The 57671-nt window shown below is 66.1% G+C and carries 49 protein-coding genes (2 of these 49 running past the window's edge); 17 read left to right on the top strand and 32 right to left on the bottom strand.

All coding sequences use genetic code 11. From position 1 onward, the window contains the following. On the top strand, positions 1-31 hold the 3' portion of the coding sequence (locus API01S_RS01345; RefSeq protein ID WP_061302769.1) for an NAD(P)-binding protein. 1607 nt of this gene lie to the left of the window's left edge; 31 of the gene's 1638 nt are visible here — the last part of the coding sequence; its start codon lies beyond the left edge, outside the window; its stop codon occupies positions 29-31. Positions 32-113: 82 nt separating this feature from the next. Continuing rightward, on the top strand, positions 114-1361 hold the full coding sequence (locus API01S_RS01340) for an NAD(P)/FAD-dependent oxidoreductase (RefSeq protein WP_061302767.1): 1248 nt from the start codon (positions 114-116) through the stop codon (positions 1359-1361). Positions 1362-1407: 46 nt separating this feature from the next. Here API01S_RS01340 and API01S_RS01335 read toward each other — a convergent pair whose 3' ends face one another. From API01S_RS01335 to API01S_RS01325, 3 genes are all read right to left on the bottom strand, one after another. Then, entirely contained in the window at positions 1408-2202 is a 795-nt protein-coding gene (locus tag API01S_RS01335) for an ABC transporter ATP-binding protein (protein WP_006220496.1), read from the bottom strand. A gap of 1 nt (position 2203) precedes the next feature. Continuing rightward, positions 2204-3094 (bottom strand): ABC transporter permease, encoded by an 891-nt coding sequence (locus API01S_RS01330; RefSeq protein ID WP_050729976.1) that lies wholly within the window; start codon positions 3092-3094, stop codon positions 2204-2206. Between the two features lie 294 nt (positions 3095-3388). Continuing rightward, on the bottom strand, positions 3389-4360 hold the full coding sequence (locus tag API01S_RS01325; protein WP_006220498.1) for an ABC transporter substrate-binding protein: 972 nt from the start codon (positions 4358-4360) through the stop codon (positions 3389-3391). 286 nt (positions 4361-4646) lie between these two features. On the opposite strand from API01S_RS01325, the gene API01S_RS01320 reads away from it, so the two are divergent. Continuing rightward, the gene (locus API01S_RS01320; RefSeq protein ID WP_061302765.1) at positions 4647-5603 is read left to right on the top strand and encodes an aldo/keto reductase; all 957 of its coding nucleotides are present in this window, start codon (positions 4647-4649) and stop codon (positions 5601-5603) included. 3 nt (positions 5604-5606) lie between these two features. Here API01S_RS01320 and API01S_RS01315 read toward each other — a convergent pair whose 3' ends face one another. The 14 genes from API01S_RS01315 to API01S_RS01250 all read right to left on the bottom strand — a co-directional run bounded on the left by API01S_RS01315 (position 5607) and on the right by API01S_RS01250 (position 22570). Further along, entirely contained in the window at positions 5607-8051 is a 2445-nt protein-coding gene (locus API01S_RS01315; protein ID WP_061302763.1) for a TonB-dependent siderophore receptor, read from the bottom strand. A gap of 76 nt (positions 8052-8127) precedes the next feature. Next, positions 8128-9054 (bottom strand): FecR domain-containing protein, encoded by a 927-nt coding sequence (locus API01S_RS01310; protein WP_084802334.1) that lies wholly within the window; start codon positions 9052-9054, stop codon positions 8128-8130. Between the two features lie 38 nt (positions 9055-9092). Continuing rightward, positions 9093-9593 carry a sigma-70 family RNA polymerase sigma factor gene (locus API01S_RS01305; RefSeq protein WP_061302759.1) on the bottom strand — a complete coding sequence of 167 codons (501 nt, stop codon included), beginning with the start codon at positions 9591-9593 and terminating at the stop codon, positions 9093-9095. Positions 9594-9672: 79 nt separating this feature from the next. Continuing rightward, on the bottom strand, positions 9673-10644 hold the full coding sequence (locus tag API01S_RS01300) for a Bug family tripartite tricarboxylate transporter substrate binding protein (protein WP_061302757.1): 972 nt from the start codon (positions 10642-10644) through the stop codon (positions 9673-9675). 170 nt (positions 10645-10814) lie between these two features. After that, positions 10815-12356 (bottom strand): malonate--CoA ligase, encoded by a 1542-nt coding sequence (locus API01S_RS01295; RefSeq protein WP_006220504.1) that lies wholly within the window; start codon positions 12354-12356, stop codon positions 10815-10817. A 5-nt stretch (positions 12357-12361) separates the two neighbouring features. Beyond that, on the bottom strand, positions 12362-13153 hold the full coding sequence (locus API01S_RS01290) for an enoyl-CoA hydratase/isomerase family protein (protein WP_006220505.1): 792 nt from the start codon (positions 13151-13153) through the stop codon (positions 12362-12364). 48 nt (positions 13154-13201) lie between these two features. Further along, positions 13202-14518: a malonyl-CoA decarboxylase domain-containing protein gene (locus tag API01S_RS01285; RefSeq protein WP_061302756.1), complete on the bottom strand. Its 1317-nt coding sequence runs from the start codon at positions 14516-14518 to the stop codon at positions 13202-13204. Beyond that, positions 14469-15221, bottom strand: a complete 753-nt coding sequence (locus API01S_RS01280; RefSeq protein WP_050729968.1) for a GntR family transcriptional regulator — start codon at positions 15219-15221, stop codon at positions 14469-14471. Before API01S_RS01280 ends, API01S_RS01285 begins: the two co-directional genes overlap by 50 nt. A gap of 333 nt (positions 15222-15554) precedes the next feature. After that, a complete protein-coding gene (locus API01S_RS01275) occupies positions 15555-16325 on the bottom strand; it encodes a class I SAM-dependent methyltransferase (RefSeq protein ID WP_050729967.1) in 771 nt (256 codons plus the stop codon). A gap of 28 nt (positions 16326-16353) precedes the next feature. Further along, a complete protein-coding gene (locus API01S_RS01270) occupies positions 16354-17382 on the bottom strand; it encodes an acyl-CoA dehydrogenase family protein (protein WP_254598512.1) in 1029 nt (342 codons plus the stop codon). Between the two features lie 20 nt (positions 17383-17402). Next, positions 17403-18638, bottom strand: a complete 1236-nt coding sequence (locus tag API01S_RS01265) for an acyl-CoA dehydrogenase family protein (protein ID WP_061302754.1) — start codon at positions 18636-18638, stop codon at positions 17403-17405. Positions 18639-18643: 5 nt separating this feature from the next. Further along, positions 18644-19627, bottom strand: coding sequence for a Bug family tripartite tricarboxylate transporter substrate binding protein (locus API01S_RS01260; RefSeq protein WP_061302752.1), 984 nt, complete (start codon positions 19625-19627; stop codon positions 18644-18646). Between the two features lie 46 nt (positions 19628-19673). After that, the gene (locus API01S_RS01255; RefSeq protein WP_061302750.1) at positions 19674-21770 is read right to left on the bottom strand and encodes an acetate--CoA ligase family protein; all 2097 of its coding nucleotides are present in this window, start codon (positions 21768-21770) and stop codon (positions 19674-19676) included. Next, complete coding sequence (locus API01S_RS01250; RefSeq protein ID WP_061302748.1) at positions 21767-22570, bottom strand: enoyl-CoA hydratase; 804 nt, start codon at positions 22568-22570, stop codon at positions 21767-21769. The genes API01S_RS01255 and API01S_RS01250 overlap by 4 nt, the downstream gene beginning before the upstream one ends. Positions 22571-22683: 113 nt before the next feature. Here API01S_RS01250 and API01S_RS01245 point away from each other — a divergent pair, with 113 nt between their 5' ends. After that, the gene (locus API01S_RS01245; RefSeq protein ID WP_061302746.1) at positions 22684-23457 is read left to right on the top strand and encodes an IclR family transcriptional regulator; all 774 of its coding nucleotides are present in this window, start codon (positions 22684-22686) and stop codon (positions 23455-23457) included. Between the two features lie 187 nt (positions 23458-23644). Here API01S_RS01245 and bktB read toward each other — a convergent pair whose 3' ends face one another. After that, positions 23645-24826, bottom strand: coding sequence for a beta-ketothiolase BktB (bktB, locus tag API01S_RS01240; protein ID WP_061302743.1), 1182 nt, complete (start codon positions 24824-24826; stop codon positions 23645-23647). 40 nt (positions 24827-24866) lie between these two features. Beyond that, positions 24867-25652, bottom strand: a complete 786-nt coding sequence (locus tag API01S_RS01235; protein WP_061303787.1) for a crotonase/enoyl-CoA hydratase family protein — start codon at positions 25650-25652, stop codon at positions 24867-24869. A gap of 230 nt (positions 25653-25882) precedes the next feature. On the opposite strand from API01S_RS01235, the gene API01S_RS01230 reads away from it, so the two are divergent. The 4 genes from API01S_RS01230 (at position 25883) to API01S_RS01215 (ending at position 29657) form a co-directional block, all read left to right on the top strand. After that, positions 25883-27031, top strand: a complete 1149-nt coding sequence (locus API01S_RS01230) for an acyl-CoA dehydrogenase family protein (protein WP_061302742.1) — start codon at positions 25883-25885, stop codon at positions 27029-27031. A gap of 50 nt (positions 27032-27081) precedes the next feature. After that, complete coding sequence (locus API01S_RS01225) at positions 27082-28092, top strand: acyl-CoA dehydrogenase family protein (protein ID WP_254598514.1); 1011 nt, start codon at positions 27082-27084, stop codon at positions 28090-28092. A gap of 87 nt (positions 28093-28179) precedes the next feature. Beyond that, the gene (locus tag API01S_RS01220) at positions 28180-29085 is read left to right on the top strand and encodes a LysR family transcriptional regulator (protein ID WP_061302737.1); all 906 of its coding nucleotides are present in this window, start codon (positions 28180-28182) and stop codon (positions 29083-29085) included. 131 nt (positions 29086-29216) lie between these two features. After that, on the top strand, positions 29217-29657 hold the full coding sequence (locus tag API01S_RS01215) for a CBS domain-containing protein (RefSeq protein ID WP_050730236.1): 441 nt from the start codon (positions 29217-29219) through the stop codon (positions 29655-29657). A 34-nt stretch (positions 29658-29691) separates the two neighbouring features. On the opposite strand, the gene API01S_RS01210 is transcribed toward API01S_RS01215, so the two are convergent. Beyond that, positions 29692-30456 (bottom strand): sulfite exporter TauE/SafE family protein, encoded by a 765-nt coding sequence (locus API01S_RS01210; protein WP_061302735.1) that lies wholly within the window; start codon positions 30454-30456, stop codon positions 29692-29694. 223 nt (positions 30457-30679) lie between these two features. On the opposite strand from API01S_RS01210, the gene API01S_RS01205 reads away from it, so the two are divergent. The 4 genes from API01S_RS01205 (at position 30680) to API01S_RS01190 (ending at position 36097) form a co-directional block, all read left to right on the top strand. Further along, positions 30680-31564: an FxLYD domain-containing protein gene (locus API01S_RS01205; RefSeq protein ID WP_061302733.1), complete on the top strand. Its 885-nt coding sequence runs from the start codon at positions 30680-30682 to the stop codon at positions 31562-31564. Then, positions 31554-32477, top strand: coding sequence for an FxLYD domain-containing protein (locus tag API01S_RS01200; RefSeq protein WP_061302731.1), 924 nt, complete (start codon positions 31554-31556; stop codon positions 32475-32477). Before API01S_RS01205 ends, API01S_RS01200 begins: the two co-directional genes overlap by 11 nt. 207 nt (positions 32478-32684) lie before the next feature. Continuing rightward, the gene (gene acnB / locus API01S_RS01195) at positions 32685-35276 is read left to right on the top strand and encodes a bifunctional aconitate hydratase 2/2-methylisocitrate dehydratase (protein ID WP_050729956.1); all 2592 of its coding nucleotides are present in this window, start codon (positions 32685-32687) and stop codon (positions 35274-35276) included. Between the two features lie 221 nt (positions 35277-35497). Beyond that, positions 35498-36097, top strand: a complete 600-nt coding sequence (locus API01S_RS01190; RefSeq protein ID WP_050729955.1) for a transglycosylase SLT domain-containing protein — start codon at positions 35498-35500, stop codon at positions 36095-36097. A 72-nt stretch (positions 36098-36169) separates the two neighbouring features. On the opposite strand, the gene API01S_RS01185 is transcribed toward API01S_RS01190, so the two are convergent. Together API01S_RS01185 and API01S_RS01180 are read right to left on the bottom strand one after the other, a co-directional pair. Then, a complete protein-coding gene (locus tag API01S_RS01185) occupies positions 36170-38392 on the bottom strand; it encodes a TonB-dependent receptor (protein ID WP_061302729.1) in 2223 nt (740 codons plus the stop codon). Positions 38393-38651: 259 nt separating this feature from the next. Beyond that, positions 38652-39806, bottom strand: coding sequence for a pirin family protein (locus API01S_RS01180; protein ID WP_156487043.1), 1155 nt, complete (start codon positions 39804-39806; stop codon positions 38652-38654). Positions 39807-39966: 160 nt separating this feature from the next. Here API01S_RS01180 and API01S_RS01175 point away from each other — a divergent pair, with 160 nt between their 5' ends. After that, positions 39967-40863: a LysR substrate-binding domain-containing protein gene (locus tag API01S_RS01175; protein ID WP_244976711.1), complete on the top strand. Its 897-nt coding sequence runs from the start codon at positions 39967-39969 to the stop codon at positions 40861-40863. A gap of 331 nt (positions 40864-41194) precedes the next feature. After that, positions 41195-43900, top strand: a complete 2706-nt coding sequence (gene acnA, locus API01S_RS01170; RefSeq protein ID WP_006220530.1) for an aconitate hydratase AcnA — start codon at positions 41195-41197, stop codon at positions 43898-43900. A gap of 78 nt (positions 43901-43978) precedes the next feature. Here acnA and API01S_RS01165 read toward each other — a convergent pair whose 3' ends face one another. Continuing rightward, positions 43979-44755 (bottom strand): DODA-type extradiol aromatic ring-opening family dioxygenase, encoded by a 777-nt coding sequence (locus tag API01S_RS01165; RefSeq protein WP_084802333.1) that lies wholly within the window; start codon positions 44753-44755, stop codon positions 43979-43981. A 229-nt stretch (positions 44756-44984) separates the two neighbouring features. Between API01S_RS01165 and API01S_RS01160 the strand changes: the two genes are divergently transcribed. The 3 genes from API01S_RS01160 (at position 44985) to efp (ending at position 48001) form a co-directional block, all read left to right on the top strand. Continuing rightward, positions 44985-46187, top strand: coding sequence for a DUF2863 family protein (locus tag API01S_RS01160; protein ID WP_039883379.1), 1203 nt, complete (start codon positions 44985-44987; stop codon positions 46185-46187). Positions 46188-46193: 6 nt separating this feature from the next. After that, positions 46194-47306 (top strand): elongation factor P maturation arginine rhamnosyltransferase EarP, encoded by a 1113-nt coding sequence (earP, locus tag API01S_RS01155; protein ID WP_061302722.1) that lies wholly within the window; start codon positions 46194-46196, stop codon positions 47304-47306. A 134-nt stretch (positions 47307-47440) separates the two neighbouring features. Beyond that, complete coding sequence (gene efp, locus API01S_RS01150) at positions 47441-48001, top strand: elongation factor P (RefSeq protein WP_006220534.1); 561 nt, start codon at positions 47441-47443, stop codon at positions 47999-48001. Positions 48002-48100: 99 nt separating this feature from the next. Here efp and API01S_RS01145 read toward each other — a convergent pair whose 3' ends face one another. The 9 genes from API01S_RS01145 to API01S_RS01105 all read right to left on the bottom strand — a co-directional run. Continuing rightward, complete coding sequence (locus API01S_RS01145; protein ID WP_039884346.1) at positions 48101-48559, bottom strand: DUF1178 family protein; 459 nt, start codon at positions 48557-48559, stop codon at positions 48101-48103. Between the two features lie 138 nt (positions 48560-48697). Further along, positions 48698-49417 (bottom strand): DUF2968 domain-containing protein, encoded by a 720-nt coding sequence (locus API01S_RS01140; protein ID WP_006220536.1) that lies wholly within the window; start codon positions 49415-49417, stop codon positions 48698-48700. A 117-nt stretch (positions 49418-49534) separates the two neighbouring features. Beyond that, positions 49535-50917 (bottom strand): sigma 54-interacting transcriptional regulator, encoded by a 1383-nt coding sequence (locus tag API01S_RS01135; RefSeq protein ID WP_061302718.1) that lies wholly within the window; start codon positions 50915-50917, stop codon positions 49535-49537. 49 nt (positions 50918-50966) lie between these two features. Continuing rightward, positions 50967-53063, bottom strand: a complete 2097-nt coding sequence (locus API01S_RS01130) for a TadG family pilus assembly protein (RefSeq protein WP_061302717.1) — start codon at positions 53061-53063, stop codon at positions 50967-50969. 51 nt (positions 53064-53114) lie between these two features. Then, the gene (locus API01S_RS01125) at positions 53115-53606 is read right to left on the bottom strand and encodes a DUF3613 domain-containing protein (RefSeq protein WP_061302715.1); all 492 of its coding nucleotides are present in this window, start codon (positions 53604-53606) and stop codon (positions 53115-53117) included. A gap of 21 nt (positions 53607-53627) precedes the next feature. Continuing rightward, positions 53628-54497, bottom strand: coding sequence for a tetratricopeptide repeat protein (locus API01S_RS01120; RefSeq protein WP_006220540.1), 870 nt, complete (start codon positions 54495-54497; stop codon positions 53628-53630). Continuing rightward, on the bottom strand, positions 54497-55489 hold the full coding sequence (locus API01S_RS01115) for a type II secretion system F family protein (protein ID WP_006220541.1): 993 nt from the start codon (positions 55487-55489) through the stop codon (positions 54497-54499). The genes API01S_RS01120 and API01S_RS01115 overlap by 1 nt, the downstream gene beginning before the upstream one ends. Before the next feature lie 10 nt (positions 55490-55499). Further along, positions 55500-56423: a type II secretion system F family protein gene (locus API01S_RS01110; protein WP_006220542.1), complete on the bottom strand. Its 924-nt coding sequence runs from the start codon at positions 56421-56423 to the stop codon at positions 55500-55502. Then, on the bottom strand, positions 56423-57671 hold the 3' portion of the coding sequence (locus API01S_RS01105) for a CpaF family protein (protein ID WP_061302712.1). The gene runs 113 nt beyond the window's last position; 1249 of the gene's 1362 nt are visible here — the last part of the coding sequence; its start codon lies off the right edge, out of view — the gene reads right to left on this strand; the stop codon is at positions 56423-56425. Before API01S_RS01105 ends, API01S_RS01110 begins: the two co-directional genes overlap by 1 nt.

Here is a 57671-nt window from a genome sequence, read left to right as displayed (position 1 = left end):
CCGCATCCTGGGCCAGTCCCCGCGCGCCTGAGAGACGGCGTAGCGATATTGCTACGCGCCGCCCTGTCGGCTGCCCTACAATCGCCCGTCGTTGCGGCTACGAAGAAGAACACATGGGAAAGCACGTCATCGTCCTGGGCGCGGGCATCGTCGGCGTCTGCTGCGCGTTGGAGCTATTGCGCAAAGGCATGCGCGTCACGCTGGTGGACCGGCAAGCGCCTGGCATGGAAACATCGATGGGCAACGCGGGCGTGCTGGCGCGCAGTTCGCTGATGCCGTTCAACCACCCCGGCCTATGGAGCCAACTGCCCCGGCTGCTCAAAAACGATACGGTCCAGTTTCGTTATCGCGCCCCCTACCTGGCGAAAAACCTGGGCTGGGCGTCGCGCTTCCTGCTGAACGCGCGGCCTTCCGTGTTCAACGAAACCGTGCGCGCGCTGGACGGCCTGATCCGGCTGTCCGCGCCGGAGCATCTGAAGCTGCTTGAGGCCGCCGGCGCGCGCCATCGCTTGCGCGATACCGGTTGGATATTCCTGTACCGAAGCGAGGCGGCATGGAACTCGGGCGCATTGGCGCGCAACACCTATGCGCAGTATCAGGTGCCCTCGCAAACGCTGGACCCCGCCGAACTGGCCCGGCTGGAACCGGCGCTATCGCCGATCTTTCATCGCGCGTTGTGGATCCAGGGTTCGTATTCCGTCGATGATCCGCATGCCGTCGTCACGGCCTATGCCGACCTGTTCCAGCAGGCGGGCGGCACGTTCAAGCGGTTGACGGCAAGCGCCATCCGCCGCGACGGCCAGGGCTGGACCGTGCAGGGCGCGCAGGCATCGGAATCCTTGTCGGCGGATCAGTTGGTCGTGGCGCTGGGGCCGTGGTCCCAGGCCTTGCTCAAGACCACCGGCATCAAGCTGCCCATGGCGTTCGAACGTGGTTACCACATGCACTATCGTGGTCGGGACGGCGCCAGCGTCACGCGCCCGGTCTACGACACGGGCGGCGGCTATGTGCTGTCGCCCATGGCGCGCGGCCTGCGCCTGACCACCGGCGTGGAACTGGACGCCTGCGATGCCGCCCCGCGCACGACGCAGCTGGATCTGGCCGAAGCGCGAGCGCGCGAAGCCTTTCCATTGGGAGACCGCCTGGACCCGGCCGCCTGGCTGGGCCGGCGTCCCACTCTGCCCGACAGCCGACCGATGATCGGCCAGGCGCCCCGGCATCCGGGGCTATGGCTGGCGCTGGGCCATCAACACATCGGCTTCAGCACCGCGCCGGGCACGGCGAAGATCCTGGGTGAGCTGATGTGCGACAAGGTCGACGCCTCGCGCCACCATCCCTTCCGGCCGGAACGCTTCATTTAGCACCATGATTGCGGCGCGGTCTTTGCCAGACCGCGCCCCCTTGCCGCTATCCCAGCAGCAACGCGTCGTCGGACAGCTTCTCGCCGCGCACGCGCTCGAACATCGCCAGCAGGTCGGGCACGTCCATGCCCCGGCGTTCATCGCCGGACACGTCCAGCACCACCTGCCCCTGATGCAGCATCACGGTACGGTCGCCGACGTCCAGCGCCTGGCGCATGCTGTGGGTCACCATCATCGTCGTCAGCTGGCTTTCGGCGACGATGCGCGCCGTCAGTTGCAGCACGAAATCGGCGGTGCGCGGATCCAGCGCGGCGGTGTGCTCGTCCAGCAGCAGAATGCGCGAGGGCTGCAAGGCCGCCATCAACAAGCTGACCGCCTGGCGCTGGCCGCCCGAGAGCAGGCCGATGCGGTCGGTCAGCCGGTTCTCCAGCCCCAGCCCCAGCGTGGCGAGGCGTTCGCGGAACCCGTCCTTCATCGACGCCTTCACCGCGCGGCTGTAGCCGCGACGCACGCCGCGCATCTGCGCCAGCGCCATGTTTTCTTCGATGGTCAGGTCTTCGCAGGTGCCGGCCATCGGGTCCTGGAACACACGGGCCACCTGACCGGCGCGCGCCCAGACCGGCTGGCGCGTGACGTCCACGCCGTTGATGTCGATGCGGCCCGAATCAATCGGCAGGTCGCCCGACACGGCGTTCAGGAACGTGGACTTGCCAGCGCCGTTGGAACCGATCACGGTCACGAACTGACCCGTCGGGATTTCCAGCGACAGCCCGCGCAGCGCGCGCGTTTCGATCGGCGTGCCGGCGTTGAAGGTAATTTTCAGATCTTTTGCGGACAACATATCAGCGCCCCTTCTTGCCGACGATACGGCGCTTGAGCATCGGGATGACCAGGGCAATCGTGACCAGCACCGCGGTGACCAGGTTCAAGTCTTGTGCCTTCAGGCCGATGAAATCGCTGTTGAGCGCCAACGCGATGAAAAAGCGGTAGACGATTGCGCCGATGATGACGGCCAGCGTCGCCAGCACGAGCTTGCGCGACGGCAGGATGCTCTCGCCCACGATCACGGCGGCCAGGCCGATCACGATGGTGCCGATGCCCATCGAGATATCGGAACCGCCCTGCGTCTGCGCGAACAGCGCGCCCGCCAGCGCCACCAGCGCGTTGGACAGCGCCATGCCGCCCATGATCATGCGGCCGGTGTTCACGCCTTGCGCGCGCGCCATGCGGCCATTGGAGCCGGTGGCCCGCACGGCCAGCCCGGTCTGCGTGGCGAAGAACCAGTCCAGCGCGAGCTTGGCCAGGATGACGATCACAATAAGGATCAACGGACGGGCGACATAGTCGGAAATCCAGCCCGGCTGCAAAATGGTGAACACGGTGGGTTCGGTGATCAGCGGCACGTTGGGCTTGCCCATGATGCGCAGGTTGATCGAGTAAAGCGCGATCATCATCAGGATGCTGGCCAGCAGATCCATGATCTTGAGCTTCACGTTCAGTAAGCCCGTGATCAGCCCCGCGACCGCGCCAGCGAAGGTGGCGATGATCGTCGCGGAAAACGGGTCGGTGCCCGATGCGATCAGCGTGGCACAGACGGCGCCGCCCAGCGGAAAGCTGCCGTCAACGGTCAGGTCGGGGAAGCGCAGCAGGCGAAAGGAGATAAACACGCCCAAGGCCACCAGGCTGAAGATCAGCCCGATCTCCAACGCGCCTAACAACGAGAACAATGACATGGGTTAAATCCAATCAGGGTAAGGAAGGTGCATATTAAAGAGTTGAAACGTCGGAATTCTTGCGTTCGGGCATCAGTTTTACCCGAGCTTTCGCAATAAACGTTTCCCGGTTCGTCATTTTCTCGCGTTTCATTCCAAAGGCTCCGCGCGCCGGCCGGCAGCGCCGGAAAGCGGGGTCGTTCAACGCCAGGAAGGGAGCAAAACGGCAGGACAGGATCGCTGCGCGGTCCGGAAAAAGCTTAACAAAAACCCCGCGCACGCCGTGCGGCGTGGCGGGGTCTGGCGCGTGTCGCTTTACTTCACGACGACCGCAGCCGACTTGATGACGGCGTCCGACAGGGTCACGCCCTGCTTGGCGGCGGCGCCCGGATTCACGTAGAGCTCAAGCTTGGAGATGGTTTCCGACGGAATGGCGCCGGGCTTTTCGCCCTTGAGGATGCGCACGACCACCTTGCCCGTCTGCACGCCCAGATCGTGGTAGTTGATGCCCAGCGCAGCGATGCCGCCACGCTTGACGCTGTCGGTGTCCGAGGCGATCAGCGGGATCTTGGCGTCGTTGCCCACCTTGACCAGCGATTCATACGCCGACACGACGTTGTTGTCGGTGTTGGTGTAGATGACATCGACCTTGCCGATCAGGCTGCGCGCGGCCGAGGCCACGTCCACCGAGCGCGGCGCGGCCGCTTCGACCAGGCTCATGCCCGACTTGGGCAGGATTTCCTGCAACTTCTTCACAACCACGACCGAGTTGGCCTCGCCCGGGTTGTAGACGATGCCCACGCGCTTGGCGTTGGGAACGATTTTCTTGATGAGATCAACCTGCTTGTCCAGTGCCAGCAGATCCGACACGCCGGTCACGTTGGTGCCCGAGGCGTCCATGCTGGTGACCAGCTGCGCGGCCACCGGATCGGTCACCGCCGAATACACCACCGGCACGTCCTTGGTGGCGGCCACCACGGCCTGGGCCGAGGGCGTGGCGATGGCGACGATAGCGTCCGGACGGTCACCCACGAACTTGCGGGCGATCTGCGCGGCGGTGCCATTGTTGCCCTGCGCGCTTTGGTATTGCCACTTCAGGTTCTTGCCGGATTCATAGCCGGCCTGCTTCAGGGCGTCTTGCACCCCGTCACGCACGGCATCCAGCGCCGGGTGCTCGACGATGGCGGTCACCGCCACCGACTTTTGCTGCGCCGACACTGGCGAGGCGATAGCCATCGCCAGCGCCATGGCGCCAACCGTCAGAAAATGTTTTTTTCCGATCAGCATACGTAAGCTCCTTGAACCCTTGGTTTTTGTTCGCTATTACAACTACGCCGGCGGCTTCCCGTCGGTCGGTCAGCCGTAAAGCCGTATAGTCTAACTTGCCGTCAGACAAAAGAATTTGCGGGGAATCCCTGTAATGGTGCATGCCGGGCAAGCATGCTCCACGACGGGGCGCGCGGCGCCAATATACTAAATATCGACCTCCGGGCGCGCGCCGCCCGCCCCTTCCGCCCACCCTCATCCGGCTACCGACGACGGCCACTCATCGGATGCATCCAAAGGCCTCACCATGATCAAACGCGCTCTGGGCCGTTCCGGCCTGCAAGTTCCCCCCCTCACGTTCGGCGGCAACGTCTTCGGCTGGACCGTCGACGAAACGGGCGCCTATTCGCTGCTTGACGCCCTGGTGGACGCGGGCCTGAATTTCATCGACACGGCCGACATGTATTCGCGCTGGGTGCCCGGCAACCAGGGCGGCGAGTCCGAAACGATAATCGGCAAATGGCTCAAGCGATCGGGCAAGCGCGACCGCGTGATGATCGCCACCAAGGTCGGCATGGAAATGGGCCCCGACGCGCGCGGCCTGGCGCCGGCGTACATCCGGCGTTCGCTGGACGCTTCGCTGGCGCGGCTGCAAACCGATTACGTGGACCTGTACCAGTCGCACAAAGACGATCCCGACACGCCGTTGACCGACACGCTGGGCGAATACGCCAAGCACATCGAGTCGGGCAAGGTGCGCGCCATCGGCGCCTCGAACTACACGGCGGTGCGCCTGTCCGAAGCGCTGATCGCGGCCGAACGCCACGACCTGCCGCGCTACGAGAGCATCCAGCCCGAATACAACCTGTACAACCGCGCGTCGTTCGAATCGGGGCTGCAAAGCCTGGTGAAGACGCAGCAGATGGGCACGATCAACTACTACGCGCTGGCCAGCGGCTTTCTCAGCGGGAAGTATCGCAGCGCGGCCGACGCCGGCAAAAGCGCGCGCGGCCAGAAGATCGTGGACACCTATCTGAACGAGCGCGGCCTGCGCATCCTGAAGGCGCTGGACGAGGTCTCGGAAGACGCCGGCTGCACACCCGCGCAAGCCGCGCTGGCCTGGCAGATCGCGCAGCCGGGCATCACCTCGCCCATCGTCAGCGCCACGTCGGTGGCGCAGCTGGATGAACTGGTCAAGGCCGCCAGCCTGACCCTGACGCATGACCAACTGGCCAAACTGAGTCAGGCGAGCGAGTGGCGCTGAACCTTAGAAGCGCTGCGTCAGGGTGAGCAGCGCGGTCCGGCCTTCTCCGTAAAAGACCGAGTTGTAAAAGCCCATGGAGCGGTAGTATTTCTTGTCGGCCAGGTTGCGCACGTTCAGCTGCAACTGCGTCTTGTCCGAGAAGTTGACCTGCGCCATCAGGTCGAACAAGGCATAGGGCTTTTGCACGATGGAACCCGATTGCAGGCCGTAATAGGTCTGCGCGCTGGTCTGGCTTTGCCAACGCACGCCGCCGCCTACCGTCACCTTGTTGAACGCGCCGGGCAGGCGGTAGGCCGTGCTCAGTTTCAGCAGCTGTTCCGGCTGGGTCGTCTGTACTTTCTTGCCGTTGTTGTCCTTGGACTGGCGATACGTATAGCCCAGAAACACGTTCCAGCCCGGCATCACTTCGCCCGCCACTTCGGCCTCGAAGCCGCGCGTGCGGGTGCCGTCCAGCAGGTAATACCAGCCGTCGTCGTGCGCGTAGTCGTAGCCGCCATACTCGGCCACGTCCTTCTGGTCGGTCTGGAATACGGCCACGGAAGCGTTCACGCGGCCATCCAGGTAGGCCGCCTTCAGGCCCATCTCATAGTTGTGGCCGTAGGCCGGGCTCGCCATTTCCCATGTCTGCGTCTTCACCATCTGCGGCTGGAAGATGTTGGTGTAGCTGGCGTAGGCGGTGTAGGTGTCGTTCAGGTCATACGTGACGCCGACATACGGCGTGACTTCCGAGTACGTGTGCGAATAACCCGTCACGCCCCAGCTGGTTTCGGTGGATTCCCAGCGGGTCCAGCGCGCGCCGGTCAGCAGGTGCAGGCGGTCCGTCAAACCCAGGCGCAGCGTGCCGTAGACACCGGTCTGCTTGTTGCGGTTGGTCTGCGACAAGGCCAGGATGTCCCAGTTGGGCGCGGGCCAATCGCCGGTCCAGTTCTTCACGTCGGGGATCGGATAGGTGTCCTGGTCGGACGTGTCCCAGCTTTGGTTCCACGCCTTGATGTCGGAATGCGAAAAGCCGACGTTGAACTGATGCTGCCGGCCGAACGCGTCGAAGCCGCCATCCATCGAACCGCCGATCACGTTCTGATCGCTGCCCCCCACGAACTTGCGCAGCAAGGGCGCGGTGGAAAAGCCGTCGATCGTCACCGGCACGTCGGAGGTGAACAGCAACGGCGCATTGAACTTGTTTTCCAGGCGCGTGAATGACAGGCGGGCGTTCCATCCATTGGTGAAACCGTGGTCAAGCTGCGCGAAATACTCGTGCGAATCCGTGTCCCAACGCGACCACTTCGCGCCCATGGCCTGCCCCTTGGGCCAATCGATCGGCTTGCCGTTGGCGTCCAGCGCCGGCAGGCCGCCCCAGCTGATGCCGCTGGGCCGCGTCTGCTGCACCGAGGCGCCCAGGCTGACCGTCGTGGCGTCCGCAATATCGGCTTCGACTATGCCGTACAGCACGTCGCGCTTTTTCTTGTACAGGTCCATGGTGTCGCCGCGCCGTTCCTTGGCGCCAACAATGCGCCCGCGCACCGAGCCGGATTCATTGAACGGTGTGGACAGGTCCACCTCGCCCCGGTAGGTGTCTTCGGTGCCGGCCGACAGCTTGATGTCGCCCTGGAATTCGCGCGTGGGACGCTTGCGGATGAAATTGACCGAGCCGCCGGGGTTGCCGGTGCCGCTCATCAGGCCGGTGGCGCCGCGAATGATTTCGACGTGGTCGTAGATCACGGGATCCAGGTTGCCGTCGCCGAACTGATAGATGCCGTTCAGCGGCTTGACCACGCCGTCGAACTGGAAGGTATCCATCGAAAAGCCGCGCGAGTAGTAGGTCAAGCGTTCGGACTCGGCCTGCTGCACGTTCATGCCCGTGGCGTTTTCCATCACGTCGCGAACCGAGCTGATGGAGCGGTCATCCATCTGCTGCCGGGTCAGCACGCTGGTTGACTGCGGTGTCTCGCGTTGGGACAGCACCAGGCCGTTGGCCGAGCGCATCCAGTCGGCCGTGTACAGGCCCGTGCCTTCGGTGGTGGCGCCCGCCCCCAGCACGACGACCGGCTCAAGCTGGACCGCCTGCTGGCCGGCCACGCGCTGCACCAGATAGTCGCCATCGGCACGGCGCTGCACCTCAAGCCCCGTGCCGGCCAGCAGCGCGGCGAAGCCCTGGTCCACGCCATAGCTGCCTTGCAGGCCCGGGGTCTGCATGCCCGAGGTCAGCGCCGGGTCAAACGACAACAGCACTCCGGTTTGCTGGGCAAAGCTGGACAACGCCGCGCCCAGCGCGCCGGACGGCACGGTCACGGCATGGCGGATCGTGGCGGCGGCGGACTGAGCCTGCGCCTGCGCAGCGGCGGGCGACAGCGCAGCGCCGGCCATGGCGGCCAGCACCAGCGCAGCAAAGGCCTTCATGCGCAAGCCGGCAGGCGCGGCGGAATGAGAGGGGTAGAACGGCAGAGACATTTCGTTGGGTTCCAGGCGAAGAAAATCGAGGCTTCACCCGTATGCCAATCGAGAATGCAAAAGTGACAGGACCTGTTCAATCTTTTTTGCGCAGCACCACCCAATAGCGGGTGTAGCGATCCACCCGCACCGGCAACGCGCGTTCCACGGAAGCCAGGATGCGGTCGGTATCGCCCAGCGGATAGGAACCCGATATGCGCAGCCCCGCCACCGACGGGTCGCACACCAGCCGCCCCTTGCGGTAGCGGCTCAGAGCGTCGACAAAGGCATCCAGCCGCATCCCGTCCGCGAACAGGGCGCCCTGCACCCAGTCATCCGCATGCGGAGCGGAACGCGGCGCCTGCACGGCACGCCGATCGAAAAGCGTGCCATTGCCCGCCTCGATGATGCGCGCGGCGCCCTGCCCCGCGATTTCCGGCTCGATCCGGACCGCGCCTTGCGTCACGGCCACCCACGCCTCGCCGTCCAAGAGACGCACGACAAAACGCGTGCCCAATGCGGTGATCCGACCCATGGGCGTCGCCACGACGAGCGGCCGGGGCGGCATCTGCGGATCCGCATGCGACGCGATGTGCAGCTCGCCGCGTCGCAGCACCACCAAGCGCTGCGCGGCGTCGAAGCGCAGGTCGGCCGCGCTGTCGGTGTTCAGGTTCAGCACGCTGCCGTCGGCCAGCGTCACCCGCCGCCGTTCGCCCACGACCGTACCGATGTCGGACGTCCAAGTCCGCCACGGCAAGCCGGCCGCCGCCGCGCCGCCCACGCCCAGCGCCAGCGACAAGGCTTTCAAGGCCTGGCGACGGCCGCGCGACGGGCCGCGATCCAGGACCGCCAAGCCTGCCTGCGGCGCGACCTGGCCGAATTGGCGACCCAGCATTTCCACGCGATCCCAGGCTTGCCGGTGCAACGGATCGGCTTCGATCCAGCGGCGGCAGGCTGCCTGGTCGGCCGCGCTTGCCTCGTCGGCCCCCAGGCGGACGAACCACAGACTGGCTTCACGGATCACGGAAGATGGCAGCTCACCCCGAGCCAAGGCGCGCCCGCTCACCAGGCCGCCAGACAGTGCTGCATGGCTCGCGCCAGGTACTGCCGTACCGAACTGACCGACACCTGCATGCGCTCGGCGATCTCGCCATGGCGCAAGCCTTCCAACTGCGCCAACAGGAAAGCCTTGCGCGCTTTGGATGGCAAGCCGTCAAGCAGCCGGTCGATTTCCACCAGCGCTTCCAGCGCCAGCGCGCGGCGCTCGGGCGACGGCGCCGCGGCGTCCTCGACGAGGGCCAGGCTGTCCAGATAAGCGCGCTCGATGTCGCGGCGGCGAAACAGGTTCACCATCAGCCCGTGCGCGATCGTCGTCAGATAGGCGCGCGGTTCGCGCAAGGCGTGCGCGTCGTCCTCGCGCACCAGCACCTTGAGATAGGTATCGTGGGTCAGGTCCGCCGCGTCGAACGGGCAGCCCGTCTTGCGGCGCAGCCAATCGCGCAGCCAGGATTGATGCTGGATGTAGAGCCCCTCGATAGGGGCGTGGGAACCGCTCTGATTCATGGCATTCGACGGACCGGAAAGCAACTTTACTAATGATAACGATTATCAATAGTAATATGAATCCGACCCGTCGAACGCATCAATCCAGCTTCACGCCGGAATCTTTCACGACCTTCGCCCAGCGGTCCACCTCGCTGTCGACGAACTTGCCAAAATCGGCGCCCGTCAGCGTAGGCACGGCCGAGCCGTTGCCCGCCCAGGTTTCCTTGAGCTTCGGCGTGTTCAAGGCCTTGGTGATTTCCACGGCCATCCTGTCCACCGCTTCCTTCGGCGTACCGATTGGCGCCCAGATGGCGTACCAGGTCGAGACGACGTAATTCGGCACGCCCGCCTCGGCGGCGGTGGGCACGTCGGGCAACGAGGCCGAGCGCTTGTCGGCAGCCACGGCCAAGGGCTTGATGACCCCGGCTCGTATATGTCCGGACGACGAACCCAGCCCATCAAACGCCAGGTCTACCTGACCACCGATCAGCGCGGACAGCATCGGTCCCGCGCCTTGGTACGGCACGTCCACCAGCTTGATGCCGGTCTGCATGGCGAACAACTCGCCGGCCAGGTGGTGGGTGCTGCCCTTGCCCGCCGTGCCGTAGTTGATTTCGCCCGGGTGCTTCTTGGCGTAATCGACAAATTCCTGCAAGGTTTTGACCGGCAGCTTGCCGGCGTTGATCACCACCACTTGCGGCGGCTGCGCCACCAGCGCGACCGGCACGAAGTCCTTCTGGATGTTGTAGTTCAGGCTCTTGTAGAGCGACGGGGCCAGCGCGTGATGCGCGCCGCCCATGAAGAAGGTGTAGCCATCGGGCCGGGCCTTGGCGGCCACGCCAGCGCCGACGGTGCCGCCCGCGCCGCCTTTGTTGTCGATCACCACCGTCTGGCCCAGTTGCATGGTCAGTTGCTGGGCCAGCGGACGGGCGAAGGTGTCCGTGCCGCCGCCAGCGGGGAACGGAACAATCAGTGTGATGGCGCGCTCTGGCCATTGTGCGGCGGCCGTGCCGCCGAAACCCAGGGCGGCCACGGCGAATAGCGCCGCGGTGGACTTGCGAACTTTCATAATGTCTCCTCTTGCTGCATCACGGGGACGGCGCGGTTGTCTGCGTCTCGTCTCTTGAAATTCTTATTGAATGAAGCTGCCAGGACTGCAATGCGTGGGTCGTCTGGTGCGATGGCCTCCTTGCGAAGAAAAAAATGCCGGCCCCTGGGGGCCGGCATCCGGGTCTGGCGTCAAAGCGCCTTATAGGTTTCGCGCAGCACGTTCTTCTGCACCTTGCCCATGGTGTTGCGCGGCAGCTGGTCGACGATGTGCACGCGCTTGGGAACCTTGAAGTTGGCGATGCGCGACTTCAGTTCAAGCTGCATCGCGCCCGCGTCCAGCGCGACGCCATCCTTGGGCACGACGACCGCCACCACGGCTTCGCCGAAGTCCGCGTGCGGCACGCCGATGACCGCCGATTCCGCCACGCCGGGCATATCGTCGATCAGGGTTTCGATTTCCTTGGGATAGACGTTGAAGCCGCCCGAGATGATCAGATCCTTGCTGCGGCCCACGATGGACAGGTAGTCGTCGGGCACCTGGCGGCCGGCGGATTCGCCACCCCAGCGGCCCACGTCGCCCGTCTTGAACCAGCCGTCTTCCGTGAATTCCTCGCGGGTCTTTTCGGGCATGCGCCAGTAGCCCGAGAACACGTTGGGACCGCGCACCTGGACGTTGCCGATCTCGCCTGCTGCCAGCGGCGCGCCGGCGTCATCCACCACGCGCACCTGCACGCCGGGCAGCGCGCGGCCGACGGTGCCGGCCAGGCGTTCGCCCAACGCGGGGTCGTAGGGGTTGGAGGTCAGCATGACCGTTTCGCTCATGCCGTAGCGTTCCAGGATGGCGTGGCCGCTGCGCGTCTTGAAGTCCGAGAAGGTCTCGGCCAACAGCGGGGCCGAACCCGAAATGAACAGGCGCATGTTGGCGCACACGTCGCGGTTAAAGCGCGGGTCGGCCAAGAGGCGCACGTAGTAGGTCGGCACGCCCATCATCACCGTGCTTTGCGGCAGGTAATGCAGCGCCTGATCGGCGTCCAGCTTGGGCAGCCAGATCATCTTCGCGCCGGCCAGCAACGCGCCGTGCGAGGCCACGAACAGGCCGTGCACGTGGAAGATGGGCAGCATGTGCAACAGCACGTCGTCTTCGCGCCAGCCCCAGTATTCATGCAGCACCTGCGCGTTGGCGGCCAGGTTGCCGTGCGACAGCATCGCCCCCTTGCTGCGGCCGGTGGTGCCGGACGTATACAGGATGGCGGCCAGGTCGTCGGCCTGGCGCGTGACGGTCTTGAAGGTCTGGGACAAGCCGCCCGCCGCTTCCAGCAGCGTGCCGCTGCGGTCTTCATCCAACGTGTAGACGTGCGCGCAGCCGGCCTTGTCGGCGGCGCGCTGCACCCAGTCGAGGTTCTTGCTGGCGCAGACCACCACGGCCGGCTCGGCGTTGCCCAGGAAGTATTCGATCTCGGCTTCGCGGTAGGCCGTGTTCAGCGGCAGGTACACGAGGCCGGCGCGCAAGGTGGCCAGGTACAGCAGCAGCGCTTCCGGTGATTTCTCGACCTGCACGGCCACGCGCGAACCGGCAGGCAGGTCCAGCGACGTCAGCAGGTTGGCCAGGCACGCGGTGGCGCGGTCGATGTCATCCCAGGTGTATTGAAGGTCGGGCGTTTCCAGCGCGACTTTGCTGCGGTCTTTGGGAAAGCCGCCTTGCAGGACAGCATAGAGGTTGGCGTTGCTCACCTTGGTCAGTCTCCGGAAAAGGAAGGATCTACGCCGGCCAGGAAAGCGCGCACGCCTTCCTTGTGGTCCCGGCTTTCGGCATAGGAGAAATAGTCTTGGTATTCGTCTTCGGTCAAGGCCCCGCCCTGGGCGAGCCTGGCCGACAGGCGCTTATTGATGCGGGCGGCCAGCGGCGCGCCCTGGGCGATGCGTTCGGCGCTGCGGCGCGCGGCATCGGCCACCTGATCATCGGGCACGATGCGCGTCAGCAGGCCCAGGCCGTGCGCCTCTTCTGCGCCGAACACCCGGCCTTCAAGCAGGATGGCCAGCGTGGCCGCGCGTCCGGCCAGCGCCAGCAGGCCGCGCATTTCGTCGGGCGCCATGGGAAAGCCCAGGCGGTTGATCGGCACGCCAAAGCGCGCGGATGCCCCGGCGATGCGCAGGTCGCACTGGCTGGCGATTTCCAGCCCGCCGCCCACGCATACGCCTTCGATCTGCGCGATGACCGGGTGCGGGCAAGCGGCCACCGCCTGCAAGGCGGGCGCCAGGATCTGGCGGTGATAGCGCTGCACGCCGGCCTGGTCGGCGCGTTCAACCGGAAACTCCCGGATGTCCGCGCCCGCGGCGAAATTGCCGCCCTCGCCGCGCACGATCACGCAGCGCAGGCTGTCGTCGGCGGCCAGGCGGGTGAAGACCTCGCCAAGCTCGCGCCACATGCCCACCGTTATTGCGTTCAGGCGGCCCGGGTGCGATAGCGTCACCCAGGCCAATGGCCCGTCGCTGTCCAGCCGCACGCGGCCGATCACGTCTTGCGTCATGTCCCCTCGCCCTTGTTATTTTTTGATCCTGAGCGCCCTCGACGGCGCTCAGGCCACGCGTCCCACCCCTCGGCTCACCTGTGGCTTACCTTCGCCCAGTCTGGCCAGGTTGGTATCAAGCTCGTCCAAGTCATACAGATAGTTGACCATCAGCGCGCAGGACTGCTTCAAGCCCTTGACCGAGGTGTCCGCCGCCCAGTTCAGGCGTTCGATGCGAGCGCCGTTGCCCAGGTGAAAGCGCGCCACCGGGTCCAGCGGCAAGCCGTTCTTCATGGACTGCAAATAGGTGGCGGCAAGGCGAAAACCCGCGCGCTTGACCACGTCCGACGTCTTGCCCTGCGCGGCCGTCGCCAGCCGCGACACCCAGCGCTGGCCGTCCGGCACGCCTTCGCGCTTGCGGTCCTTGGCGCGCGATTTGTCTTCGCGCACGATGGCCTCGACGGCCTCGGCATCCAGCTTGCCCAGCCAGTCCGCGAACCCGGGAATGGGCGACAGCGTGGCGAAATTCTTGAGCTTGGGCAGTTCTTCCAGCAGTTGCTCGACCACGCGCTTGAGCAGGAAGTTGCCGAAGCTGATGCCCTTCAGGCCGGGCTGCGTGTTCGAGATGGAATAGAAAATGGCCCAGCGCGCCTTGTCCAGATCCTGCGGCGGCAAGGTGCTGTCCAGCAGCACCTGCACGTTGTCGGCCATGTTGCTGGCGAACGCCACTTCCACGAAGATCAGCGGCACGCCCGGCATCTGCGGATGGAAATAGGCGTAGCAGCGGCGGTCCGGCGAGACGCGGCGGCGCAGGTCGTCCCACGAAGTGATCTCGTGCACGGCCTCGTACAGAATCAATTTTTCCAGCAGCGACGCGGGCGAATCCCAGGTCAGCGGACGCAGTTCCAACAGGCCCACGTCGAACCAGGCGGACAGCAGCGCTTCCAGTTCCTTGTCCAGCCCCTGTATGCCCGAGACCTGCTTGCGCCAGCGCAGCATGTCGGCGCGCAGGTCCACCAGGAAACGCAGGCCGTGGGGCAGCGCGTTGAAGCGCTTGAACAGTCGCGTGCCTTCGCCGCCATCGCCCGCATAGGTGGCGCGCACCTGCGCCAGCGCCGCCAGCATCAGCCGGCGGTCCTTGCCGTCGGCCGCGCTGTATTGCTCGCACCAGCGGCGCGCCAGCTTGTTGGCCGCCACGTCGGTCAGGCGGGCTTCAAACAGACGGCGCACTTCCGATTCGCTGGGCAGGCGCCCGCGTTCCCAGAGCCGGCCCAGCCGGGTCATCAGGCTGGCGCCTTCTGCGGCGGCGGCGGGATCGATCAGCTCGGGTTCGGGCTCAGGCGTGCGTGCGCCCCGCGCGGGCGCGAGATTGGCGGGTACGGACATGGGCGGGCTCCTCGATATCAATAGGATCGTTCATCGCCGGATCGTCGGCGTCTTCATTGGCCAATATGCGCAGGGCTTCCAGTTGCCGCATCAGGTGGGTGTGCGCCAGCGTCTGCGCGGCCTCGCTGTCGTGCGCCTTGAGCGCATCGAAGATGGCCAGGTGTTCGGCGCAGGATTGCTGGATGCGCCCGGGGCGCGCCAGGCTGCGGTGGCGCGACAGACTGAGCACCTTGCGCAGATTGCCCACCATGTCCGACAGCCACTGATTGCCGGCCAGCGCCTGGACGGCTTCGTGGATCAGGTAATTGGTCTGGTAATAGGCGTCGATGCGGCCGGCGAGCGCGTGCTCGGCCAGTTCCGCGTGCAGCGGCTCCAGCGCGGCCAGTTCGGCGTCGCTGGCCTTGCGCGCCGCCTCGAAGGCGCAGCGCCCTTCCAGCATGGCCATCAGGGGGAAGATGTCTTCCAGGTCTTGCGTGGACAGTTCATTGACGAAGCAGCCACGGCGCGGCTCCAGCCGCACCAGCCCTTCGGTCGCCAGCACCTTCAGCGCCTCGCGCAAAGGGGTGCGGGAAATGCCCATTTCGCCCGCCAGCCGCAGCTCGTCGATCCACTCGCCATTGGACAGGGCGCGCGCATGGATCATGCCGCGCAGGCGATCCGCGACTTCCAGGTACAGGGCTTGACGGACGATGGGTTGGCTCATGGGGGCTGGCGCCGGCAGCGCCGTAATTCATAATTATGAACAGGCCCATGTTAAATCCCGACGCGAAAAAAGGTAAACCCCTGGAAAACCCGTCCGCGCGGGAAGGGTTGTGCGGGCGGCCGAGTCAGATGGCGTAGAGGGGAGCTTTCCCAGCACAGGGCAGAGCTCCACCCGGAATTGGCAGAGCACCACCTGGAATTGGCAGGGCGCCCCCGGAAACAGCAGAGCGCCATCAAAAAGCGGGAGGACTCCCGCTGGACACGGCAAGGTGGCCTCCGGACACGGCGGGTCTGGAACCCGCCAGCCCGGCTGCCCCCTGCCGCGCTTGCCGGATCAGAAGTGCAGAACGCCGTCCACCGCGTGACGCGTCAAGGCGCGCGCCCAGCGACGCGCGGGCAGCCCGTACTTGGACTCCACCACTTCGGCGCGCGCCAGCAGATCGGCGGGCGTCACAGCCAGGCGCGGCCCCGAGAAGGCCAGCACGATCTGGTTGCCGGCATCCACTTCCGGCAGCAGCACCACGCGGTCATCGAACGCCTTGGACAGGTTGTCGATGTTCTTGCCGAAGCTTTCATGGCGGCCGAACAGGTTCACGGCCACCACGCCCACCTCGCCCAGCACGCGGCGGCAATCGCGGTAGAACTTCACGCTGTCGCGCACCGGACCTTCGGCCGAGGCGTCATACAGATCGACCATCAGCACGGGGCAACGGCCGGCGTTGACCGGATCCGCCACCCACTGGCCGGCGTCCGCGTGTTCCACCAACAACCGGTTCGAGCCGGGCAGACGGAAGAACATATGGCAGGCGGCGGTCACGCGGGGGTTCCATTCCACGGCCAGCAGCGGGCTGCGCGTGTGCTTGACGCAAAAGCGCGCCAGCGAACCGGCGCCCAGCCCGAGCATGCCGATGGCCTCTTCCTTGGGCGGTTCCAGAAACAGCAGCCAGGCCATCATCTGGCCGGTGTATTCCAACACCAGTTCGGCCGGGCTCTTGACGCGCATCGCGCCCTGGACCCATTCGGTGTTGAAGTGCAGATAGCGCACGCCGTCCAGTTCGGACAGGGTCGGCTGGTCGAGTTCGGAGGGATAGTTCGATCTATTCATGGCGGCGATTGTAGGTCCGACGCCGGGCCTACGCGCCAGCCCCTTCCCAGATCCGCTCCAGCCACTCGGTGCTGGACGTGTCCGCATGCAGGCTCGCCGCCAGCCGCAACACCCTTTTCAAATACAGATGCGCATCGCATTCCCAGGTAATGCCCATCGCGCCATGCACCTGGATCGCGTTCTGCGCGGCGCGGCGGCCCGCCTCGATCGCCAGCAGCGGCACGTAAAGGCTGTCCAGATCGGCCGAGGACGCGCCGGTGTCGTGCGACGCGGCGGCGGCCATGCCGGCCAGACGCGCATCATCCAGCGCCATCCAGTCGTCCGCCAGCCGATGCTTGATGGCCTGGTTGGCGCCGATGGCGCGGTCGAACTGGCGGCGGTCGCGAGCGTACGCCGCCGCCATGTCCAGCGCCGCCTCGGCCGCGCCCAGCAACTCGGCAGAGCGCAGCAGCGTCAGCCGCGTCTTCAAACGTCGCCACACGCCGGCGTCAACCTCAAGCTCGACGCTTTCCCGCAACTCGGGTCGCGCCGCCTGCGCGACGGGCATGGTCGGGTCCAGCCCTGACGCGCCCGCCACGGGCGCATAGTGATCCAGCCGCAGAACGCCCGGCCCCGGGCAACGCACGGCCAGGGCCGGCACGCCCTCGCCCGCTCCTTCCACGAACGCCGAGCCGTCGGGCCGCAACGTCGCGTCCGCGAAATACCATTCGCCCTGCATCACCTGACGCGCCCATTGCGCGGCCGTGCCGGTCAGACCCGTTCCGCACAAGCTGGGCAGCACGACCATATTGGCCACCAACGGCACGCTCAACAGATGACGCCCCGCCGCTTGCGCCACGACCCAGGCATCGGCCAACCCCAGGCCCAGCCCGTCATGCTCGACAGGCGCCAACAGCGCCGGCCAGCCTTGCGCGGCGATGTCGCGCCACAGCGCCAGGCGATCGGCCAGCGGGCGCGTGGCGGCCGTCCGCGCCGCATCGAGCGGGTGGCGATCCGACAAAAATCGCATGGCCGCATCGTGCAGCATGCGGTGTTCTTCGCTACTTGAAAAATTCATGGTGTCTGCTTTGGCGGGGTTCATGCCTTGGGCAAGCCCAGCATCTGCTCGGCGATGATGTTGCGCTGGATCTCGGAGGTGCCGGCCAGGATAGTTTCGGCGCGCGACCACAGATAGGCGTGCGTCAGGGCCGCCGCGTCGACATCGCCATCCGCGCTGTCCGCATTCCCCTCCCGCGTCTGCGTCGCGCCTTGCAGGCAGGCGTTTTCCCCCAGCATCTGCAAGGACAACTCCAACAGGCGCTGATGCGCCTCGCTCCAGTGGATCTTGGTGGACGAGCCCTCCGGGCCGGGCGGGTCGCCGCGCATCGCGCCCTCCAGCGCGCGCCGCGATTTCAGCGCCAGCACGTGGCTGTCCGCCGCCAGCCGCGCCCACTTGTGGCGCACTGCGGCCGAGGACGCCGGCAGGTGTCCATAGGCATCGGGCCGCAGCGCCAGCCGGCGCACGGCTTGCAGCTCTTGCGAAAAACGCACCAGGCGCGGGATGAAGTAGGTGCCGCGCTCGAAGCTGGCGGCGGCCATCGCCACCTTCCAACCCTGGTTCTCGGCGCCCAGCAGCAGCTCTTGCGGCACAAAGACGTCTTCGAAAAACACTTCGCAGAATTCGGCTTCGCCGGTGATCTGCCGGATGGGTTCGACGCGCACGCCGGGGCTGCGCATATCCACCAGCAGAAAGCTCAGGCCCTTGTGCTTGGGCGCGGCCGGATCGGTGCGCGCCAGCACGAAGCACCACTGCGCGCGGTCGGCGAAAGACGTCCAGATCTTGTGCCCGTTCAGCCGGTAGCCGCCTGGCGCGGGCTCGGCGCGGGTGCGCACCGAGGCCAGGTCGGAGCCCGCGCCGGGTTCCGAATAGCCCTGGCACCAGACTTCGCGGTTGGACAGGATGCCCGGCAGGAAACGACGCTTTTGCGCCTCGTTGCCAAAGTGCAGCAACGTGGGCGCCAGGATGCCGTGGCCGATCAGGTTCACGCCCAGCGGCGCGCCGCAACGCGCGTGCTCTTCATGGAACACGGCCTGTCGCGACAACGGCAAGCCGTGTCCGCCGTATTCCCTGGGCCACCCCAGGCCCGACCAGCCGTTGGCGCACAGCGTGTCTTCCCATGCCCGGCGAAAATCCAGATCGCGCGGCGACGCGCCACCGGGCCAGCCGCGCACAAAGCCGGCGTAGGCGCTGGCCAACCACTCGCGCAATTGCGCGCGGTAGGCTGCGTCGTCCTGCGCCACGATGCGTTCGGCCACGTTGTCCTGTCCACGCATACGGCTCACTCCAGTTGGATGTTGGACTCGCGCGCGACCTTGGCCCAGGTCGACACGTCTTGCCGGATGAAGGCGGCGAACGCCTTGGGATCGCTGCCGATGATGTCCAGCCCCAGCCCCACGAACTGCTTCTTCACGTCGGGCTGTTGCAGGATCTCCGCCAGGCTTGCATAGAGCTTGTCGATGGCCGGCTGCGGCGTGCCGGCCGGCGCGACCAGCCCGAGCCACGGCATGGCCGAATACCCCGGCAGGCCCGAGGCCGCCACCGTCGGCAAGTCGGGCACGGAGGCCGAGGGCCGGGTGGTCGTCACCGCCAGCGCGCGCAGCTTGCCATCCTTGACGAAGGGACCGGACGAAGCCCAAGCGTCGAACATGACCTGGATGCGCCCGGCCACCAGATCGTTCAGCGCCGGCGCGCTGCCCTTGTACGGGATGTGCGCCATCTGCACGCCAGCCATGCTGTTGAAGAGTTCGGCTTCCAGATGCGTGGAACTGCCCGCGCCCACCGAGCCATAGCTGACCTTGCCCGGATTGGCCTTCAGATAGGCGATGAGTTCGCCCACATTCTTGGCCGGAATCGACGGATGCACTTCCAGCACGTGCACCACCGAGGCCACCTGGCTGACCGGCGCGAAGTCCTTGATGGGGTCGTAGTTGACCTTGGCGTAGATGCTCGGCGCGATACCCAGCGAGGACGCGGCCATCAGCAAGGTGTAGCCGTCCGGCGCGGCGCGCGAGACGTAGTCGGACGCGATCATCGTGCCGCCACCGGGCTTGTTCTCGACGATCACGGTCTGGCCGAGCTTGGTGGTCAAACGTTCGGCCAGCAGGCGGCTCATGATGTCGGCCGCGCCGCCTGGCGAGAACGGCACCACGATGCGCACCGGGCGGCTGGGATACGCATCCTGGGCGCCGGCCGGTGTTGTTGCGCCGACAGCGGCCAGCGCCATGCCGGCCAACAGCCCTTTCATCCATTGTCTTTTCTTCATGCTTGTCTCCTCCTGGGAAATGCGCTGCGCGTGTCGCGCCGTTGCACTACGGGGTTGCGGGCAGGATCAGCGCGTCCAGTACGGCAACGCCCTGTCCCGCCTCTTTGATCAGCAAGGGATTGACTTCGATTTCCGCCACGTGGTCGGGCGCGGCCAACAGCGCGTTGCCCACGGCGACGATACTGCGGCACGCCGCCGCCAGATCCGCTGGCGGCTTGCCACGGAAGCCGTCCAGCAACGCGAACGCTTTGAGTTCGCGCAGCATCTGCATGGCGATGGCTTCATCCACCGGCAGCAGGCGATGGCTGGTGTCTTGATAGATCTCGGTCAGCACACCACCCAGCCCCACCGTCAGCACGGGTCCAAAGACCGCGTCACGCGTGGCGCCGACGATCAGCTCGGCCACGCCGCGTTCCATCTTCTGCACCATCACGCCGTCGATGCGCGCATCGGGCTGCGCGGCCGATGCCGAACGAAGCACCTGCTCGAAAGCCGTGCGGACAGCGGCATCATCGACCAACCCCAAGGCCACGCCGCCCGCCTCTGTCTTGTGCGCGATATCCGCGCTCAGAATCTTCAGCGCCACGGGATAGCCGGCGCTGCGCGCGTGGGCCACGGCCTCGTCGGCCGTGCGCGCAGCCTGCGCCAGCGCCTGCGGCAAGCCGAATGCGGCGACAAAGGCGCGCGCGTCCACCTCGTTGCAGGGCAATGCCGGCAAAGCGCGGGCGTCCGCGCTCGATTGCGGCGCGGGCATCGGCGCAATGCGGCGCGCGCCGCGCGCCTCGCACCACAGCAGGTAAGGCGCCAGCGCGGAGACGGCCTGGCCCAAGTCCTCGAACACCGCGACCTCGGCATCGCGCAGGGCCTGGCGGCTTTGCGCAAGACCCGTGTCGATGGCGACGAACAGGCGTCGATGCTGGCGCGACGCTTCGGCCAGCGCATCGGCCATGCGGTCCAGCATGTAGCCCGGCGCATAGACCAGCACGGCGTCGATCGCGTCGGTGGTGGCCAGCGCTTGCAGCACGGTGCGCACGAAGGCAGGATCGTTGACCACATTGCCGGTCACGTCGACCGGGTTGCCCACCATGCCGTAGTCAGGGATGCCGCCGCGCAGCACGGCTTGCAGGTCCTCGGGCAGATCGGGCAGGTCCAGCCCCGCGCCGATGAACTTGTCGGCCAGGATCGCGCCCAGCGCGCCGGACATCGTCAGCACCGCCACGCGCTTGCCGGCGCTGCGATGGCGCAGCGTAGCCAGGCTGGCCAGATGCGCCAGCTGCGCAAAATCCGTCGCTTCGATCACGTTCAACTGCCGGAACGCCGCCGCATACACGCGCCGGTCGCCGGCCAGCGCCGAGGTGTGCGAGCGCACCGCCTGCGCGCCCTTGTCCGTATTGCCGGCCTTCAGCGCGATCAGCAGCTTGCCCTGGCGTTCCAGTTCCTGGCAGGCCCGCACGAAGCGCTCGCCGTCGCGCAGCTGTTCGATATAGCCCAGCACGATCTCGGTGCTGGGATCCGCCGCCAGGTATTCCAGGTACTGCGAAAAATCCAGGCAGGCTTCATTGCCGGTATTGATGAAATGCGAGAACGGCAAATCCAGCCGGCGCGCAATGGCGTACACCGCCGCGCAGACGTTGCCGCTTTGCGTCAAGAGGCTGACCACGCCGGGCCCGGACTGCGCCGGCGCGGTCTTGAATACCGAGGCAAACGCCGTGTGCGCCTGCGTGTTGAGGTTGGCGAACCCCATGCAGTTGGGCCCCGCCACGGCCATGCCGCTTTCGGCGACGAAGGCTTCCATCTCGTCTTGCAGGCGGACGCCGTCGCCGCCCGCTTCGGCAAACCCCGCCGCATACACGATGGCGGCGCGCACGCCCCTGGCGTGGCAGCGGCGCAGCATCGGCGTGACCTCTGCCGCCGCAATCGCCAGCACCGCCAGATCCACCGGCTCGGGCACGGATTCGATATCGGGCCAGCAGCGCTTGCCGAAGACTTCCTGGTACTTCGGATTGACCGGGTAGATGCCGCCCGCGTAGCCGAAGCGCGTCAGCAGTTCGAGCGGCATCCCGCCGATGCGGCCGGCGTTGGCGCTGGCGCCGATCATCGCGATAGAGCGGGGATCCAGCAGGCAATCAAGCGCGGCCCTCATGCCGTCTCGCCCTTCTTGTTGCGCTGGATGGCCTGCGCCAAGCCGCGCTGACGCACGGCCTGGAACTCTTCGCTCAGGTGCGACAGCTGGTGCGTGTCGAAGTGCGCCGACAAGGCCGTGCGAAAGCCCTGCGCATCGGCGGTGCGGTTCAGCGAGCGCTTGATCAGCCGCAAGCCGAAGGGCGGCGCCTGCGCAATGCGCCGGGCCAGCGTCAGCGTGGCCTCGTCCAGTTCCGCCTCGGGCACCACGCGGTTCACCATGCCGATGCGCAGCGCCTCGGCCGCGTCGACCTTTTCGCCGGTGTAGAGCATTTCCTTGGCTTTGCGCAGCCCCATCACCCAGGGGTGGATCAGCACTTCGGTGGCGGCGGCCGCCAGCGTGTGGCCGACGGGGTCCGAGAAATAGGCGGTGTCGGCGCACACCACCAGATCGCACATGTTGGCGATCATGAAGCCGCCGGCCACGCAGGCGCCTTGCACCTGCGCGATGGTGGGCTTGGGAAAGTCCCAGATGCGCAGGCAATAGCCGTAATAGCGGCGCGACTCGTACTCCCAGCGCTCTTCCACCGTGAAGTCGGCGCGCTTGGCCTGCGCTTCTTTCAGGTCGTGGCCGGCCGAGAAATGCGCGCCGCGCCCGGCCAGCACCACGACGCGCACGGCGTCGTCCTGCTCGGCACGCTTCAGCGCGTCGTCCAGTTCATCCAGCATCTGCTGGCTTTGGGCATTGCGCGCCGATTCGCGCGCCAGGCTGATGCGGCAGATCGAGTCGTGATGCTCGACAGCCAGGGTGGCGTATTCCATAGTCTCCTCGTCTCTTGCGACGCCCGCGCTTGCGGATGGCACGGGTCGATTCGATTGAATTAACGCACCTGGAATCCTAGAATACAAAATATTCAATCAATTTTTCCCACAATATGAACAAGACGATGGCAACTGGCGGCACCCAGAGCATGCGGCGCGCACTAGGCCTGCTGCGCGTGCTGGCGCAGCATCAGGAAGACGGCATCGACCTGCAAGGGGTGATGGGCGCGACGGGGCTGGAACGTTCCACGGCGCACCGCCTGTTGAGCTGCCTGCTGGAAGAACAGTTCGCCGAACGCGATGCGCGCACCCGGCGCTATCGGCTGGGCGTGGATTCCATGCAGCTGGGTTTTGCGGCGCTACGGCGCACGCCTTTGCTGGACGCGCTGCGCCCCTTCGCGCAAAAGCTCGCGCGGCTGTCGGGCGACACGGTGTTCCTGGTGATCCGCCAGGGCGACTATGCGTTGTGCCTGCTGCGCGAGGCGGGCTCGTTTCCGGTCAAGGTGTTCACGATCGATCAGGGCGAACGCCGCTTGCTGGGCGTGGGCGCGGGCGGGCTGGCGCTGATGGCCAGCCTGGACGACGAGGAGATCGCGTCGCTGTACGCGCGGCACGCCGCCAGCTACGCCCAGATCGGCGTGTCCAGCGGCGCGTTGATGAAGGCCGTCAAGCAGACGCGCGCGGCCGGGCACGCGGAAATCGTGGACACGATCACGCCGGGCGTGTCGGGCGTGGGCGTGGCGTTTCCGGTATCTGAATTGACTTGGGTGGCGTTCAGCTTCGGCGCGATCAGCAGCCGTCTGGACGCGCCCCGCCGCGCCCAGATGGGCGCGCTGCTGCGGGCCGAGTGCCTGGCCTGGGCCGAGGACTACCTGGGCCACGCCTGACGTTGGGAAACGCCCTGCGTTGGGACACTTCTGACGTCGAGACCTGCCTTGCGTCGGGTCAAGCCTTGAACTCGGGTCATGCCTGCGTTGGAACCCGCCTCACGTGAAAACGCCCCGCCAGAAGGCGGGGCGCGTGGCATGTCAGCGTTTGCATCGCAGGCCGGCTTGGCCGGCCTGCCTCAACCCATCAAATGCGTTCGAAGATGGCGGCGATGCCCTGGCCGCCGCCAATGCACATCGTGACCAGCGCATAGCGACCGCCCACGCGTTGCAGCTCGTGCAGCGCCTTGACGGTGATGATCGCGCCGGTCGCGCCGATGGGATGGCCCAGGCCGATGCCGCTGCCGTTGGGGTTGACCTTGGCCGGATCCAGGCGCAGCTCGCGCGACACGGCGCAGGCTTGCGCGGCGAACGCTTCGTTGGCTTCGATGACGTCAAGCTGGTCCACCGTCAAGCCGGCGCGCTTGAGCGCAGCCTGCGTGGCCGGCACGGGGCCGATGCCCATGATGTCGGGGTCCACGCCCGCGTGCGCGTACGCCACCAGGCGCGCCAGCGGCTTGATGCCCCGCTTGGCCGCGACCGAGGCGTTCATCAGCACCACCGCGCCGGCTCCGTCGTTCAGGCCGGACGCATTGCCGGCCGTGACCGTGCCGTTCTCTTTCTGGAACACCGGCTTGAGCGTCGCCATGGTGGCGGCCGACACGTCGCGGCGCACGTGTTCGTCGGTATCGAACACGACCTCGCCCTTGCGCGTCTTCTGCACCACCGGCACGATCTGGTCGCGGAAGTAGCCGGCGTCGATGGCGGCGGCCGCGCGGCGATGCGATTCAGCGGCCAGCGCGTCCTGGTCCTGGCGGCTGATGCCGAACTTGGTGGCCACGTTTTCAGCGGTGACGCCCATGTGCATGCGGCCGAACGGGTCGGACAGTGCGCCCGTCATCATGTCCAGCATGACGCTGTCGCCCATGCGGGCGCCCCAGCGTTGCGAGGGCACGATGTACGGCGCGCGGCTCATGCTTTCGGCGCCCGCGCCGATGGCGACGTCGGCATCGCCCAGCATGATGGTTTGCGCGGCCGACACGATGGCCTGCAAGCCCGAGCCGCACAGGCGGTTGACGTTGAAGGCGGGGGTTTCCTTGGCGATGCCGGCGTTCATGGCCGCCACGCGCGACAGGTACATGTCGCGCGGTTCGGTGTTGATGACGTGGCCCACCGCAACGTGGCCGACTTCGTCGCCCTTGACGGCGGCGCGTTCCAGCGCGGCCCGGATGACGGTGGCGCCCAGGTCGCAGGGCGGCACGTCTTTGAGCGCGCCTCCAAAATCGCCAATAGCGGTGCGGACCGCCGACGCGACGATGACTTCATTCATGGTGTTTCCTCCTTGTGATGCTTTGCATCATAACGCTGGCCTAGCGCCGGCGCGCTGCAAGGAATTGCGCCACCGCGTCCGCGTGCGCCTCGGTTTTGTGGGCCAGCGCCTGGTACGCCGCCGACAGTTCCAGCAAGGCGTCCAGCCGCGCGTGCTGGCTTTCACGCAGCAGCCGCTTGGTCAGCCGCACGGCCTCTGGCGAATTGGCCGCGATGCGCCCGGCCAGTGCGCGAGCGGCGGACAGCAGTTCGCCGTCCGGCACCACGCGCGACACCAGCCCCCATTCCAGCGCCGTGCCCGCGCCGATGGCGTCGCCGGTGTATGACATTTCGGCGGCGCGCGCCGAGCCGATCAGGCGCGGCAGGAACCACGCGCCGCCATCGCCGGGAATGAGACCCAGCTTGACGAAACTTTCGGCGAAGGTGGCTGAGTCCGCCGCGATGCGCACGTCGCACATGCAGGCCAGGTCGCAGCCCGCGCCGATGGCCGGCCCATTGACGGCGGCAATGGTCGGCACTTCCAGCGCGTGCAAGGCCAGCGGCAGGCGCTGGATGCCATGCCGGTATTCCTGGCGCAGCGCTGCCACGTCTACATCCGGGCCGATCTGGCGCTGCATCTCGTGGATGTTGCCGCCCGACGAAAACACCTTGCCCTTCGCGGTCAGGATCAGCACACGCACGGCGGGGTCGCGTTCGATGCGCGCAAAGATTGCCAGCATCTGGTCGACGATCGCACTGCCCGTCAAGGCGTTGCGCGTGGCCGGGTCGTCAAGCGTCAGCGTCGCCACGCCATCGGCGTCCAGCTCGAAATGCACGAGTTCCGTCATGTCTGCGCCCTCTTTTGAATTGAAAGACATCCAGGTTCGCCGGCGCGAGCGCCGGCAAGAAGGTCCAGCGTAGGCGCGCGGCACGTGCAGCGTCCAATATTAGTTTTTGCAGTGGCGATACGAAATACGTATCGAAAAGCCGAAAAATAATATTGGACGGCTGTTGCGACGCTGCCCGATAGTGCTTCGGAACGCGCCCCTTCCGGGCGCCGCCGCAACGGATCGCCACCATGATCGAGACGCTGGAACTTACCGCCCTGCCCGCCGCCGACGAAGCGCTGCGCGCGGACGTGCGCGCCTTTCTGGCGGACACGCTGGATGGGCTGGAGCCCGACGAAAGGGCCCGGTCCTGGATGGGCTTTGACGCCGGTTTCAGCCGCCAGCTTGCCGCGCGCGGATGGTTGGGCCTGACCTTGCCGCGTGAATTCGGCGGGGCCGAGCGCGGCCACTACGCGCGCTTCGTGCTATCCGAAGAACTGCTGGCCGCTGGTGCCCCGGTGTCTGCGCACTGGATCGCCGACCGCCAAAGCGCGCCCTTGATCCTGAAGGTCGGCACGCCCGCGCAAAAGGCGTACTACCTGCCGCGCATCTGCCGCGCCGAAGCCTTCTTCTGCATCGGCATGAGCGAACCGGGCGCAGGTTCCGATCTGGCCAGCATCCGCACGCGGGCGCAGCCCGCCAACGGCGGCTGGCGTCTGAACGGCGGCAAGATCTGGACCACCAATGCGCACCGGTCGCACTACATGATTGCGCTGGTGCGCACGTCGGGCACGCCCGAAGACCGGCACCAGGGTTTGTCGCAGATGATCGTGGACCTGTCATTGCCCGGCGTGACCACGCGCCCGATCCAGGACCTGACGGGCGATGCACATTTCTCGGAAGTGTTCTTCGATGAGGTCGAGTTGCCGGCCGATGCGTTGATCGGAGAAGAAGGCGCGGGCTGGGCGCAGGTCAATGCCGAACTGGCGTTCGAGCGCAGCGGCCCCGAGCGCCTGTATTCCAGCATTGCCTTGCTGGAATGCTGGCTGACCCATTGCCGTGCCCAGGCGGACGACGACGTCAGCCGCGTCACGCTGGGCGACATTCTTACGCAGATGGCGGTGCTGCGAGCCATGTCGCTGGGGGTGGCGGCGAAACTGGCTGCGGGCGCCAGCCCGGCGACCGAAGCCGCGCTGGTGAAAGACCTGGGCACGGAACTGGAACAGCGCATCCCGCGCCTGATCGGCGACGCGCTGGGCCGCCATCCCGACGTGCCGCCGCCATTGCCCCTGCTGCGCACGCTGGCGTACCTGGAACAGATTGCGCCGACATTCTCGCTGCGCGGCGGCACGCGCGAAATCCTGCGCGGCATCATCGCGCGCGGCCTTGGCCTTCGATAGCGATAACGACCAAGATGCCGGCCGACATGCCGACCGATAAAGGCGAACCCATGAACACCCTTGAAGACACGCTGCTTGGCGACGCCGCCGAACGCCTCTTTGCGCAAACCTGCACGCCGGTGCTGCTGCGTGCAGCCGAGCAGGGGCAATCCGTGGACGTGGCATGGCGGGCCTGCGAAGAAGCCGGTTTCGCGGACGCGCTGGTGTCGGAAGCGCAAGGCGGCGCGGGGCTGGCCTTGACCGCCGCCCTGCCTGTGGCGCTGGCTGCCGGCCGTCATCTATGCCCCTATCCCATCGCGCACACGATGCTGGCGCGCGCGTGGTTGTCGGCGGCCGGGCGCGAGCCGCCAGCAGGCTCGATCGCCATCGCGCCGCACGGACTGGCCATTGCCGGCCAGCGCATCGCGGGCGCGAACGTGCCCTGGGTGCGCGTGGCCGGCCACGTGCTGGCGCAGATCAATGGGCAGGCGTGGTTGCTGCCCGTGCAGGCGGCCTGCGTCGAGAGCAACGGTGTGCATGGCTCGCTGGATGGCGAAGCGTCGTGGGCGCTGGCGGACGCGCAATGCCTGGGTGGCGGGCCGGCGCTGGATGCGCTGGCCGCGACCGCCTATGCCGGCTTGATGGCAGGCGCGATGGAACAGGTGCTGGCGATGACGCTGGACTACGCCAACACGCGCGCGCAGTTCGGCAAGCCCATCGGCCGCTTCCAGGCGGTGCAGCAACAGATCAGCGTGATGGCCGAAGCGGTGTGGGCGGCTCGCATGGCCGCGCAGCTTGCCTTTCAAAGCTCGCACGCCCTGCCCGACACGATGCGGGCGGCATTGGGCAAGGCGCGTACCAGCCAGGCGGCGCCGCAGGTGGCCGACATTGCCCATGCCGTGCATGGCGCGATCGGCGTCACCGCCGAATTCGACCTGCAACTATTCACCCGGCGCCTGCGCGACTGGCGCCTGGCTGGCGGATCGGAATCCTGCTGGCACGCGCGCATCGGCGAGGACGCGCTGGCAAGCGGCCTTGGCGTGCTGGATTATCTGCGCGGCATCTCGGCAAGCGACGCCTGACGCGGCGCTGCCGAAGGGATTGCACGGATGACGGCGTCGAACCCGCGCACGTATCATCGAAAGCCCACGCCGCCCTGGATCCTTTCGATGGACTTTCGCCACCTCCAGCAATTCCTGGTGCTTGCCGACACGCTGAATTTTCATCGCGCGGCGGAAAAGCTGCATATGTCGCAACCGCCGCTGTCCGTATCGATCCGCAAGCTGGAAGAGATGGTGGGCGTGCCGCTGTTCGTGCGCGGACGCCAGGGAGTGCAGTTGACCGAAGCCGGGCTGGCGGCGCTGGACGAAGCGCGCCGCGCCTTGTTCCATGCCGAACAATTCCGGCTGGCGGCGCGCGCCGGAGCGGCCGGCGAAGGCGGCACGGTCCGCGTCGGCTTCGTGGGGTCCGCCACGCATGCCATCCTGCCGCGCGTGCTGCCTTTGTTTCGCCAACGCTATCCCGGCGTAACGGTGGTGCTGCGCGAAGCCACGTCGATCCGCATCATGCAGGACCTGGCGGAAGACGCGCTGGAAGTGGGCATCGTGCGCGTGCCGGTAGCGATGGGATCAAGCGTGCGGCTGGCGCCGCTGACGACCGAAAACTTCGTGCTGGCCGTACACAAAAGCCATGCGCTGGCGCGGCGCGGCCGCATCCGGCTGGCCGATCTGGCCGACGAAGCCTTCATCATGTACACCGCCACCGAAGCGGCCGGCTTGCGCATGGCCGCGATCAACGCCTGCCAGTTGCGGGGATTCTCTCCGCGCATTGCACAAGAAGCGGTGCAGGTGCAGACGCTGTTGAGCCTGGTCGAAAGCGGGCTGGGCGTAGCGCTGGTGCCAGCGGGAGCGCGCCGCCATCCCAGCCCGAACGTCGTCACCAAGACACTGGCCGATTTTCCGGCTGACGCCTCGATCGGAATTTCACTGGCCTGGAACCCGGCCGCCGAACGCAGCGCCGCGCGCAACCTGCGCGAAGTGGCGGCGCACGCTTTCCGCCCCAAGCCGGCGAACTGAGCGCCGCGCTTGCGGCAAGATGGGAAGCAGGCTTAGGATGGAGCATGACCGCGCCGCGGCGCCCTGGCCGTTATCCAAGGGCGCGACGCGCGGTTGGCGTTTGAACCTTGTCAGCGATCCGGGAGCACATCGTGAAAACAGTGGCTGAGATTCTCAGGGAAAAGTCGAACAATGCCGTCGTGACGGTTTCACCCGATTCCTCGGTGTTCGACGCCATCAAGACCATGGCCGAACGCAGCATTGGCGCCGTGGTGGTCGTGCAAGGGGAAACGGTGCTGGGCATGCTGTCCGAGCGCGACTATGCCCGCAAGGTCGTACTTCAGGACCGTTCATCGCGAACCACCAAAGTGCGCGACATCATGACCGACTCGGTGTATTACGTGGGCCCGGGCGACACGCGCGAACACTGTATGGCCATGATGACCGAACGGCATTTCCGCCATCTGCCGGTCATCGAAAACGAAAAGCTCATCGGCCTGCTGTCCATTGGCGATCTGGTCAAGGACATCATGAGCGAACAGAAATTCATCATCCACGAGCTGGAACGCTACATCAGCGGCGGCCACGCCTAGGCCGCTACACGCATCTCTCATGCGCCGCTGGCGGCTAACCCGCCGCCAGTATCCGCGCCGCCGGCACGATCAACCCCATGCCGGCCGCCAGCAACAGCACGAACACCATGCGTTTGACGGTCTTCATCGAACCGGCCGTGCTGTAGCGCCGCGCCACCCAGGTCACCCCGATCACGACGGGCAGCGCCTGCACACTCAACCAGAACGAGCTCGCCATGAATTCGCCCTGGCCGGTCACCAGCACCAGCCGTACCACCGCGTTGAGCGAAAACAGAACCAGCAGGCTGTTGCGGATGGACGCCAGCGGCAAGGGCTGGCGATACAGGTGGTAGACCATCGGCGGGCCGGCGCTGGAAAACAAGCCGCCCAATACGCCCGAGATGCCACCGAAGAATAGAAACGACGCCTTGGAAGACAGTTGTTCAAGCGGCTTGGCGCGCGCAACCAGCAGCACCGCGCACGCCAGGATGGTGACGCCCAGCAGCAACTGCAAGAGGACGCTCATGGACCCGCTGATCCAGGTCAGCGCGGCCACCCCTACGCCCACGCCGATCAGGCTGGCGAACATGGCCGGCCGCATCAGTGACCAGTTCACCTGCGGCTTGGCGCGCGCCAGCGTGACTGCGGCGTTCACCAGCGACAACACGCTGACGATGTTGGCCACTTCCGCCACCGAGGCCAGTTGGAATACGCCGGACAGGCCCAGCAGCACGAGCCCGAACGCGAAGCCGGTCATGGTCTGGGCATAGGTGGCGAGCGCCACGCAGGCCAGGAACAGCAAGTGATGGGAAATGCTCATGCAAAGGGCCGGTTTTGAGTCGCGGCGATGATATCACCCGACCTTTGGCCGTCTGGCCGGTGAAGGGCGGGCATCGGTTTCGGCACATATTGTCACAAACAGACGCGCACCTGCACCCAGACATCGATGCAGTGCCGCTATCCTTGCCGCCCTATTCCGTATGCGCGAACACGCCCTGGTTCGCATGACGCACCGATGATGACAAACGCATGATGCCCCACGCATGACGCCCAAACACACCACCATCAACACGGTCACCCTGACCTGCTCGACTTGCGGCAGCGCGCAATTCACCAAGCTGGCGCCCAACGAGTACCGCTGCAACCATTGCCAGGCGCTGACGCTGGTCGAAGACGACGTCGCGCAGCGGCTGGAGAAGATCCTGCGCGGCATGCAGCAGCCGGCGCATCAGGCAACGATCAAGCCCGGCGTGCTGGCCGCCATCGGCCTGGTGGTGGCGGCAGTGGTCGCCATCCCGCTGGTGGCCTCGATGCTGACGTCACGCCCGTCCACGCCGAGCCGCATCGCGCCCGTCACCCCACCCATCGACGCCTCGCTGGTCAAGCTGACCGAGGTGCGCGAGGTCCAGACGCGCGGACGCAAGCAGCTGGTGATGATCATGCGCAACGAAACCGGCCGGAAGATCGAGGTGCCGCGCGTGACGGCGACGTTCTTCCAAGGCGACCTGACGCTGTCGTCCTCGTCGGCCACGCCGACCGCCCGGTCCTTGCAGCCCGGCGAATATGTGCCCGTGCTGATCTCGACCCCGGACAAGGCGTACTCGCGCTACGCGCTGGAAGTCTCCACGCCGTCGCCCGCGCGCGGCAAGAACAACGAGGTCTCGTCCAGCAAGGTGCAGCTGGTGAAGAACGACGGCGCCTACCGCCTGGTGGGCCTGATCCGCAACGACGGCGCGGCGGAGGCCCGCAGCGCCCAGATCACCGTGCTGCTCTACGGCGAAGACGGCGCGATGATCGGCACCGGCAATGGCTATGCCAGCGCCAATGCGTTGCCGCCGGGCGCGCTGACTTCCTTCGATGTGCGCTGCGACATGCTTGGCGACGGCAAGGTCGCGTCCTACGACTACATGGTGCAAAGTGAAAGCTGACCGTTCCCGCTCCCGGCCGCTGTCGTGGCCCGCCAAGACGGCGCTGGCGCTGATCGTCCTGGCGGCAGCCGGCGTGGCGCTGACCCGGTACACGCCCGTGGGCTCGTGGGTAGCCGGCAAGCTCGGCTCGCCCGCATCGAACGTGCCGGCCGCGTCCGCCCCCCAGGCCGCCAACACCCCGCCCCGTGACGCCGCCCCGGCCACCCGCATGCAACGGGTCAGCCCGGCCAACGTGCGCGTCATCGAGCACGTGCGCCTGAGCACGGAAGAATTGCTGGATCCGGATTTCGCGTTGTTCGACACCGCTGCGCTGAGTCTGTCCGCGCCGCGCCGGCTGCTGGACGAAATCGACCGGCCGGTCATGTACGCGGAATTGTCCAACACCAGCGCCACCGACATCGCCCTGTCGCCCCGCGCCGAAATCACGGTGTTCGACGGGTCCCGGGCGCTGAACCTGCGGCAGGACTGGACCCTGCCCACGCATCTGTACCCGGGCGAGCGGGTGCCGGTGCTGCTGACGGGCGGCCGCTACGAACGCTATACCGAGGTCAAGACCAACTGGCTGCCCGCCAAGCGCGCCGCCCTGCCCGGCCCGCGCCCCAAGCTGGCCGTCAGCGTCGAGAACACCGAGGCTGGCGTCGGCACCGGCACGCTCAACTTCAGCTATCGCTATCGTTACAAATACGTCACCGTCCACGGCCGGGTGCGCAACGAGGACCAGGTGGAGGTCGACAATATCCGCGTCTGGGTCAGCCTTTACGACGCCCAGGACAAGCTGACGGGCGCGCTGTTCAAGGAACTGCGGCTGCCCAAGCTGAAACCGGGCGACAGCGCGCCCTTCGAAATGGACGTCAAGCAATACGGCGCCAATTTTGTCCGGGTGGCCGTCGTGTACGACGCCGCCCCGCGCTAGGGCCGCGTCGCCGGCCAGATTCCAGTGGCGGCCGACGGGCCGCCATTTTCTTTTACGGGGGCCGCCCAGGCAGCGCCGTCGCCCGCAAGCAACAGCGATGGCCCCAAGTCTTATATAAGATATAAGACGTTTGCTTGCCGCCCCCTCTTCCCTCTACAATTCCGCCCGACAACCCTTCTTCCAACCCGACTTTTGAGCAGGCCTCACATGCTGGATAACTACCGCCAACACGTTGCCGAACGCGCGGCTCTGGGGATCCCCCCGCTGCCCCTGACGGCCAAACAAACCGCCGAACTGATCGAACTGCTGAAGAACCCGCCCGCTGGCGAGGAGCAGAATCTGGTCGAACTGCTGACCCACCGTGTGCCGGCCGGCGTGGATGACGCCGCCAAGGTGAAGGCGTCCTACCTGGCCGCCGTGGCGCTGGGCAAGGAAGCTTGTGCGTTGATCAGCCGCGCCAAGGCGACGGAACTGCTGGGCACGATGCTCGGCGGCTACAACATTGGCCCGCTGGTCGACCTGCTGGATGATGCGGAAATCGGCACCATCGCCGCCGATGCGCTGAAAAAGACCCTGTTGATGTTCGACGCCTTCCATGACGTGAAGGAAAAGGCCGACAAGGGCAACGCCAACGCCAAGTCCGTGATGCAAAGCTGGGCCGACGCCGAGTGGTTCACCAGCCGTCCGGAACTGCCGGAAAGCCTGACCATCACCGTCTTCAAGGTGCCTGGCGAAACCAACACCGACGACCTGTCGCCGGCGCCCGACGCCACGACCCGCCCCGACATCCCGATGCACGCCCTGGCGATGCTCAAGAACAAGCGCGACGGCGCGGCGTTCGAACCGGAAGAAGACGGCAAGCGCGGCCCGGTCAAGTTCATTGAATCGCTGAAGGACAAGGGCCATCTGGTCGCCTACGTGGGTGACGTGGTGGGTACGGGTTCGTCGCGCAAGTCGGCCACCAACTCGGTGCTGTGGTTCACGGGCGAAGACATCCCCTTCGTGCCGAACAAGCGCTTTGGCGGCGTGTGCCTGGGCAACAAGATCGCCCCGATCTTCTACAACACGATGGAAGACGCCGGCGCGCTGCCGATCGAGCTGGACGTGTCCAAGATGGAAATGGGCGACGTCGTCGAACTGCGTCCGTACGACGGCAAGGCGCTCAAGAACGGCGAAGTCATCGCTGAATTCGAAGTCAAGTCCGACGTGCTGTTCGACGAAGTGCGCGCCGGTGGCCGCATTCCGCTGATCATCGGCCGCGGCCTGACCGCCAAGGCGCGCGAAGCGCTGGGCCTGGCCCCGTCGACGCTGTTCCGCCTGCCGAAAGACCCGGTCGACACCGGCAAGGGTTACACGCTGGCCCAGAAGATGGTCGGCCGCGCCTGCGGCCTGCCGGACGGCAAGGGCATCCGCCCGGGCACCTACTGCGAACCGAAGATGACCTCGGTGGGCAGCCAGGACACCACCGGCCCGATGACCCGCGACGAGCTGAAGGACCTGGCTTGCCTGGGCTTCTCGGCCGATCTGGTGATGCAGTCGTTCTGCCACACCGCCGCCTACCCCAAGCCCGTGGACGTCAAGACGCACCACACGCTGCCGGAATTCATCAGCACCCGTGGCGGCGTCTCGCTGCGCCCGGGTGACGGCGTCATCCACTCGTGGCTGAACCGCATGCTGTTGCCCGACACCGTCGGCACCGGCGGCGACTCGCACACCCGCTTCCCCATCGGCATCTCGTTCCCGGCCGGTTCGGGCCTGGTCGCCTTTGCCGCCGCCACCGGCGTGATGCCGCTGGACATGCCGGAATCGGTGCTGGTCCGCTTCAAGGGCAAGCTGCAACCCGGCGTCACCCTGCGCGATCTGGTCAACGCCATCCCGCTGTACGCCATCAAGCAAGGCCTGCTGACGGTCGCCAAGCAAGGCAAGAAGAACATCTTCTCCGGCCGCATCCTGGAAATCGAAGGCTTGCCGGACCTGAAGGTCGAGCAGGCATTCGAACTGTCGGACGCTTCCGCTGAACGTTCGGCCGCTGGCTGCTCGGTGTTCCTGAACAAGGAACCCATCATCGAATACATCAACAGCAACATCGTGATGTTGAAGTGGATGATCGCCAACGGCTACGAAGACGAGCGCACGTTGGGCCGCCGCATCAAGGCCATGGAAGCATGGCTGGCCGATCCCAAGCTGCTGGAGCCGGACGCCGACGCCGAATACGCCGCCGTCATTGAAATCGACCTGGCCGACGTGCACGAGCCCATCGTGGCCTGCCCGAACGACCCGGACGACGTCAAGACGCTGTCCGAAGTGGCTGGCGCCAAGATCGACGAAGTGTTCATCGGCAGCTGCATGACCAACATCGGCCACTTCCGCGCAGCGTCCAAGCTGCTGGAAGGCAAGCGCGACATCCCGGTCAAGCTGTGGGTGGCTCCGCCGACCAAGATGGACGCCACGCAACTGACCGAAGAAGGCCACTACGGCGTCTTCGGCACGGCTGGCGCGCGCACGGAAATGCCGGGCTGCTCGCTGTGCATGGGCAACCAGGCGCAAGTGCGTGAAGGCGCGACCGTCATGTCGACCAGCACCCGCAACTTCCCGAACCGCCTGGGCAAGAACACGAACGTGTACCTGGGTTCGGCCGAGCTGGCCGCCATCTGCTCGAAGCTGGGCCGCATCCCGACCAAGGACGAGTACATGGCCGACATGGGCGTCATCACCAAGAGCGGCGACCAGATCTATCAGTACCTGAACTTCGACAAGATCGCCGACTACAAAGACGTGGCGGACGTGATCGAGGTGTAAGCCTTGAGCGATAGCCAGGTGGTGTGACTGGCTTTACGCAAGGTCAACGGCCCCGGAGCAATCCGGGGCCGTTTGCTTTTCGGGATTCCGAAAGACCGAGCAGCCCGGCCAACAGGAAACTTTTCCGGCGATACGTTTTCATACAATCGCGGTATCTTGTGACACCCCCACCCGTGCGGGCCATCCCGGCCGCGCGCCCATCCGAAGGAGGAAGCCCGCCAATGACCCGGCTTTTGCTGCCGCCGCTGCTTTTGCTGGCGCTTGCCGGTTGCGCCACGGCGCCGCCATCGAACCCCGAGAACATTTGCGCGATCTTCCGAGAAAAACCGGACTGGCACGATGCTGCCCTGAAGGTGCAGAAGAAATGGGGCGCCCCCGTGCCGGTGCCCATGGCCATGATGTACCAGGAGTCCTCCTTCAAGCAGGACGCCGTGCCGCCCCGCTATTACTTCCTGGGCATCATTCCGTGGGGTCGCGTGAGTTCCGCCTACGGCTACGCGCAGGCCAAGGACGAGACCTGGGCCGACTACAAAAAGGAAGCCGGCGGTTGGGGCGCCAGCCGCGACGACTTCGCCGACGCGCTGGACTTCATGGGTTGGTACATGAGCAAGTCGCAGCGCATCAACGGCGTCTCCAAGTGGGATGCCTACGGCCAGTACCTGAACTACCACGAGGGCTGGACGGGCTACCGCAACCGCAGCTACGACCGCAAGGCATGGCTCAAGACCGTGTCGCAGAAAGTGCAGGCGCGCGCCGAGAAATTCACGTCGCAATACAAAAGCTGCGAAAGCGATCTGACGCGAGGCGGCTGGTTCTGGTGATGCGCCATCAGGCGCCGCCCCGCCCGTTCATGGGCGAGGCGTGTGCGGCGTGCCGGCTGGCGCCGGCAACGATCAGAAGTCCATGCTTGCCGACAGCAGGAAGGTGCGCGGGCCGCCCAGCACCAGATAGCCGTTGCCGGGGTAGCCGCCCACCGACGACCAGTAGTTGCGGTTGGCGATGTTTTCCACGCGGGCGCGCAGCGTCACGACATGGCCGTCCACGTCGGTCATGTAGCGCAGGCCGGCGTCAAAGCGGGTCCAGCCGGGCACCTTGAGGGTGTTGGCGTCGTTCGCGTAGGACGCGCCGGTGTAGACCATGCGGCCGTCCACGGCCAAACCTTGCACGCCGGGGATGTCCCATTCCACGCCCATGTTGGCCTGGAAGCGCGGCACGCCGATGACGCGGTTGCCGTCCAGCGAGGCCGTGCCGGTCGAGCGCTGCTCGGCATCCAGCCACGTCACCCCGCCCAGCACTCGCACGCTCTTGATCGGTTCGCCGTAGACGGTCAGTTCCACGCCTTGATGGCGGTCTTTGCCGGACGTGGTCAGCTCGTTGCTGGCGTTGTACATGGCGCGCGGCTTGTCGGTGGAGAACAAGGCCAGGCCAGCGCCCAACCCGTCGCCTTCGTACTTCACGCCGACTTCCTTCTGCTTGGACACGTACGGCTGCAAGCTTTGGCCCACGTTGGGCACGGGCTTGCCGTTGGCGTTGGCGGGCGCGGTCGGCCCCGCGACCAGCGCTTCGATGTAGTTCGCGTACAGCGACACGCTCGGCGCCACCTTGAAGACGATGCCGGCAGCGGGCGAATTGCGGCTGGCGTCGTAGGCGCCATTTTCCTTGCCCGTGTTGTAGGCGTAATCGCGCTGCGACAGCCGCTGGTGGCGTATGCCCAGGGTCAGCAACACCTTCTCGTCCAGGAACGACATCGTGTCGCCCAGGGCGTAGCTGCTCATCCGGGTACGGCCTTGCAATGCGGGGTTGTCGATGTCGTTGCCGCGCAAAGCCCCGGCGCTGAAAGCGGGCTTGTCGTAGGACACCGGGTCATAGATGTTGGTTGCGAACGTGTTCGCAAAATCCATGATGTAGGCGTTCTTCTTTTTCAGGTCGAAGAAAGAGGCCGAGGCGACCAGCTCATGGCCCACCGGGCCGGTGCGCAGCTTGGCGCGCAGGCCCAGCTCGCCCGTGTTGACGCTGTCTTCGCGAGTGTTGTCGAAGCGGTAGAAGGTGCCGGCGCCGGTGCTGCCATTGGTCAGCGTCACGTTGCCCAGCGAGTTCGCTTCATCGCTGCGGCGAAAACCGTAGGCGGCCCAGCCGGTCAGCTTGTCGCTGAAGTCATGTTCGGCGCGCACGGTGCCGAACACGTCGCGCTCGTTGGAATACGACCAGGGTTGCGCATAGTTCGAGCTTGCGTCCGGCGCATCGGGAACCGAGGTCACGCCCGCGCCCAGCGTCACGTTGGGACGCGCGCGCTTGAGCTTGTTTTCCTGCCAGCCGATGTCGGCCGACAAGCGCGTATCGGCCGATCGCCAGTCGACGCCCAACGACACCAGGCTGGTGCGCGAGTGCTCGTCGTCGATGGCGGTATCGCCGCTGCGCTGGGCGGCGTTCAGGCGGATGCCGGTGCTGTCGTCCGGACCGAAACGGCGTGCGATGTCAGTGGACAGTTGCACCTGTCCGCCGCTGGAAATGCCGGTGGTGACGCGGGTCAGCGGTTCGTTGGGCGCGCGCTTGGGCACCAGGTTGATCACGCCGCCGATACCGCCGCCCCCGGGCGTCGCGCCCGTCAGGAAAGCCGATGCGCCGCGCAGCACTTCCACGCGTTCGAACAGTTCGGTGGCGATGTATTGGCGGGGCAGCAGGCTGTACAGGCCGTTGTACGCCACGTCATCCGAGCTGAGGATGAAGCCGCGAATGAAATAGGATTCCTGGAAATTGCCGAAGCCGCGCGCCACCCGCACGCCCGAATCGTTTTGCAGCACGTCGCCCACGCTGCGGGCCTGCTTGTCCTGGATCAGCTCGTTCGTATAGCTGGTGACGCTGAACGGCGTGCTCAGGTTGTCCAGCGTGCCCAGGATGCCGACACGCCCGCCCGTGGCCACCTGCCCGCCCGCGAAGGGCGCGGCCAGGCCGCCCGCCGACGCATCCGCGCTGGCTTCGACCTTGATGGCCTGCATCGATACGACCGAGCCGCTGTCTGCGGCGGACGGCGGTTGAACCGAGGGGGTGGTTTGAGCGTGGACGGCGCCGAAGCACGGCAGCGTAACGGCCACGCAGGCGAGAGTTCGAATTTTCATGTCGGGGATCGCAGGAGCAATAACGGCGCGTTGCCGCGCGGAGAAACACACAATCCCGAAGGGGTCACGCATGGAGACGGCTTATCGGCTGCCACCGCCCGAGCCTGGCATCAGGCCGTGACCGAGCCTGTGCACCAACGGGTCTTGAGGCTTTTACGGCGTAAATGTTATCAAATCGATAATCATTCTCACCACTTCTCCCTTTTTCATTTGGATCGTCGTTGCCCTCGTGCAACAAATGTCCCTGTCGCTGTCCGGGTCAAACCGTCACCGGTCTGGCGCCCCCTCGCCGGCGCGGCGCGGCTGGGGTCGCGGCGAGCGAGGCGCTACGTCCCCCGTCCTTGGCGACCAGAACAAAATGCGCGGGCGTCAGGCCCGCCATCAGCACCAGCACGCCGTCGCGCTCCCCCACCTGGGCGGACGCGGTCAGCGCGGAGCCGGCGTTCAGAACGGCGAAGTCCAGGTCGGCGGTCGCTTGCCTGGGCAGCTTGGGCGGATCGTGGCGGCAATGCCGGGCACGCAGGCCCAGCGAGCCGGATACCGCGTAAATCCAGGCGCTCCAGCCCGCCGCCAGCGGCACCAGCCAGGTCGCGCCCGGACGCAGCCAACCGTCCAGGATCATCAGGGGTTCAGGCGTGGCCAGCGACGACTCCCAGCCGCCGTGGCTGCCCACCGCCAGGCGGACGCGCCCGGCATCGGTCTGCAAAACCGGCATCTGCCAGCCGCGCAGCAGCGTGCACGCCAGCGGATCGGGCGCGGTAGCGGCGAGCCCGTCATGGGCAGTATCGGTTGCCGTATCAGGTGCGCCGATATCGATATTGGTCCGGGCGATGCGGGTGTCGGGCGCCGTGGTCAGGCCCTCGATATCGGTATCGGCCAGGACGATGCTGGCGCCGGGCGCGCTGATCCGGCCCTCGCTCGCGCGGAGGTCTGCCGCCGCCGCTGGCGCGATCACGCCGGCATCGGGTGCGGCCATCCCTGCCCTCGCAGCGTCGGGCATCAGCTGCGGCGCGCCGGGTCCAGCAGCAGACGCGGGCGGCCCCGCCAGCACGATGCGCAGGCCATTGAGCCGCGCCCCGCTTGCCGGTTGCCGCAAGCGCATGATGCCCGCGTCGGCGCGCGCCCAGTGCAGGTCGCCCGCTTGCACCTCATGATCCACGCCATTGGCGCCCAGGCTGGTCAGCCCCCCTCGGGAATCCTCCAGCAGCAACGTCGCCACGAATCCACCGGGGTCTGCGTCGGGCTGCTTGGGCTGCGGCGCTGCCGTGGCCGTGGCTGTCATGACGAAATGGTCCACGCTGACCACCGGAGACAAACCCCGGGAAAAATCACGCTTTTGAAACGAACGGGTCGTCCACGCGTCGCCAGCCGATTGAAGCTGACCGGCCACGACGTTGCTTAAATGAATAGTCAAAAAGAAGCTGCCTGAGAGGGGTAACGCAAAGCGCCGCCAAGCTTATGCGTTCCACCTGACGGACAGTAGAGGCCAATTTCAGGAATATTTGTCCTGGCTCGCAGGACAATCAGCGCCCCACCCTGCCGTTGCCGCGCCGCTCCCTGCTATGTACCCGCACTTGAACCAACTAGACGATCTGCTTCTGTTCAGCGAGGTCGTGGCAAAAGGCGGCTTCTCGGCCGCCGCGCGTGTGTTGAATATGCAACGGTCCAAGTTGAGCCGGCGCGTGGCCGAGCTGGAAGCGCGGCTGGGCGTGCGGCTGCTTCAACGCAACACCCGGCGCGTGTCGCTGACCCCGATGGGGGAACAGATCTATGTACATGCCCAGGCGGTGGCCCGCGAAGCGCGGACCGTGTCCGATCTGGCCGCGTCGATGGGCGATACGCCCAGCGGCCTGCTGCGCATCACCGCGCCGTCCCCGCTGGCCGTCACTTTGCTGGGCGATATGGTGGCTCGTTTCTGCATCGCGCATCCTGGCGTGCGCGTGCTGCTGGATACCCGCGACGAAATCATCGATCTGGTGGGTGAAGGCTACGACCTGGCGTTTCGCGCCATGGGCGCGCCGCTGACCGACTCGCGGCTGATCGGCCGCGAGCTGGCGCTGGTGCCGCTGACGCTGGTGGGCGCGCCGGCGCTGGCCCAGGCGCGCCCGCGCCATCCGCGCGACCTGGCGGCGCTGCCGCTGCTGGCGCACGCCACCCAGGACAATCGGCACACCTGGCGCTTTACCGGACCGGCCGGCGAAACCGAGTCGCTTGAATTTCAACCGCGCTGCCTGAGCACGAACATGGCCACGCTGCGTTCCATGGCGCGCTCGGGCCTGGGCGTGGGACTGCTGCCGCATTACCTGTGCGCCAACATGCTGGCGCGCGGCGAACTGGTCCCGATATTGCCGGGCTGGCAGGCTGCGCCCTCGCGCATCTACGCCATCATGCCCGCCCGTCGCGGCGAACCGCTGGCCCTGCGCCGCTTTCTGGAAGTCGCGGCAAGCGAACTGCCCGCGCTGCTGGCCTGATCCGCCAGACAAGCCGGTACGGACGCCGCAGCCTCTCCCCCCGCACGCGCCCCTGAATCCAGCGCGATATGGCGCGTGACATCAGCCCCTGCTACAACCACGGGGTCTTGCGGGCTTGGGCCATGTCCGCCAAAGTAGGGGTTTTGCAGTTGCCATATGTCTTGTGCGGACTGGGGTCGGAACTTTGACGTGCGCCCCAACTCTTATATAAGATATAAGACATACGGCCGGGCGCGGGCTTGTGTCCCCTACAATGACAAACGCGCAAAAACGCCAGAAAATGCCGCCTGCGCTTGGGTAAATACCGCCGGGCAAAACCACGGAGTCCATCATGCCGCACAACACTCTAGACACCCTCAAGAACTTCAAGATCGGCAATAAATCCTGTCAGTACTATTCGCTGCCGGCGCTGGGCAAGTCGCTTGGCATCGATGTGCAGCGGCTCCCGGTATCGATCCGCATCGTTCTGGAATCCGTGCTGCGCAATTGCGACGGCAAGAAGGTCACCGAAGAACACGTCAAGCAACTCGCCAACTGGCAGGCCAATGCCCGCCGCGAAGATGAAATTCCCTTCGTCGTCGCCCGCGTGGTGTTGCAGGACTTCACCGGCGTGCCGCTGCTGGCCGACATCGCCGCCATGCGCTCGGTCGCCGACAAGATGGGCAAGAGCCCCAAGAGCATCGAACCGCTGGTGCCGGTCGACCTGGTCGTTGACCACTCGGTCATGATCGACTACTTCGGCACCAAGAATGCGCTGGACCTGAACATGAAGCTGGAATTCAAGCGCAACCAAGAGCGCTACCAGTTCATGAAGTGGGGCATGCAGGCGTTCGACACCTTCGGCGTCGTGCCTCCGGGCTTCGGCATCGTCCACCAGGTCAACCTGGAATACCTGGCGCGCGGCGTGCACCAGGACAAGAAGAACAACGTCTACTATCCGGATTCGCTGGTGGGCACCGACAGCCACACCACGATGATCAACGGCATCGGCGTGGTGGGCTGGGGCGTGGGCGGCATCGAAGCCGAAGCCGGCATGCTGGGCCAGCCCGTGTATTTCCTGACGCCCGACGTGGTCGGCGTGGAACTCAAGGGCCAACTGCGCGGCGGCGTCACCGCCACCGACCTGGTGCTGACCATCACCGAAATGCTGCGGCGTGAAAAGGTGGTGGGCAAGTTCGTCGAGTTCTGCGGCGAAGGCACCGCCAGCCTGACCGTGGCCGAACGCGCCACCATCGGCAACATGGCGCCCGAATACGGCGCCACCATGGGCTTCTTCCCGGTCGACGAACGCACCATCGATTACTTCCGCGGCACCGGCCGCACCGAAGACGAAATTGCCGCCTTCGAAGCCTACTTCAAGGCCCAGAAGATGTTCGGCATCCCGGCCGCCCAGGACATCAACTTCACCAAGCTGCTGACGCTGGACCTGTCCACCGTGGCCCCGTCGCTGGCCGGCCCGAAGCGTCCGCAGGATCGCATCGAAATCGGCAACGTCAAGAACACCTTCATCGATCTGTTCTCCAAGCCGGTTGCCGAAAACGGCTTCAATCAGCCTGCCGAAAAGCTGAACCAGACGTTCACCACCAGCGCGGGCACCAAGATCAAGAACGGCGACATCCTGATTGCCGCCATCACGTCCTGCACCAACACGTCCAACCCGAACGTGCTGCTGGCCGCCGGCCTGTTGGCCAAGAAGGCCGTCGAAGCCGGCCTGAAGGTGCCCAAGCACATCAAGACGTCGCTGGCGCCCGGATCGCGCGTCGTGACCGATTACCTGACCAAGACCGGCCTGCTGCCCTATCTTGAAAAGCTGGGCTTTGACGTGGCCGCCTACGGTTGCACCACCTGCATCGGCAACGCGGGCGACCTGACGCCGGACCTGAACGAAGCCATCATCGGCAACGACCTGGTCTGCTCGGCGGTGCTGTCCGGCAACCGCAACTTCGAAGCGCGCATCCACCCGAACATCAAGGCCAACTTCCTGGCCTCGCCCCCGCTGGTCGTGGCCTACGCCCTGGCCGGCACCGTGACGCGCGACCTGATGACCGAGCCGGTCGGCCGTGGCAAGAACGGCGACGTCTGGCTGGGCGACATCTGGCCCACGTCCGAAGAAGTCGAAGCGCTGCTCAAGCACGCCCTGGACCCGAAGGTCTTCGAGGCCAACTACGGCCAGGTCAAGAGCAACCCCGGCAAGCTCTGGGAGAACATCAAGGGCGTTGCGGGCGACACCTACAACTGGCCCGATTCCACCTACATCGCCGAGCCGCCCTTCTTCGAAGGCTTCGACATGACGCCGGCCGCCATGCCCACCGTCAAGGGCGCGCGCGCGCTGGGCGTGTTCGGCGACTCGGTCACCACCGACCACATCTCGCCCGCGGGCTCCATCAAGGAAACCTCGCCGGCCGGAAAGTGGCTGAAGGAACACGGCGTCATGAAGGCCGATTTCAACAGCTATGGCTCGCGTCGCGGCAACCATGAAATCATGATGCGCGGTACCTTCGCCAACGTCCGCATCAAGAACCTGATGATCCCGTCGCTGCCGGACGGCAGCCGCTTTGAAGGCGGCGAAACCCTGTTCCAGCCCACCGGCGAACAGATGTCCATCTACGACGCGGCCATGAAGTACGTGGCCCAGGGCACGCCTACCGTCGTCTTCGGCGGCGAGGAATACGGCACCGGCTCGTCGCGCGACTGGGCGGCCAAGGGCACGCAACTGCTGGGCGTCAAGGCCGTGATCACCCGCAGCTTCGAACGCATCCACCGCAGCAACCTGGTGGGCATGGGCGTGCTGCCGCTGCAATTCAAGGGCACCGACAGCGTGCAGTCGCTGGGCATTACCGGCGAAGAAACCTACGACATCTCCGGCCTGGAAAACGGCATCAAGCCGATGCAGGACGTGACGCTGACGATCACCCGCAAGGACGGATCCAAGCAGGATGTGACGGTGCTGCTGCGCATCGACACGCCGATCGAGGTGGACTACTACCAGCACGGCGGCATCCTGCCCTTCGTGCTGCGCCAACTGCTGGCCGCCTGACCTGCCGACGCGCCCTGCCGGGCGCATGAAAAAAGCCCCGGAGCCTTGCGGTTCCGGGGCTTTTTTTCCTGACGCAGATCAGTCGTCGAACTGATAGGCGTCCATGGCCAACGCGCCGTACGAAATTTCGTCGTTCAGCCGCGTCGCCTGCGCACCGCCCGCGCCCAGCGCCACGTACAGCGGCATCAGGTGATCGTCGTGCGGATGCGCCTGCAAGGCGCCCGGCGCCTGGGCCTGCCAATCCAGCAGCGCCGGCACGTCATGCGAGGCCAGATGCTGCGCATACCACGCCTGAAACGCCGGCACGTATGGCGCCGGCGGCGCGCTTTGCGGCATGCGGACATCGCGCAGGTTGTGCGTCAGCGAGCCCGACCCGATGATCAAAATGCCCTCGTCGCGCAGCGGCGCCAGCGCGCGGCCCAGCGCCAGCTGGCCAGCGGCGTCGCGGCCCATGTCCAGCGACAGTTGCACCACGGGCACGTCCACGTCGGGATACAGATAACGCAGCGGCACCCAGGCGCCGTGGTCCAGCGGACGGCGCGGGTCGCGGTCGGCGGCGATACCCGATTCGGCCAGCAGCGCCTGCACGCGCGCCGCCAGCTCGGGCGACCCCGGCGCGGCATATTGCAGGGCGTAGAGCTCGGGCGGAAAGCCGCCGAAGTCGTGCCAGGCCACTTGCTGATCACGCGTAGACAGCGCCAGGCCTTCGCCCATCCAATGCGGCGACACGACCAGGATGCCGCGCGGCTTGTCGCCTTGCGCCTGGCTCCATGCGGTCAGCACGGGGCCGGTCAGGCCGGGTTCGACGGCCAGCATGGGCGAGCCGTGGGAAACAAAAAGCGTAGGCCAACGCATGGCGCAGGCTCCTGTAAATAAACTCGATGTATGCATTGTCCGGCGTTTCCAATTGGCAATAAACCCCCGCCATGGGGATGCTCTGTTGCCGATCCGGCATCAATGTGTCGATGCCGTGCGTGGGCGGCGTCACGCGGCCCTCGCAGTCGGAAACCTTTGGCCCCACGCCGGCAGGCGCGGCGAGCGGTAAACTACGTCGTTACACACTTACTGGACGTCCCTCGAAGTTATGGCCCGAACCCGCAGCCAATCCGCTCCCCGCATGACCCGCGACGCCACCCGTCTGGTGGCATTGGCCCAATCGCTTAACCGCTCGGGCAGCCGCGTTGAAGATGTGTTCTGGGAGAACCAGCTTGGCGAAGCGATTCCCAAGCTGCTCAAGGCTGGGCAGGACGCCCCGCTGGAAGCGGCCCTGGACCACCTCGCGCAAAGCGACATCGGCGCCTACGAAGTCTTGATCGAACAGGCGGAAACGCTGTCCGAATCGATGAAGATCGAAAAAAACGGCGTCGTCTACGACGTGTTGTTGATCGTGGCGCCCATCGTCGCCTGGACCCGGTACGCCATTCCTACCGGCCCCGTTTCGGCCAGCGCCCAGCAAGCCTTGCTGGCCCAACTGCACGGCCATGTGCTGTCCAGCCAGGCCCGCACCGCGCTGATGCCGGTGCTGGTCAGCGTGGACCAGATGCCCCGCACCTTCGGTGAAACCTGGCAATGGCTGCAACGCCTGGGCTCGCAAGCCCTGGGGGCCGAAACCACCAAGCCCACGCTGAACACCGAAGCCGAAACCGCCAACATGCTGGCCGACACGCGCTACATCATCGGCGCGGTGGCCGTCCCCGAGAACGCGCCGATCTTCCGCTGGCAGGAAAGCATGGGACAGGCCGACGCCACCCGCGACGCCTGCCAGGAACAGTGGGCCGCCCAGGCGCAACCGACGCTGGCCGCGCTGCTGCCCGGATGCGGCTTCGAAGCCCTGCTGCCCGACGCCTACTACGTCAGCAACCGCGAGGCAGACCGCCGCGTGCGTCCGCTGTCGCTGCGCGCGGCCGTCAGCTGGCTCGAAGGCGCGGTCAACCTCGAAGCCTCGCAATTGCGGGCGGTCGTGGCCGGCTGCGGCGAAAATCGCATCGACGAATACCGCATCAGCTTCACGGCCCGCAGCAGCAACGACGTCTACTACGGCTGCGTGTGGCCGCTGTACGGCCGCGAAGAAGAGCTGCCGTCCGACGAAGGCCAGCCCGACGTGGTCGACGAAATCGCGGCCTTGCTCAAGGAATACGGCGTCACCGAACTGCGCCGCATCCCCGGCGTACTGCCCGCGGAATATTGCGAGGACTGCGGCGCGCCCTACTTCCCCAATCCGCTGGGCGAACTGGTGCATGCCGAATTGCCCGAGGACGCCGAAGCCGCGCCGGCCCAATTCCACTAAGCCGCCATGCAAGCGGACATCTTCTGCCGGGTCGTCGACAACTACGGCGACATCGGCGTCTGCTGGCGGCTGGCCCGCCAGTTGTCCGCCGTTTACGGCTGGGACGTCCGCCTCTGGGTGGACGACCTGGCCAGCTTCGCCCGGATCCAACCGGGCATCGCGGCCGATGCGGCCCGGCAACAACTGGCCGGGGTGGATATCGTCCACTGGTCCGATACGCCCGACGCCGCCCTGACCGCGCGTGACGTCGTCATCGAGGCCTTCGCCTGCGATCCCCCCGATGCCTTCCTGCGCAGCATGCGGGACGTGCATCCGGCCTGGATCAACCTGGAATACCTGAGCGCCGAAGCATGGGTGGAAAGCTGCCATGGTCTGCCCTCGCAGCGGCCGGACGGGCTGGTCAAGCATTTCTTCTTTCCCGGTTTCACCCCGGCCACGGGCGGTTTGTTGCGTGAACCGGGCCTGAGCGCCGAGCGCGACGCCCTGCAAGCCTGCCCCGACCAGCAAAACGACTTTTTGCGATCGCTGGGCGTCGCCGACGCCGTTCTGGCGCGCCGCCAGGAAGGTGGCCGAACGGTATCGCTGTTCTGTTACCCCACCGCCCCCACCGGCGACCTGGTCAGCGCCCTGGCGGCCGACCCGCGACCCAGCGTGTTGCTGGCGCCTGAAGGCGTTGCGCCTGGCCTGGAGGCCGCCTGCCAGACGCCCGGCGGCCCGTTGCTGGCCCGCCTGCCCTTCGTGGCCCAGCCGGACTTCGACCGTCTGCTCTGGTTGTCGGACGTGAATTTCGTGCGCGGCGAAGACTCTTTCATACGCGCCGCCTGGGCCGCGCGTCCCCTGGTGTGGCAGATCTATCCGCAAGAGCAGAACGTCCATCTGGAAAAGCTGGAAGCCTGGCTGGCCCGCTATCCGGCCCCCGATTGCGCGCAGGCGTTGATCCGCGCCTGGAACCAGCCAGAAACGGGCCAGACGCATGCCGCCATGCGCGCCGCGCTGGCGCCCGACGCCTGGCTGGACTGGACCCGGGCGGCGCAAGCCTGGGATGCAAGCCAGGCCGCGCTGCCGGATCTGGCCGAAAATCTGGCCAGCTTTTGCGCAGAGTTGGCCAAGAAACGTTAGAATAGAGAGTTTTCTGAGTCGCCCTGAATTTGTCGGGCCTCAATATGACGCCTCCCGGGGTGTGCATGAAACCGCATCAATGGCGGCTTTTTGCAAGCACGGCGAGTGCACCCATCCCCCCCGGAGTTTTATCGATGAAAACCGCTCAGGAATTGCGAGTCGGCAACGTGGTCATGGTCGGCAAGGATCCCCTCGTGGTCCAAAAAGCCGAATACAACAAGTCTGGCCGTAACGCTGCTGTTGTGAAGCTGAAGTTCAAGAATCTGTTGACCGCCTCGGCCAGCGAATCGGTCTACAAGGCCGACGAAAAGTTCGAAGTCGTTCAACTGGATCGCAAGGAGTGCACCTACTCCTACTTCGGCGACCCGATGTACGTCTTCATGGACGAAGAGTACAACCAGTACGAAATCGAAGCGGAAAGCATGGGCGACGCCCTGAACTACCTGGAAGAAGCGATGCCCGTGGAAGTGGTCTTCTACGACGGCCGCGCCATCTCGGTTGAGCTGCCCACCACGATCGTCCGCGAAATCACCTACACCGAACCCGCCGTGCGTGGCGATACCTCGGGCAAGGTGACCAAGCCGGCCAAGATCAACACCGGCTACGAACTGAACGTGCCGCTGTTCTGCGCCATCGGCGACAAGATCGAAATCGACACCCGCACGAACGAATACCGCAGCCGCGTCAACAACTGATCCGGCTTCAGGTACGAAAAAGCCAGGCCCGCGAATAGCGGGCCTGGCTTTTTTTATGAGCACACAAGAGGCGGTAAAGCGCCGCGCCCCGGCCGAGCCTTATTGCAGGCGTTCGTCGTCCAGGAAATCGGGCACGGCCATGACCTCGATACCGTCTTCGACCAGCGCGGCGCGTTCGTCCGGCGTGGCCGTGCCGCGTATCGGGCGGTCGTCGGCATCGCCTTCGTGGATGCGGCGCGCTTCTTCGGCAAAGCGCGGGCCGACGTTTTCAGTGTTGCGCAACAAGGCGCGAACCTGCTTCATCACGATGGCCTGCACGGCAGCCATCTTCTCGGCGTCGGAGGCGCCGGCGGGCACGGCCGGCGCCGTGGCCGGTGCGTGCAGGTGCGACACGTTCAAGCGCGGTGCGGACAAGCGTTTGGTGATGTGGGCGGACCCGCAAACGGGGCACGTGACCAAGCCACGCGCCTGTTGCGCGTCGTAGTCTTCGTGCGAACCGAACCAACCTTCAAAAATATGGTGGTGCTCGCACTCGAGGTCAAAAACTTTGAGAGCCATGGTTGCCATATGGGGGCCTGGAGCAAGAATACAAGTATCCTGCCGCCCGCCCGGCTATCCCCTGATCGACGCGGGGTCATTATCCGCCGCGCCAAGAAAAAACGGGCCCGCAGGCCCGTCCTGATGAAGCGTGAAACCTTACTTGCCGCCCTTGCCGCCCTTGGCGCCGGGGCCGGCGTTGATCTGCGCTTGCTGGGCTTCCAGCGAATCAATCTGACGCTGGAGATCACGCAGTTGCTGGCGCACGTCCTTTTGCTGATCGGCCAACGCCGAGGCTTCCTGACGCGACTGCTCCTGGCGCGCCGCGACCTGCTCTTCCTGCTGCATGCGCAGCGTGCGGTCGGCTTGCAAGGTGCTCAATTGCGCGCTGCGGCTGGCCAACAGCTTTTCGGCGTGAGCGTACTCGGCTTGCAGCTTGATGCGCTTGATGTCGACTTCGGCCAGGTCAGCCGATTGCGCCGCGAACGCGCGGTAGGTCGATTCGGCCTGCTTTTCCGACACAGTCTTGAGCACGCGCCAGAAATCCTTCTGCTGGAACAGGGCAACGTAATAGGTCAGGTCGTCGGGCTTGAACAGCAGGCTGGCGCCGTAGGTGCCGTTGTAGGCGGTACGCAGTTCCGACACCTGCCGTGCCTGGATCAAGCCTTGCAGTTCGGCCACCGTCGAAGCGGGCCGCGCGGCGACTGCCGGCGCGGCGGCGGGCGGGGTCACCGGCGTGGCCGGAGCCGGGGTGTCTTCGACCTGCTTAACCGTGGGCCGAGGCGCTTCGGGCTGCGCGCTGGCGCATGCCGCCAGGCCGGACAACACCGTGCCTAACAGCGCCATGCGTGTGGCGGCACGGATAAATTGGACGTTCATGCCTTCCCCAAAAAAATCGTTGCGGAACTATAGCAATTTATTTCGCTCCAGGCTGATCCGCTTACATTGCCCGCGAGTGATTTGTCGCCCTCTAGGGGCCTTCCCCAATTGCAGGAGTCAGGATGCTTCAACGACGCCTTCCGCCGTTTCGCCCTGCCCCCCACCCAGATGCAATTTGCGCATCTTTTCCCACAACACTTTGCGGCTGATGCCCAGCGTGTTGGCGGTGTCCTGCCGACGCCAGCCGTTGACATCCAGCGCCGCCAGAATCCGCGCGCGTTCGGCCCGTTCCGCATCGGTGAACACGGGCGGCTCGCATAGCGTGCTGGCGGCGCGCAAGGGTTCGCCGATCTGATCGAAGATGCGGGCAAGCCGATCCTGGTCCCACGCGCCGAATTGGCGGCGCATGATGGCCACGCGCTCGGCCACATTCGACAGTTCGCGCACATTGCCGGCGTAGCGCGTGCGCGCGACGCGATCGAGCAGCCAGTCGGGCGGTTCGCCGTCGCAGCCCAGGCGATCGAGCAGCGCGCGGAAGATGGCGATTTTTTCCTCGCCGCCGCGTTGTTCAAGGTTGGGAATACGCAGTTCGATCACCGCCAGCCGGTAATACAGATCAGCCCGGAATTCGTCCTGGCCCACCAGCACGCGCAGGTCCTTGTTGGTGGCGGCGACCAGGCGGAAGTCGACGGGAATTTCGACCGTGGAGCCCAGCCGCGTCACGGCGCTCTGCTCCAGCACGCGCAGCAGCTTGACCTGCTGATACAGCGGCAGATCACCGATTTCATCCAGGAACAGCGTGCCGCCATTGGCCTGCTCGAAATACCCCTTGTGCGCGCCCACCGCGCCGGTGAACGCGCCCTTGGCGTGGCCGAAGAAATGCGCCTCGAACAGGCCTTCCGGAATGGCGCCGCAGTTGACCGCCACGAACGGGCCATCAGACCACGCGGCGCGGTCATGCAAGAGGCGCGCGATACGCTCCTTGCCCACACCGGTTTCGCCATGGATCAGCGCGTTGCTGCGGCAATCGGCAAACATCTCGGCCTCGGCCAGCAGCGCCCGCATGGATGCCGACACCGCGATCAACGGTTGTTCGCGCTTGGGCGCGGACCGGTTGAACTGCTCCAGCGTGCCCAACAATTCATACAGCAGCTTGCGCAGGTCCGCCGTGGTGAAGGACAGCGGCAGCGTGTAGGAATACTCCGGCGGGTAGTAGCGGGAATCGCGGCCGCGCGCTTCGGCCGATACCCAGATGACCGGCACGGCCTGCGCCGACAACCAGTCATAGCCGCGGAAGCGGTTGTCTCCCATGACTGACACAGACACCAGCGCCACGGCCGGTCGCGACGGGTCGCGCGGCGGCGGGAACGCCATGCCGGCGTCCGCCCGCACCAGCGTCACGTCCATGCCGGTCAGGCAGCGCTCGGCGCGGCTGGCAATGTCGGACGTCCCTTCCCAGACGTACAGGTCGAACTCGTCGCGGGCGAATTTCTGAGTCATGGCAGCAACCATGCAGGCAAGCAGTCAGCGGCGATCAAAGGCATCTTCATCAGTACACCAGGCGGGGCTGCCCGCAATCCACGGACAGCAGCGAAACATCGGTCTGGCCGACGCTGAGACCCAGCAGGTCCAGCAGTTGCTGCAACAGCGTCGACAAGGGCGCCAGCACCGGTTGCAGCAGGTTCACCACGATGGACAGCACACCGCCCACCTGCGAGCTGCCGCTCAAGGCCAACGACGCCACCGAGTTGATGCGGCATTGGCGGATGGCGCTGGGCGTGAGGCCCAGCGCGCAGACCACATCGTTGATGGGCGCAATCAATAGCGAAGTCAGGATATTGCTGACCAGTTGCAGCGTGCCGCCCAGCACCCCGGTCAGGCCGCCCGAGGTCAGCCGGGCGCTCAATTGATTTAGCGCGGTCGTCGACCATTGCATGTTGTTGACCACCTGCGTAATGGAATTGCCGGCGTTGCTGCCGCCCCCGCCCACCAGGCTGGTGGCAAGCGCGGTGCGCTCCGCCGCGGACAGCGGGGTGCCGGTATTGAACAGGTCGCCCAGGATGCCGCCGATCACTGCGTCGGACAGGTTCGAGGCCAACGCGCCCAGGTTCACCGAGGTCGCCGTGACCGTTTGCGTGGACGGCGTGCCGGGGGGCTCGGTCAGCGTCACCGAGACGGGCGCGGTGGAATTGAAGATGGGCAAGGTCACCTTGCTGGTCAGCGGCAGGATGCCCAGCACGTTCAGCACCTGATAACGCTGAATGGCGGCAAACGAAGCGGGCTGGCAGCTGTTGGTCAGCGACACGAAATTGGCGGCGTTCTGGTCGGTGCTGGACGTCATGCCCGGAAAGCGCCCCAGGCAGATGTTGGCCAGGGACGACGTCACGGCGATGGTGGCCTGGTGCTGCGTCAGCGGCGCTTGGCACAGATTGGTCAGCGTGCCCGTGGACTGCGCCACGTCGATGATGATGGGCAGGTCAACCTTGGTGCCCAGCGTGTTCGCCAGCAACGGCCCGACCAGCGGGATGTTGCTGGTGTTCACGCGCAGGTACACGCGTATGCCGGCGCTGGTGGCCTGGGTGCCGATACCGCCTACGGCCAGCGTGGGCGGCTCGACCACGCGCACGCGGGCGTCTACCCCCAGCAGCGGCACGCTCAGGCCCAGGTTGATCAGGTTCTGTCCGTTCGCCACGACCAAGGCGGTTTCCAGCACGTTCAGCGCGTTGACGTTGGCCGACAGCGCACCCGTGGCGTCACCGCCCACCACATTCAGATTCAGCACGCCGCCGTTGCCGAACAGCTTGACCGGCAGGTTCAGCGGCATCACGGCCAGCACGGTATTGATGGCGTTGCTGACCAGGCCGACGTTGGCGCCCGCCGTGCCGCTTTGATTGACGACGGTCAGCGTGGCTTGCAGCAACTGGCCCAGCGTAAGATTGTTGACGGCCGCCAGTTCCGCCGGCGTGCCGACGCCGGAGGCCACCGACAACGGCAAGCCCAACGCCTTGAGCAAGCCCGACGGCGTGATGTCGACGCTGGCCAGGCCTGCCGCGTCCAGCACGTCCAGCTGCGCAGGCGTGGCGCCCACGGTCGACAGCAGTTGCGACAGCAGGCCGCCGCGTTGCAGGCGCAACAAGCGCGAGCCCACCATGAAGGCCGCAACGGGCTGGGTATTGGTCGCCACCGCGTTCACCGACACGGTGGTGCTCATGCCCAGGGAGCCGAACAGGCTGGCCAGTTCCTTGCGTATGGTCACGCGCACGGCGTTCAGCGCCTGGCCGCTGGCGGGATCGAACACATGCATGCCGGAGGCGTCGGCGCGGGTGGAATCCCACACCTTGCACTGCACCGTGATGTCGGCCGCCGTGAAGGTATCGAAAATATTGGGCACGTTCGCCAGCGCCGAGGTCTGGCCGGCCGTGGTGGCTGGCGCGCAATCCGCCGCCGCCCCCATGCCCAGCACCTGCACCGCCGACAGGGCTGACAGGTCGGCGGCCTTCTGAAGCTCACGCTTCATGTAATAGCCATAACCCAGCTGCGCGACGCCCAGCATCGCCACGCCGACCAACACCGCGAACACCACGGCCACGGCCATGCTGCCGCGCTGGCGCGACAGGGACACACGACGAAAGGCTTGGGCTGGCATGATCGGGTAATCCTGAAGTCGCCGCAGGGCGGCGACAAGTAGGGGCGCTTATCAGTTGGTGTTCTTGGTTTCCACGCGCTTGCGGAAATATTCCGGAATGGGGTGCGAGAAACTTTCCAGATAGCGATTCCACGCCGCCGTGGACACCGGACCCAGCACCGGCAACGCATTGCCGGCGCGACGGCCATCCGCTTGCGCGGCGAGCAGGCCCCGCGTGACATCGCCAAACGCTTCCTCGGGCGCAGCCGCCTGCGCGGGCGCGGGCGTCGCCGTGCCGGGCGCGCTAGCCGTCGCCGGAGCCGCCGCGGCAGGCTGCGGCATGGGGCTTTGCACCTGCTGCACCACGGGGCGCGCGGGCAACTGGGCTTGGGGCAAGGCCTGCGTCGGCGCAGAGGCGGGCGCAGCGGCAGCCCCCGCACCGGACATGCCGCCCGTCAGCGGCGCGTTCGACTGCGCGAGACTGGCAATGGGCGCCAGCGCAGCCAGCGCCGTGGTCAGCGCGGTCGTCAGCACGAAGGACACGGAATTGCGGGACTTGGACATGGATCTCTTCCTGGATTCGGGTTAGCGCACGATGGGCCCATTGCCCAGGCCATCCATCAACGGACTCATCACTGGCATGACGATGCCGCCGCCGCTGGAGACACGCGTGGCCGACGCATCGGCCGCCACGGGCACGGGCGCCTGCGGCCGCTGGACGCGGATGTCGGAGGCCATGCGCAGCACCTGCCCGCGCGCCTCATCGCTGAGTCTTGCCTGATCCATCAGGCGCTGCGCGCGCACGGGTTCGCCCTCTACCAGCAGCAGCACCGCCAGATTGGCCAGCACCTTGCCGTTGTCGGGCGCCAGCTCGGCGGCCTGGCCCAAGGGCACGCGCGCGCCGGCGGGGTCGCCCGCGCGCAGCCGCGCATACCCCAGGTCGCCCAGAATGCGCGGATCCATCGGCGACAGCTTGGCCGCGCGCGCGAAGTCATCGGCAGCCTGCTCGAACTGGCCGCGCGAACCGGCGATCAAGCCCAGTCCATGCCAGCCATCGGCCGCCTGATCGGTGGAAAGCAAGGCGCGATAGGCTTGCTCGCTCATGGCCGTCTGCCCGGTCTGGCGCAGCGCTTCCGCCCGCAGCACGGCCACGCGCGCGTCGTTGCCAAACTTCTGCTGGAACGCATCGATATACGCCAGCGAGGCGAAGTAACGCTCTTGCCGCTGCGCCTCGGAAATCAGCGAGAGCATCATCTCGGGCTCTTTCGGACGGCGCTTGGCGTCGGCGTCCTCTTCCTTTTGCCGCGCCAGCGCCTGTTCCTGCTGTTGCTGCTGAATCACCTGCCACGCCGACTCGGCGCTATTGGTCTTGCAGCCGCTCAAGCTGGCGCCGGCCGCCACGGCCGTCGCCACGAGGGTCCACCGCAACCCACTCTTTGCAAAATCGCCCGCCATTACATGCCCCCCATGCGCGACAAGCCACGCAATACCGCAATGAATCCCGCGCCGCCCGTCACGATCAACAGGGCGGGCAACAACGTCACGATCATTACCCCCGTCATCTTCACCGTGGTCTTGGCCACCTTTTCCTTCAACTCCAGCCGGCGTTTGTCGCGCAGGCGCTCGCCGAAGCGGTTCAGCGGCTCCTGCACCGCGCCGCCGTGCTGATCCACCTGCGCGATCAGGCGGCAGATGGCAGACAGGTCGTCGTTATCGAAACCGGTGGCCAGCCGCGCCAGGGATTGTTCGCGAGTGCGCCCGCGCACATACCCTTCGGACGCCAGCCGCAATTCGTACGACAGCACGGGCAGCACCTGCGCGAATTCCTTGATCAGCACCTGCATGCTTTGGTCGATCGACAGGCCCACCCCTTGGAGCAGCCGCAGCAGGTCGATCAGCAGCGGCAGTTCATCGCCGGCCATGCGCTTGCGGCGCGCCAGCCGACGGCTGACGACCCATTTAGGCAGCATGTAGCCGATGGCGAAACCAAAGAACGCCGCGATGAAAACGCCCATGGAGGAATTGGTCAGCGACTTGTGCAGGTCGATCAGCACCGCCACGATGGGCAACGCGATCGCCAGCCCGAAACGCGCCGCCACAAAGCGCGAGCGCGCCGTGCCCGCGTTCGCATAACCGGCCATGTCGACCATCTTGCGGTCCTCGGCGGCCAACAGCGTGTCGGCCAGACGGCCTTCGCTCAGGCGCTTGCCGAACGCATCGGCCACGCGCGCCGCCGATGACAGCCGGCCGGGGTTGCCCTCGACAGGCGCTGCCGCCGCGCCACCGCCCTGTCGCGTCGCCAACGCCTGATCGATCACCTGGCGGCTGCGGCCCTGCCCGCGCAGACGCCGGGTCATGCTGACGCCCAGCACCAGCAAGGCGGCGGCCACCAGCATCAGCGCCAGGGCCAGAAGGGTCGAGACATTCAAGGACTGAAGCATCTGCATCGTCGTCCCCTTAAATCGACTTGGCCATGCGATACAGCCAATAGCAGCCGCCGATCTGCAACACCACGGCGGTCAGCAGCATCTTGAAACCCAAGGGGTCTTCCCACAGGCCCATGAACAGCTTGTTGTTGGCAACGATGATGAAACCCGCGATCCCCACGGGCAACAAGGCCAGGATCCACGCGGACAGGCGCACTTCGGCGGAGCTGGCCGTCAATTCGTTGCGGGCCTGCGCCACGTCGCGCATGAACGCGGCCATGCGCTCAAGCACCTGGTCGCTGCGTCCGCCAAACCGCATCGCCAGCGACACCACGGCGGCCACCATGTACAGCTCTTTCAAGCCATACATGCGCGAGACCTGCACCAGGGCCGCGTCCAGTTCCTTGGCCGAGCGGCTCAGGCTGGCGGCCGTTTCCACCACTTCGCGCAAGGGCTCGTCGGTGGTGGCGGCCGCGGTCTGGAACGCCGCGCCCATGCTGTTGCCGATGGTGATCAAGCGCACGATGTTGTCCAGGAACGCGGGCAATTGCCCGATCATGCGGCGACGGCGCTTGTCGGCGCGCAACCACAGCAGGAAGTACATCAGCACCGCCAGCATCAAGAAAGACACCACGCCCGACAGCGGCCCCAGGAACAACCAGGCCAGCACCGCGCCCGCAATCACCGGCACGGCGGTGCGCAGATAAAAGCCCATGCTCTGATGCACGCCCGCCAACAGCAGCAGCCGGTCCCAGCTTGAGAAACCGCTGCGCATCGCGCGTCCGCCTTCAGCGAACGGCGCTTCCTCGGGCGTTTCCCGGCCGCGCTTGAGCTGGTTGTCCAGGAACGCCGAGCTGGCGGCGCGCCGCTGGCCGCTATTGGCGTGACGCCAGAGCAGCACCGCCCCCGAGGCCAGCACGAGCGCCAGCGCGCCAAGGATCAGGGCGTCTTGCATCAGCGCCTCCGGCTCCAGAATCCGCCACCGCCGCCGTCGTTCTCACCGGGGGGGTTGTCGTTGACGCGCGCGTCGTTGCGCATCTTGGCCAGCTTGGGCGTGTGCGGATGGATGCCCAGCCAGTTCCAGCGGTCTTTCTCTTCGCCTTCCGGCGTGGTGAAGGTTTCGTGGCGGTACAGTTCCTGCGTGGAAATGACGTTGTCGCCCATGCCGGTCACTTCGGTGACCGACAGCACGCGCCGCTTGCCGTTGGACAGGCGGCCGATCTGAACGATGAAGTCGAGCGCGCTGGCGATCTGGCGGCGCAGGCTGTCTTCGCTGCCCTGAAACCCGGCAAAGCCCGCCAGCATCTCGATGCGGTACAGGCATTCGCGCGGCGAGTTCGCGTGGATGGTGGCCATCGAGCCTTCGTGGCCGGTGTTCATGGCTTGCAGCATGTCCATGACTTCCGCGCCCCGCACTTCGCCCACCACCACGCGGTCGGGCCGCATGCGCAAGCTGTTGCGGATCAGTTCGCGGATGCTGACCGCGCCGCTGCCGTCGAACCCGCCCTGGCGCGATTCCAGCCGCACCACGTGCGGGTGGTTGAGCGATAGTTCGGCGGTGTCCTCCACCGTCACGACGCGTTCGGTTTCCGGAATGAAGAACGCCAGCGCGTTCAACAGCGAGGTCTTGCCCGAGCTGGTGCCGCCCGATACCAGCACGTTGCAACGGTTCTTCACCGCTTCGTGCAGCAGGCGGTAGATGTCTTCATCGAAGGTGCCCAGCGTCAACAGGTCGGCAGGCTTGAGCGGATCCTGGCGGAACTTGCGGATCGACACCATGGGGCCGTCCACCGCCAGCGGTTCGATCACCACGTTCAACCGGCCGCCATCGGGCAGGCGTGCATCGACCATGGGGCTGGACTCGTCCAGCCGGCGTCCGATGGGGGCCAGGATGCGGCGCACGATGCGCAGCACATGCTGGTTGTCGGTGAATCGCAGCGTCTCGCGCGCCAGCACACCGCGCCGCGAGACGAACACGTTGTCGTAGCCGTTGATCAGGATGTCTTCCACGGCCGGGTCGGCCAGCAGGTCTTCCAGCGGCCCCAGCCCGGCCAGTTCCTTGGTCAAGGCCTCGGCAATCAGGCGCATTTCGCCTTCATTGATGGGCACGCGGCGCAGACGCACGAAGCTGGCGACCTCGATATCGACGAACTCCTGGATGGCCGAGCGCGCCCAACGGCCGAACTCCGCGCCCAGTTCCTCG

This window comes from Achromobacter piechaudii NBRC 102461, from assembly GCF_001571245.1.
In the GTDB taxonomy this organism is placed as follows: Bacteria; Pseudomonadota; Gammaproteobacteria; order Burkholderiales; family Burkholderiaceae_B; genus Achromobacter; species Achromobacter piechaudii.
Note: the sequence above shows the minus strand (reverse complement) of the source record. Positions and strands in the feature narration are given on the sequence as shown.

Bases quoted from the DNA above. Each gene is read 5' to 3' on its own strand.
- API01S_RS01325 (WP_006220498.1), bottom strand. From the start codon at position 4,360: ATGCTGATCGGAAAAAAACATTTTCTGACGGTTGGCGCCATGGCGCTG.
- API01S_RS01285 (WP_061302756.1), bottom strand. From the start codon at position 14,518: ATGTCCGTACCCGCCAATCTCGCGCCCGCGCGGGGCGCACGCACGCCT.
- API01S_RS01190 (WP_050729955.1), top strand. From the start codon at position 35,498: ATGACCCGGCTTTTGCTGCCGCCGCTGCTTTTGCTGGCGCTTGCCGGT.
- API01S_RS01120 (WP_006220540.1), bottom strand. From the start codon at position 54,497: ATGGCGGGCGATTTTGCAAAGAGTGGGTTGCGGTGGACCCTCGTGGCG.
- API01S_RS01335 (WP_006220496.1), bottom strand. From the start codon at position 2,202: ATGTTGTCCGCAAAAGATCTGAAAATTACCTTCAACGCCGGCACGCCG.
- API01S_RS01260 (WP_061302752.1), bottom strand. From the start codon at position 19,627: ATGAAGAAAAGACAATGGATGAAAGGGCTGTTGGCCGGCATGGCGCTG.
- acnB (WP_050729956.1), top strand. From the start codon at position 32,685: ATGCTGGATAACTACCGCCAACACGTTGCCGAACGCGCGGCTCTGGGG.
- API01S_RS01280 (WP_050729968.1), bottom strand. From the start codon at position 15,221: ATGAGCCAACCCATCGTCCGTCAAGCCCTGTACCTGGAAGTCGCGGAT.
- API01S_RS01125 (WP_061302715.1), bottom strand. From the start codon at position 53,606: ATGTCCAAGTCCCGCAATTCCGTGTCCTTCGTGCTGACGACCGCGCTG.
- API01S_RS01140 (WP_006220536.1), bottom strand. From the start codon at position 49,417: ATGAACGTCCAATTTATCCGTGCCGCCACACGCATGGCGCTGTTAGGC.
- API01S_RS01130 (WP_061302717.1), bottom strand. From the start codon at position 53,063: ATGCCAGCCCAAGCCTTTCGTCGTGTGTCCCTGTCGCGCCAGCGCGGC.
- API01S_RS01135 (WP_061302718.1), bottom strand. From the start codon at position 50,917: ATGACTCAGAAATTCGCCCGCGACGAGTTCGACCTGTACGTCTGGGAA.
- API01S_RS01315 (WP_061302763.1), bottom strand. From the start codon at position 8,051: ATGTCTCTGCCGTTCTACCCCTCTCATTCCGCCGCGCCTGCCGGCTTG.
- API01S_RS01330 (WP_050729976.1), bottom strand. From the start codon at position 3,094: ATGTCATTGTTCTCGTTGTTAGGCGCGTTGGAGATCGGGCTGATCTTC.
- API01S_RS01265 (WP_061302754.1), bottom strand. From the start codon at position 18,638: ATGCGTGGACAGGACAACGTGGCCGAACGCATCGTGGCGCAGGACGAC.
- API01S_RS01210 (WP_061302735.1), bottom strand. From the start codon at position 30,456: ATGAGCATTTCCCATCACTTGCTGTTCCTGGCCTGCGTGGCGCTCGCC.
- API01S_RS01160 (WP_039883379.1), top strand. From the start codon at position 44,985: ATGGCCCGAACCCGCAGCCAATCCGCTCCCCGCATGACCCGCGACGCC.
- earP (WP_061302722.1), top strand. From the start codon at position 46,194: ATGCAAGCGGACATCTTCTGCCGGGTCGTCGACAACTACGGCGACATC.
- API01S_RS01145 (WP_039884346.1), bottom strand. From the start codon at position 48,559: ATGGCTCTCAAAGTTTTTGACCTCGAGTGCGAGCACCACCATATTTTT.
- API01S_RS01205 (WP_061302733.1), top strand. From the start codon at position 30,680: ATGACGCCCAAACACACCACCATCAACACGGTCACCCTGACCTGCTCG.
- API01S_RS01250 (WP_061302748.1), bottom strand. From the start codon at position 22,570: ATGGAATACGCCACCCTGGCTGTCGAGCATCACGACTCGATCTGCCGC.
- API01S_RS01110 (WP_006220542.1), bottom strand. From the start codon at position 56,423: ATGCAAGACGCCCTGATCCTTGGCGCGCTGGCGCTCGTGCTGGCCTCG.
- API01S_RS01225 (WP_254598514.1), top strand. From the start codon at position 27,082: ATGAACACCCTTGAAGACACGCTGCTTGGCGACGCCGCCGAACGCCTC.
- bktB (WP_061302743.1), bottom strand. From the start codon at position 24,826: ATGAATGAAGTCATCGTCGCGTCGGCGGTCCGCACCGCTATTGGCGAT.
- API01S_RS01115 (WP_006220541.1), bottom strand. From the start codon at position 55,489: ATGCAGATGCTTCAGTCCTTGAATGTCTCGACCCTTCTGGCCCTGGCG.
- API01S_RS01220 (WP_061302737.1), top strand. From the start codon at position 28,180: ATGGACTTTCGCCACCTCCAGCAATTCCTGGTGCTTGCCGACACGCTG.
- API01S_RS01230 (WP_061302742.1), top strand. From the start codon at position 25,883: ATGATCGAGACGCTGGAACTTACCGCCCTGCCCGCCGCCGACGAAGCG.
- API01S_RS01270 (WP_254598512.1), bottom strand. From the start codon at position 17,382: ATGAATTTTTCAAGTAGCGAAGAACACCGCATGCTGCACGATGCGGCC.
- API01S_RS01300 (WP_061302757.1), bottom strand. From the start codon at position 10,644: ATGAAAGTTCGCAAGTCCACCGCGGCGCTATTCGCCGTGGCCGCCCTG.
- acnA (WP_006220530.1), top strand. From the start codon at position 41,195: ATGCCGCACAACACTCTAGACACCCTCAAGAACTTCAAGATCGGCAAT.
- API01S_RS01165 (WP_084802333.1), bottom strand. From the start codon at position 44,755: ATGCGTTGGCCTACGCTTTTTGTTTCCCACGGCTCGCCCATGCTGGCC.
- API01S_RS01255 (WP_061302750.1), bottom strand. From the start codon at position 21,770: ATGAGGGCCGCGCTTGATTGCCTGCTGGATCCCCGCTCTATCGCGATG.
- API01S_RS01185 (WP_061302729.1), bottom strand. From the start codon at position 38,392: ATGAAAATTCGAACTCTCGCCTGCGTGGCCGTTACGCTGCCGTGCTTC.
- API01S_RS01275 (WP_050729967.1), bottom strand. From the start codon at position 16,325: ATGAATAGATCGAACTATCCCTCCGAACTCGACCAGCCGACCCTGTCC.
- efp (WP_006220534.1), top strand. From the start codon at position 47,441: ATGAAAACCGCTCAGGAATTGCGAGTCGGCAACGTGGTCATGGTCGGC.
- API01S_RS01305 (WP_061302759.1), bottom strand. From the start codon at position 9,593: ATGAATCAGAGCGGTTCCCACGCCCCTATCGAGGGGCTCTACATCCAG.
- API01S_RS01245 (WP_061302746.1), top strand. From the start codon at position 22,684: ATGAACAAGACGATGGCAACTGGCGGCACCCAGAGCATGCGGCGCGCA.
- API01S_RS01235 (WP_061303787.1), bottom strand. From the start codon at position 25,652: ATGACGGAACTCGTGCATTTCGAGCTGGACGCCGATGGCGTGGCGACG.
- API01S_RS01320 (WP_061302765.1), top strand. From the start codon at position 4,647: ATGATCAAACGCGCTCTGGGCCGTTCCGGCCTGCAAGTTCCCCCCCTC.
- API01S_RS01290 (WP_006220505.1), bottom strand. From the start codon at position 13,153: ATGACGCAAGACGTGATCGGCCGCGTGCGGCTGGACAGCGACGGGCCA.
- API01S_RS01340 (WP_061302767.1), top strand. From the start codon at position 114: ATGGGAAAGCACGTCATCGTCCTGGGCGCGGGCATCGTCGGCGTCTGC.